This window comes from Acrocarpospora pleiomorpha, from assembly GCF_009687885.1.
Lineage (GTDB): Bacteria > Actinomycetota > Actinomycetes > Streptosporangiales > Streptosporangiaceae > Acrocarpospora > Acrocarpospora pleiomorpha.
Genome location: NZ_BLAF01000032.1, coordinates 1 through 45,107, shown reverse-complemented (window position 1 = coordinate 45,107; position 45,107 = coordinate 1). Strand labels below are relative to the sequence as shown.

Here is a 45,107-nt window from a genome sequence, read left to right as displayed (position 1 = left end):
CGCGTTGACGGAGCGGGGGCGGGTGTTCCGGCAGGGGATTGAGGATCGGACCGATGTGCTGGCGTTTCCCGCGTATGCCGTACTGGATGATGGGGAATGTGAGCGGCTGGCCGAGTTGGCGCGGGTGTTCGGGCGGGCCGTTGTGGGGGCGGGGCTGCTGAGCTTCGGGTAGCCACAAGTTGGTGCCACGGCTGGGCTATCCCGGGAAATGGTGGGAAAGTAGTGCGGGGTGGGAAACCTGGCCTTGACACGGGACTTGACTGTCCAATTCCGGCATGTTACTGGTAATCGTGCACGTCGTGGGCCGGAAACGTTGAATTTACGCCGATATATCTTGACTTGTGTACGATGTGCCCCTATCTAAGAGTGGGCAGACGACGGCTGATCACAATGGCGGCATAGATGACAACTGAATCCAAGTCGGGAAGCTCCCGCGAGGAGTACCGTGCGCTGCAGGCTGAGGCCTTCAATCGCATCGGGTCCCGCTACGACGACGCGTTTCCGCACAAGGAAGGGCAGATCGCCGCTGGTGAGTGGCTGATCAAACAGCTTCAGCCGGGGGCTCGCGTCCTGGACGTCGGCTGCGGCACGGGCGCCCCGACGGCGCAGCAGTTCGCCGAGGCGGGGTGCGAGGTCGTCGGCATCGACATCTCGCCCGTCATGCTCGACATCGCACGCAAGAACGTCCCCGAGGGCACCTTCCTCGAACGCGACATCACCGATCTGGACGACTCGCTCGGCCGGTTCGACGCGGTGGTCGCGTTCTTCGTGCTGCTCATGCTGCCGCGCGAGGAGATCGCGCGCGCGCTCAAGAAGATCCACGACGTGCTTACGCCGGGTGGCGTGCTCGCGCTCAGCATGGTCGAGATCGACCTCGACGACGTGCCCTTCCAGTTCCTCGGGGCTCCGGTCCGGGTGACCGGCTACCTGCGTGACGACCTGCGCGCCGTGATCGAGGAGGCCGGGTTCTCGGTCGTGCTGGAGACCGACATCTCCTACGCCCCGGCCACCACCCAGGCGCCGCCGGAGATCCAGCTGTTCCTCAACTGCCGCCGCAACCAGTTCTGAGCCGAGTGAAACCCGTGTCGTGGGACGGGGAGACTCTCAGTGAGGCCATGCGGGCGATCGGGGACAGTCTCGATCCCGAGCAGGCCACCCGGTTGTTGTGTGAGGCCGTCGTCCCGCGAATGGCCGACGCCGCCGCCGTCTACCTGGACGGCGGCGCGCAGCACCGGATCGACCCGCGCGGGCGCCTGCCCGCGCGGTGGGCCGAGGACGACGGCCAGATCAAACCGGCCCTGACCGCCGATGGCACGCTGGTGGTGCCCCTTCGCGCGTACGGCAAGGCGATCGGCTGCGCCGTACTCGCGCGGGAACGCGAACGGACCCCGTTCGATGACGCGGACGTGCAGGTGGCGGGGCAGCTCGGAGTGCCCGCGGCATTGACGATCTTCCACGGCCGGCTGCACCGGCAGCAGCTGGAGACGGTCGAGACGTTGCAGCGGGGGATGCGTCCGGGCCGCCCGCCGGAGTTACCCGGGCTGGAGATCGCCTTCCGCTACCAGCCCGCCGTGGCCCGGGTGGGGGGCGACTGGTTCGACGTGATCCCGCTGCCGGGCAGCCGGGTCGCGCTGGTGGTGGGCGACGTCATGGGCCACGGGCTGGACGCCGCCGCGATCATGGGGCAGTTGCGGACCGCCGTGCAGACGCTGGCCTCGCTCGATCTGCCCGCCGAGCAGGTGCTGCACTCGCTGGACGAGATGGCCCAGCGGCTGGCCGCGCAGACCATCACCACCTGCGTCTACTGCGTGTACGACCCGGTGCTGCGGCGCTGCACGATCGCCAGCGCCGGGCATCTCCCGCCGATCCTGGTGGCCTCGGACGGCAAGGCCGAGGTGCTCGCGCCGCCGAGTTGCGCGCCGATCGGGCTGGGGCGCACCCCCTTCGAGACGATGGAGATCGCCGTCCAGGACGGCAGCATGCTGGTGCTCTACACCGACGGGCTGGTGGAGGAGCGCGGCGAGGACATCCTGCTGGGCGTGGAGCGGCTGCGCCGGCGCCTGTCGGAGGGCGAGCCGATCGAGGATCTGGCCGACAGCCTGATCCCGGACGGGCACGGCGACGACGTCACGCTGCTGGCGATCCGGTTCAAGGGCATTCCCAGCCAGGATGTGGCGCAGTGGATGCTGGAGCCGCAGGTGACCACGCCGGGCCGGGTGCGCGGGCTGGTCAGCCGGACGCTGGAGAGCTGGGGACTCCACCATCTGGTGTCGTCCGCGCAGCTGCTCGCCTCCGAGCTGGTCACCAACGCGGTGCGCACCACGCCGCGGCCGATCACGGTACGGCTGCTGCGGACCGATGTGCTGCTGTGCGAAGTGAGCGATGACGATCATCGGATGCCGGTGCTCCGCGAGCCGGGCGGGCTTGACGAGGACGGCCGGGGGCTTTACCTGGTCAGCCAGTTGGCGGCGCGGTGGGGGACCAGCCGGGTGGCGGGCGGGAAGACCGTCTGGTTCGCGCTGGCGATTTAATTAGAAAGTCGTGATCTGGACAGCCGCGGCGGTGAGTTGCCTGGTCGGCGTCTATGCGGCTGGCTATGGGCCGGGTTTCTGATTAATAGTCGCGGAAGCTGTCGAGGCCGCGAAGCAGCATCTCCAGTCCGAATTCGAAGCGTTCGTCGCCGTCGCCGCGCATCATCGCGTCCACGTTGCTGGTGAGGCTGGGGAACCGGTCGGCGGGCAGTTCGCTGAGGTAGGTCCGCACCTGGCCGAAGAACTGGTCGGCCCAGCTGTCGGGTTCGAGGCCGCTGGCGCGCTGTTTGGCCAGGAACAGGGAGTTTTCGTAGGCGTCGGAGGTGACGTACAGGTAGAGGCGGTCGAGTCCCCAGGTGGCCATCTGGGGGGGCAGGCCGCCCGCGAGCATGATCGAGAGGAAGCCTTCGGAGAGGCGGGCGGCGTTGGGGCCGACCGGGATGCTGGCGAGCGCGAGGCGGCCGACGTCGGCGTGTGAGCCGAGCACGCGGTACATGTGCCAGCAGAGCGCCTTGAGCTGGTCGCGCCAGCGGGCCGGGTCGGCGACGGGGACCTCGATCTCGCCGACCACCTCGTCGAAGATCAGCTCAAGGAGTTCTTCCTTGTTGGCCACATGGGCGTACAGGGAGGCGGGCCCGGTGCCGAGTTCCTGGGCGATGCGGCGCATGCTGAGCGCTTCGAGGCCTTCCTCGTCGAGGATGCGCAGGCCTGTACGGACGAGGAGGTCCTGGCTGAGCTGCTGGCGCGCGGTCTTTCTCGGGGTTCGCCACGGCGGCGTCGGCACGTCCATGCGAGCACCGTATCCGGTTCGAACACCGTTCCCCTAACGAACACTGTTTGACACGAACACTGTTCACCCTTATAACGAGACGAACAGTGTTCGTTCAACGAATGGAGTTCGACATGTATCGATGGCGCTGGGCCGCGCTCTTCGTCATCCTCGCGGCCGAGGTCATGGACGTGCTCGACGCGCTGGTGACCACCATCGCGGCCCCGGCGATCCGGGCCGACCTGGGCGGCGGCGCGAGCCTGATGCAGTGGCTGGGCGCCGGATACGCCCTGGCCATGGCGGTCGGCTTGATCACCGGCGGGCGCCTCGGCGATCTTTACGGCCGCAGGCGCATGTTCCTCATCGGCGCGCTGGGCTTCACCGCGGCCTCGGTGTTGTGCGGCCTGGCGCAGTCGCCGGAGATGCTGGTCGGCTCCCGGGTGCTGCAGGGCCTGTTCGGCGCGGTGCTCATCCCGCAGGGCCTTGGGCTGATCAAGGAGATGTTCCCGCCCAAGGAGATGGCCACCGCGATGGGGGCGTTCGGGCCGGTCATCGCGCTGGGCTCGGTCGGCGGGCCGGTGCTGGCGGGCTGGCTGGTGGACGCCGACTTCTTCGGCACCGGCTGGCGCATGATCTTCCTGATCAACCTGCCGGTCGGCTTGGCCGCGTTCTCCGCCGCGCTGGTGTTCCTGCCGGAGTCGCGTTCCGCGCACGCCTCCCGGCTGGACGTGACCGGGATGGGATTGGTGACGGCGGCCTCGTTTCTGCTGATTTATCCGCTCATTCAGGGTCGCGAGTTGGACTGGCCGGTGTGGACGTTCGCCTCGATGGCCGCCTCGGTCCTGGTGTTCGCCGTGTTCGCCCGGCATCAGATCGGCAAGCAGCGCGCCGGGCGCGACCCGCTGGTGGTGCCCGAGCTGTTCCGCAAGCGCGCCTTCACCGCCGGGCTGGTCGCCGGGCTGCTGTTCTTCGCCGGGATGATCGGGTTCTCGCTGGTGTGGAGCGTCTACACGCAGGCCGCGCTCGGCTACACGCCGCTGCAGGCCGGTCTGGCCGCGCTGCCGATGGCGGTGGGCACCATCTTCGGCTTCGCGATCGGCGGGGCGGGCCTGGCCGCCAAGCTGGGTCGTACGGCGGTGCAGCTCGGCGCCCTGGTTATGGGGGCGGGCGTGGTCGTGGCCGGATATATCGTGACCTCGGCGGGAGCGGGGATCACCGCCTGGCAGTTCGGGCCGCCGCTGTTCGCGGCCGGGATCGGGCTCGGGCTGTTCATGATGCCGTTCTTCGACATCGTGCTGGCCGGGGTCGAGGAGCAGGAGACCGGTTCGGCGTCCGGCACGCTCACCGCCGTGCAGCAACTGGGCGGGGCGTTCGGCACGGCGTTACTAGGGACGGTTTTCTTCGGCCGGTTCGACGGCACCGCGAGCGCGGTCCTGGTCACGGTGGGGATGGCCGGGGCGCTGATGGCCGTTTCGCTGGTGGTGGCGTTTCTTATGCCACGTAAGGCCGTACATGTGTCGTGAAGAGCGCCGTGATGAAACGGGCGAGGCCGACCCTCTTACGGAAGAACTCGGCCAGTTCGGGGGTCGGCTCCTCGCTCAGACGCTCCAGTGGAAGCGCGGTCCACAGGCTACGCACGACCAGCGCGCCGACGTATCCGAGGCGCACGTCGGCTTCGAACGCGTCGGTGTACGCGGCGAGGATCGTGTCATGAATTACGGGCAGATCCTCCGGTTCGGTGACGCCGTCATGGGACTGTCCGACCAGCAGCTGCCCGAGGTCGAATCCGATACCGGCCGGAGCGCCCCAGCTCCAGTCGATCGCCACGAAATCGGCCGATCCGTCCACGGGGACCAGCAGGTTGGCGGGGCTGGCGTCACCGTGCACGTGTGTGTACGGCAACCTGTCGACCACCCGGATAATCTCAGGCAGCAGATCCGCGATGGCCAGAATGTCCGTACGCAGGGGATCGTCACCCCCCGGAAGCAGCGGATGCCGCCAGGTGGTCGGATCGGCCAGCGCCGGAAGGAAAAGGTTGACGATCGGCCCCTGGTACAGCGCATGCAGCCCGAGGTTCGCGGACGCTGTGGCCGGCCGGCTCGCCGCCAGTTCGCCGAGCAGCCGAGCCGCCGTCCGATACCGGTCCAGATCCCACGGTTCGGTACAGGCCTCGACGTCCTCCATCCAAGCGACCAGCCGGTCATCGCCCAGATCGTCCAGCCGGTAAAGGCGAGGCATCCGCAGCCCCTTCGGCAGCGGCTCGTCCGCCAGATAGGCATCCACATCGGTACGCCACGGAAAGCTCGCCACGAACTCCGCCCGCAGGTGTTCCGGCACCGTCTCCAACCCCGCCCAGTGTTTGACGGACTGTATGGACTTCACCACGAACGACCACGGACGCCCGGTCGTCGTAGTGCCGCACACACGGGACAGCCCCGCGGTCGACAACATGCCGGTCGGGTGGTGGATAGGCTCCACCCGCTGTTCGGCGATGTCCGCCTCCGGGTCGCCCAAGCTGGTTCGCACGAGTTCGGTGATGTCCATGGCCTGATCCTGCTGGGCGAGGCAATCGGCTCGCATGAGTAGGGTCTACTTAAATATGCTCGGCAAGTGCCCAGCTCGTGGCCCTTCGCGGGGCGATCGGCGCCGCTCGCGGCGTTACGGTCGGCCTCGCGGGGGATTGTCGTGGCCGGTCCCGCCGGAGCGGGCAAGAGCCGCCTAGTATCCCAGGCCGTCGAAGAACTGGACGGAGTCGCCTGGGTGCGCGCCACCGCGTCGGCGGCCGAGATCCCGCTCGGCGCCTTCGCCCACCTGCTCCCGCCCACCCCGCCCGCCGGAAACCCGCTGAGCTGGGCGGCGTCGGCGATCGACGCGCCCACCCTGGTCGTGGACGACGCGCACCTGCTCGACCCGGTGTCGGCCGCGCTCGTCCACCGGCTGGTCCTGGACGGCCGGGTCAGGGTCCTGGCCACGATCCGCACCGGAGCGGCCGCGCCGGACGCGGTGGTCGCCCTCTGGAAGGACGACCTGGTGCCCCGCCTCGACCTGGAGCCGCTCTCGCCGGCCGAGACCGAAGACGTCCTCGCCGCCGCCCTCGGCGGCAGGATCGAGACCGCCACCCTCGCCCGGTTCTGCGAATCCAGCCAGGGCAACCCGCTCTACCTGCGCGAACTCGTGCTCTCCGGGGTGCTGCGGGACGTCGGCGGCCTCTGGCTCTGGCACGGCTCGCTGACCCTGACCAGCACCCTGCGCGAGACGATCGCCGCCCGCATCGGCGACCTGACCGCCGAGGAACGCGAGGTCGTCGAACTCCTCGCCTACGGCGAACCGCTCGGCCTGGACTCCCCGGTCCTCGAACGGCTGGAGGACAGGCAGCTCATCACCGTGCAGCCGGACGGCAGGCGCCTGCAGGTCCGGCTCGCGCATCCCCTCTACGGGGAGGTCATCCGGGACTCGTGCGGCACGCTCCGCACCCGCGCCGTCCTCCGCCGGCTGGCCGCCATGATCGAGGCCACCGGCGGGCGGCGCCGCGAGGACGTGCTCCGAGTCGCCGTCTGGCGGCTCGACGGCGGCGCCCCCGGCGACCCCGCCCTGCTCACCCGCGCCGCCGAGCAGGCCAGGGCGGTGCGCGACCTGGCCCTGGCCGAGCGGCTGGCCAGGGCCGCCATCGAGGCGGGCGGCGGATTCAGCGTGCGGCTCGGCCTCGGCACCATTCTCAGCTACCAGGACCGCTACGCCGAGGCCGAAGAGGTGTTCCGAGAGCTGGAGTCCGGCCTGACCGGCGACCGCAGGGTCGACTGCGCGACCACGCGCGCGCTCAACCTGCTGTGGGGACTGGGACGGCTGGACCAGGCGCTTCAGGTGCTGGACGCGGCCGACGACGGGCAGATCAGCGTCGACGCGCGGCAGGGGCTCGACTTCGTCGCCGGAGCCGTCACCGCGTACGGCGGGGACCTGGACGCCGCCACCGCCCGCCTGGACGCCGCCGAACGGCTCGGGCCGCCCAGCCCGCGCGGGATCCGCGCCGGAGGCGTTACCCGGGCGCTCGTGCTCGCCTCCGCCGGCCGGGCCACGGACTACCGGAACTGGATCGCGAACCTGATGGCCACGCTCGGCGCGGACGCCGACCTCTACCCGAGCATGACCAGCTCGCTGGTCGAGGCCCAGATCAGGATCGCGCTGTCGACCGGCGACCTGCCGGAGGCCCTGCGCCTCGCCGACCACGCCCGAAGCCAGGACGACTGGGCCAGGTCCAGCGCCCAGTTCGGCGCCTACCGCGCCACCGCGCTCCGGCTGGGCGGCCAGGTCAGAGCGGCCCTGGCCGCCGCCGCCGAAGCGGTCGCGCTGCTGCCGCGGACAAGTGCCGTGGCCGGCGGCTGCCTGGGCGAATTGGCCCACGCGCAGGCGCTGCTCGGCGACGTGGCCGCGGCCGAGGCCACCCTGGCCCGGGCGGCGGAGCAGGCCGTGCCCGTCGGGCCCGCCACTGAGGTCCCGCTCCAGCTCGCCCGCGTCTGGACACTCGCCGCCAGAGGCGACATCACCGGCGCGGCCGAGACCGCCCTGTCCGTCGCCGCCAGCCCTTACCCCACCTACGCCATGATCGGCCTGCACGACCTCGTCCGCCTCGGCCACCCTTCGGCCGCCGCCCGCCTCACCGAACTCGCCGTCGAGGGCCCCCTCCTCCCCCTGCTGGTACGGCATGCGACCGCCGCCACCCCCGGCGACCTGGACGAGGTCTCCCTCGGCTTCGAAACCTTCGGCATGCCCCTGCACGCGGCCGAGGCATCCGCCCAGGCAGCCCTGGCCTACCGGGACGCGGGCCTGCTCCGGCGCGCCCGGTCGGCCGAGACGCGCGCCTGGACGCTGACCCGGCGCTGCCAGGGCGCGCGTACCCTCGCCCTGCTCGACCTGGAGATTCCCGGGCTGACCCCGCGCCAGCGCGAGGTGGCCGTGCTAGCCGCGCGCGGCCTCACCAACCGGGAGATCGCCGAACGCCTGGTGCTGTCCATCAGGACCGTGGCCAACACCCTGTACGCGGTGTACGAGCGAACCGGCGTCAACGACCGGGCCGCGCTGGCCGAATTGCTGGACACGCGCCGGGAGTAACGCCGGGACTACGGTTTGCCGTCGCTTGAGTGACGAGCCCGGCGTGCTCCCGCAGGGCGTCGTCGTACGGGAAGAGCACCATTCCTATGGAGGCGACCCATGAGAGCACGACCGTACGCCCTCGTTCTCGCGATCTCCGTTCTGCTGCTCGCCGCGTGCGGGGGCACCAGTGATGGTCCGGCGCCCAATCCCGTGCAGCGGCCGCCGGACCCGCTGGCCGGCGCCGCCCAGGAGCAGCCCGCGCAGCGGGACACGCTCGGCCAGCAGGTGTCCACGTTCGCGCTCGATGTGGATACCGCTTCGTATGGGTATGCCCGCCGTACGATCCTGGAAGGGCGGTTACCGGAGCCTGGGCAGGTTCGGGTGGAGGAGTTCGTCAACGCGTTCGCGCAGGACTATCCGCAGCCCGCGGACAACGGCTTCGCCGTACACGCCGACGGGGCGCGGCTGCCCGGCGAGCAGGCGCTGATCCGGTTCGGGCTGCAGACCCGCGCGACCGACAGCAGCGCGCGGCGGCCCGCCAACCTCACCTTCGTCGTCGACGTCTCCGGCTCGATGGCCGAGCCTGGGCGGCTCGACCTGGTCCGCGACTCCCTGCACACCCTCGTCGACGAGCTCATGCCCGGCGACCAGGTCGCGATCGTGCCGTTCAGCGACAGCGCCCGCCTGCTCATCCCGATGACCCCCGTCTCGGAGAGCTCCGGCCTGCACGCCGCCATCGACCGCCTCGTCGTCGAAGGCTCGACCAACCTGGAAGACGGCCTGATCACCGGCTACCAGGAGGCCTCCCGCGCGTTCCGCTCCGTCGCCACCAACCGGGTCATCCTGCTCTCCGACGGCCTGGCCAACACCGGCTCCACCTCCTGGCAGACCATCCTGGACCGGGTCGCGGAACACGCCGCCAAGCAGATCACCCTGCTCTCCGTCGGCGTCGGCCGCGAGTACGGCGACGACCTGATGGAACAGCTCGCCGACAACGGCGACGGCGCCGCCATCTACGTCAGCTCCCTCGACCAGGCCCGCAAGGCCTTCGTCGACCAGCTCCCCGCCACCCTCGACCTGCGCGCCCGCGACGCCAAAGCCCAGGTCGTCTTCAACCCCGGCGTCGTCGAGACCTACCAGCTGCTCGGCTACGAGAACCGCTCCCTGGCCCCCGAGGAGTTCCGCGACGACTCCCGCGACGGCGGCGAGATAGGCCCCGGCCACTCCGTCACCGCGCTCTACCGCGTGCACCTGCGCCCCGACGCCACCGGCCAGCTCGCCACCGCCACCGTCCGCTGGCAGGACCCCGACACCCGCCGCCCCGCCGAAACCACCCGCTCCATCGAAACCTCCGCCCTCGCCACCGACCTCTGGACCGCCACCTCCCCCCGCTTCCAGATCGACGTCCTCGCCGCCGCCTTCGCCGAATACCTCCGCACCCGCGAGACCTTCCCCGGCGTCACCCTCGACGACCTCACCTCCCGCCCCACCCGCCTGGCCACCACCACAGAAGACCCCGCCGTCACCGAACTCGCCGACTTGATCACCCGCACGCGCGCCCTCGGTTAACGATTACAACCACCCGTCCGATGTCCTATACACTGGCGTGGCGCCGCAAGCGGGAGACCGCTGCGGACCACGCAAGGGGCTATAGCGCAGCTGGTAGCGCACCTCCATGGCATGGAGGGGGTCTGGGGTTCGAATCCCCATAGCTCCACTCGGAGACGGAGGCCTGTGGTCGCGAGCTTTGCTCGCTCCCGTAGGCCTCCTCGTCGTTACACGGGGGGACGACCCCCCGAGCCCCCCGGTGTGGGGGGCACAGCCCCCCACGCCCCCTGAGGTTGCTAGCGCGTTTGCCGTGGTTGACTGGACGTTTAGATCTTGTCGGTCGAGATGTCCTTGTCTGACAGTGGCGTCTGCTGCTGTTTGTGGCGCGCTTCTTGAGGGCTTTCGGGTGGCGCGGATGTTGCAGATTTGGTTCAGTTCCGGGCCGGTACGAATACGAGTTTCTTGCCTTCTGGAGAAACGGGTGGGGTAGCGAATTCTGGAAAGCTTGTCTTATGAGACCCTTTATCGCCCGGGTTGGGGCGGCCTCTCTCGTTCTCGCCGCAGCAGTCATGGTGCCTTCGCCCGCGCTGGCCGCTGATCCGGTCTTGCAGGGCCATCCTCTGCCCGAACTCCGTCCCAAGGGGGAGCTCCTGGACCTGGCCGCGTCGGAGCAGAACCAGATCTGGATCGTCGGCTACCAGGCGCTCAAGCCCGGTTATCCGGGCAATCCAGTCGTCCACCGCTGGAACGGCAGGCGGTGGGCCGGGTATACGATCCCCAACTTCTCCAGTCGGGGTGTCCTCAGCAGCGTGAACGCCACCGCCGGTGGCGAGGTGTGGATCGGCGGGACCAAGAGCGGGGCCGCCTACATGGCGCACTTGGTCAACGGCGCGTTCGTCCAGGTCGAGGCGCCTCCCGGGCTGGCGTCGGCCGCACCCGAACACACCTCCTCGGGCTTGTGGGTTCCGGGGAGTCGCACGCAACCGGGCGCGAGTAGTATCTGGCGGCTGGAGGGCTCGGCCTGGGTCCCGCACTCGATGCCGATTCAGAAGGTCCTGGCCATCAAGGGCATCGCCGCCGAGGCGTGGGCGGTGGGCAGTGGCGCGAGTGAGGACGACTCTGTCCCGGGGGTCGCCCACTACACCGGGACGGCCTGGGAGAACATCCCCTACCCGGCCCCGCATAGCGAGGGGTCTGTGCTTGAGGATGTCCTTCCGCGTAGCGCCGCCGACATCTGGGTCGCCGGCACCAACTACACGCGCGGGGAACCCCGGCCCACCGAACCCCTGCTGAACCGCTACGACGGCGACACGTGGACCGCCGTACCGCTTCCGCCCGAGATCGTCGGCCTGCACTCCATCGCCCAGGATCCCGCCGGCAAGATCTGGATCTCGGCTGCGGCCCTCTCACCCGCAGAGGGCGCCCGGCAGCGTCCGGTGGTCATCGGCACGTTCCCCGGCTCCATCGCCTGGACCGTCCTGGAGGTCCCCGCCTACGACCAGTCCGTCGTCCATCATGAGGGCTGGGACGACCTCGGCATCGAACTCACCACCTCGCGCCTCTGGCTCCTGTCCGACACCTATCCCGCTGGGCCCGTCCTGTCCACGGGGTCGCTGCTGTCGTAGCGCGCATGGCACAACTCTTCCACCTGCAAAGCAGTGTTCGAGTAAACAACCGTCGGTGTGCGGGTTGGCGAGCCAGGTCTCGTGCGCCTCGTCAGAACGACTCAGCATCGAGAGCTTCGGTCATCGACCCGCACCGCTCCCGAAGAACTTCACCAGCTCGGCGGTGACGAACTCCGGGTTCTCCTCGGGTAGCCAGTGGCCGGACTTGGGCACCTCGACGGCACGGGTGATGTTGGACATGAGGGGCTGGACCGTCGAGCGGGTGAAGTCGAGCGTACCTTCGGCCGTCAGCAGCATCGTCGGCATGGTGATCGGCTTCGCGGCGACGTTGTCCCGCTCGTCCTGGTCCAGGGTGCGGTAGAGCTCGAAGCCGCCGGTCAGTACCTGCGGGCGCTGGTACGTGCGGGCGAACTCATCTATCTGCTGCGCGGTGAACGGAGCCTTCGCGCCCGGTCCGCCGAAGCCGCCTTGGCTGTGGAACGACATGTGCCAGCTCAGCTGGCGGAAGTTGTTCGCGCTGAGCGCCGGGCCGGGCAGCGGATAGTCCAGGTGGGCGTACTTGACGACCTCGTTCGGGAACTGTGCGGCGTACTGGAACCCGACGCCGGCGCCGTGATCGTGCGCGATCAGGTTGATCTTCCGCAGGCCGAGCTTGTCGGCAAGCAGCCCGTGCACGTAACGGGCCAGGGTGGCCTTGTCGTAACTGGCCGGCGTACCCACGCTGTCGCCGAGTCCCGGCAGATCCAGCGCGTACACCGTGTATCTCTCGGCAAGCGCCGGCATGATCCCACGCCACGCGTACCACGACTGCGGCCAGCCGTGCAGCAGGACGAGCGGCTCGCCGGTCCCGCCGGTGACGTAGTGCATCCGCACGCCATTGACGTCGGCCATTTCGTGCTGGAACTGACGGTTGAACTCGGCGTCGCCTCGGGTGGCCGAGTCGTGGCCCGCCGAGGCGGCCGCGGTCGTCTGCCCCGACGCCGTGTTCCGCGCCTTCCCGCCGGCGGCCGAGCATGCTGTCGACAGGACGAGCGCGGCCGCGACGGCTGTCAGGGAGCGCGACCAGCGTGCGGTTCTCGAAGTTGCTGCTGATGTGAGCATCGGTGATTACCTCCGCTACCAGCTTGACCAGCAATAGTGCCTACTTGCTAGAAATATTGCGGATCCGCATCATGGGTCCATGAGTGTCACTCCGAAAGACGTCCTTGCCGGGGTCGGCCCCCGCCTGCATGCGCTGCGTCGGGCACGGAACATCTCGCTTGCCACCCTGGCGGCCGAAACCGGCCTGACCGCGAGCACGTTGTCGCGTCTCGAGAACGGGAAGCTGCGCCCGACGCTGGAGCAGCTGCTTCCGCTGGCACGGGCGCACGGCGTCCCGCTCGATGATCTGGTCGCGGCGCCACCCACCGGTGATCCCCGCATCCACCTGCGCCCCGTACGGCGATCCGGCTTCACGGTCGTACCGCTGACCAGACGCCCCGGAGGCATCCAAGCCTATAAAGTCATCTACCCGCCGGCCGGAACAACAGCCACGACGACACTGCAGACCCACGACGGGTACGAATGGTTCTACGTGCTCAACGGACATGCCCGACTCGTTCTCGGTGACCAGGAATACCGGCTCGGCCCCGGCGAAGCCGCGGAGTTCGACACCCGCACACCGCACCAGATCAGCAGTGCCGGCGCCCAGCCCGCGGAACTGCTCACCCTCTTCAGCGCCCAAGGCGAACGCGCTCACCTATCGCCCTCCCCGACATTGCCCACCTGAACGAACCAGCCTTGGGCAAGTCCGGGTGGAGACGGTCATCGAGGGCTGATCGCGTGCTGGAGGCCGCGGATGTAACCGAGCGCGAACAGGCGTCCGAGCGTCTCGTACCCCGGGCGCTCGTTGCTCTCGCCGGCCATCGTCGGCACGTGGTCGGGCCGGAGCGGGCCCTCGAAGCCGATCGACTCGTAGGCGCGCATGCACTCGGCCATGTCGAAGACGCCGTCATCGTCGTGGAAGATCTCGACGAAGTCGGCGGCCGCGCCGCGGACGTTACGGAAATGGACGAACTGGATCCGCTTCCCGAACTCGCGGATCAGAGCGGGTCCGTCAATGTCCATCAGGGCGAAATTGCCCTGGCAGAAGGTGACCCCGTTGGCCGGCGAGTCGTACAGCGCCAGCAGCCGGCGGTACGCGTCGGCGGAGCCCATGATGCGCGGCACGCCGCGCAGGCGCGGCAGGGGCGGGTCGTCCGGGTGCATGCCCAGCTTGACCCCGTTCCGCTCGGCCACCGGCACGACCGCTTGGAGGAAGTAGCCCAGGGCGTCCCACATGGCTTCCGTGCTGGTCTCGGGGTGCTCGACCTCGGCCAGTGCCTCGGCGTCGGCCAGGCGGAAGCCCGTGACCAGGGCGCCGCCCCGGCTGGGGATGCCGCTCGCCGTCCGGGACCAGCTGGATATCGGCATCCAGTTGTAGCAGAGCACCCCGATCCCGAGATTGCCCATCGCCTCGATCTGCTGGACGACGGCGGCGATGTCCTCGTCCCGGCCGGGCAGGCCCAGCCGGACACGGTCCATCGGGACCGTGTCCTCGATGGCCACGACGGTCATACCCTCGGCCGCGAAGACGGATTGGTCCCGGGCGAGCGACTTCTCGCTCCAGGGGAGGTCGTCGGTCTTCGACTCGCCCCGGAACCCGCCGTCGAGCGCGGCGAACATCCGCTGCTCCTGCTCGGCACCCCGCATGATCGCGACGACGTCAGTGACTCCTGCTTGTTTCACGAGCTCCCACAGCGGCTCCTTGCGTGGGTAGAGAAACTCGGCAAGGCGAAACATGATGTCCTCTCGACGGGGTCGGATTCGACAGGCGGCGATCAGTGCGCGCGCAGGATTTCCAGCATCTTCCGATCGAGTTGATGCCCCTTCCACTGCTCGTAGTTCACGTCGGCCCGGCGGCTGTCCAGAACTCCGAAGGGGCCGCGGAAGTTCCACAGGGCCCATCCGATCCCGTGCTCGGCGAACACCTCGAGGGCGTCGGCGAGCCAGCCCAGGAAGGTGTCGTGCGAGATCTTCGTGTAGGCGCCGATCTCGCCGGCGTGCACGGCTAGGCCCGAATCGGCCAGATCGAGGTACTGCGCCACGGTGTCGCGCAAAGCGGCCTTGTCCCACACGCGGGTGTCCTCACCGACCAACGGCTTGGTGCTCCCCGGACGCAGGGTCGGGGTGAACGGCCACTGCGGCGGAAGCAGGTGCGCGCTCGATCCCGCCCACGGGTTGTCGTAGTGGGTCAGGTGCAGCGGGCTGTACATGTGCACCGACGACACGATGTTCGGAAGCGTCCGGACCGTCTTGGTGGGCGGTTCGTAGCGGACACCGCCGTCCAGGGTCCCGTCCTCCAGCATGAACCGTCCCTCGACGTGGATGAGGCGGTCGGGCGAGATCTTGTGAATGGCCTCGATCACCGGGAGGAACGTACGATCGAAGGTCGCGTCGTCGATATCGATGGGCTCATTGAGCAGATTGAAGCTCAATTCCTGGGCCGGCACGTGCTGGTATCGCTCCGCGAGGGCGCGCCACCACGCGACGAAATCGGCGAGGTCCTCATCGCTGCGGAACAGGTCGCCGCGCTCCGGGAAGTCGAAGTACGACGAGGAGGTGACGCAGTAGCCGGGCGCACGGTGGAAACCGACCATGACGTGCACCCCGTACTGCCGGCCGAACTCGACCACACGATCGAGCAGCCAGAGCCGTTCCTGGTCGACTTCCCGCCCGAATGCGCCCTTGCCGAACCAGAGGTAGGAGAGCGGGACCCGGACGAAATCAAAGCCGAGTTCGCGGATGAGGGCGAAGTCCTCCTCCGGCACCAGGCCGTCACTCATCGGGAACTCGTCTTTCCATCGGGCGCTGGTCGAGAACAAGTCGATCAGGTTGAATCCGCGCCAGCGCGGAATGGAAACGCTCATCAAACGCGACCTTTCTTATGGGGCTGTCCGGCCGGGCTCACTCCGTGAAAATTCGGTACGGCGCCGGCCCGGCCGGAGGCTGAATCGATCAGGTAGCCGGTGAGTAGTTGTAGATCGACGGCACGCTCTGCTCCGGCTGCGCGACGACCTTGACCGATGTGCTCGAGATGTAGATGTTGTCCGCGACGTAGAACGGCACGAACCAGGCCTGGTCGACGACGTACCCGGACAGCTGCTTGTACAGCGCGTCCTGCGCGGAGCCGCTCGCCGTGGCGATCTGCTTCATGAGGGACTCGATGGTGGCGTCGCCTGCGTGGAGCGTGTTCCACGCGCCGTTCTTGGCGAGCAGGAGGCTGGCGTCGAGCCAGTTGTCCGAGGAGCCCCAGCTGAACATGTAGGCGGGGTACTCCTGCGAAAGGTAAGGCGTCAGCCCGGCCGACGCCGGTTCGTTCTTGTAGACCACCTTGATGCCGACTGCCGCGAGCTGTTCCTGGAGGATCGGGTAGACGCTGCCGAAGAACGCGGTCGAGGACGGCATGGTCAGCGTGAATCCGCCGGCATATCCGGCGTCGGCCAGCAGTTGCTTGGCCTTCGCCGGATCGTACGGGTATTTGGAGTTCAGGGAATCGTCGTAGGCGGGGGTGCCGGGGTAGAAGATCTGCGTCGAAGGCGACCCGTGCCCGAACGCGTACGCCTTGAGAATGGCGTCGCCGTCGATCGCGTAGTTGATCGCCTGCCGGACCCGGACGTCCGACATCGCCTTGACGATCTTGCCGTCACGGTCATTCAGGAAAAGACCCTGCCAGTCTCCCGGGTTGGACAACACGGTCAGGCCGGACCCCTTGGCCGTGCTCGTCTGCGACGCCAGCGCGAAGGCGGCATCGACCTCTCCGGTCTTGACGGCGTTCAACCGTGCGGTCGGGTCGGTCATCACGCGGATGTCGATCTCGTTGAACGGGAACGCCGCCGTGTCGTAGTAGTGCTGATTCCGGACGAACGCGTAGACGTTCCCGCGGTTCGTCTTCTTCGTGTCGAGCACGTACGGTCCGGTGCCGGCCGGGGTGCTCTTCAGGTCGGTCGCGGCGGCCGCCGGATTCGTGATCATGCCGGCCACGAGCCCGAGGTTGTGCACCAGGGCCGGGTCCGGCGACGAAAGCGTGATGTCGACCGTCGTCTTGTCCGGTGCCGTGATGGATTCGACGTTCTGGAGCGCGGAGGAACGCGGCCCGTTCGCCGCCTTGAACCGCTCCAGGCTCTTGACGACGGCATCCGCGTCCATGGCGGTGCCGTCGGAGAACTTGACGTCACCGCGGATGGTGAGCTCCAGCTTCGTCTTGGTGCCGTCGGTGTAGGTCCACTTCGTCGCCAGCATCGGCTGGAGCTGGTTGCTCGAGTCGATCTTGATCAGCGTGTCGTACGCAGGTTGCAGGTACTGCATGTAGTTGCCGACGTCGGACTGCGACGGATCGAACGACGCGACGTCGACGATCGCGCCGAGAGTCAGGGTCTGCTTGGTCCCGGACGAGTCCTTGGTTCCGCTGGAGCAGCCGGCGACGGTCGCAGCCAACAGCAGGGCCGACATGCCGGCGGCAAATATGTGTTTCATCTGGTGGAAGGCCTCTCTCTCTGCCCCCGGGTCGCCGCGGTGCGCGAGTTCACATCATCTAATATGAGAAGTAGATATGTGTCAATGAGATAACTGACATGATTCGGGGAGGTTTCTGCTGAGTGACCAGCGCAGACGCGCGGCGTCACAAGCCACTGGACTGCGCGACACCTTGCCCTTAGCCTTGCCCGGATCGACCGGACTCGACGTCGCGCCACAGGGTTCCGGGTGCCTCCGCGTGGGAGCGCCACGCTCACCGCATCGCGGACTCTCTGTTAATATCAGAGAAGTTTGTAAGTGGCCTGCCCGATCGTACCGCGGGCCCGTACCGCGGGTTTCGCCGGGAGTGGAGCTGAGAGATGCCGGCATCCATCAAGCGCACGTCGCTCACCGACCAGGCGACTGAGGCGATCATCCAGCTGATCCAGGAGCGCAACCTCCGCGACGGCGATCAGATGCCGGGCACCGGGGAGCTGGCGGAGATGCTGAACGTGAGCGTGCCGGTGGTCCGTGAAGCGGTCGCGGGCCTGTCTGCCATCGGGTTGCTCAAGCGCCACCAAGGCCGGGAAAGCACGGTCTCGACGCCGGATTCGACCCACATGTCGAGGCTGTTCGCGCTCCGCATCGTCGGCACCGCGGTCGACGACGAGCAGCTGCAGCAGTTCCGCGAGATCGTGGAGGTCGGCAACGCCCGGCTCGCCGCGCGCAACCGCACGCCCGAACACATCGCGGCGCTGCACGAGGCGCTGGATTCGCTCACCTCGGTCCGCGACGCCGAGCACCTGCACGAGGCGGACGTCGCCTTCCACGCCGCCGTCTCGCAAGCGGCGAACAACGACCTCTGCGAGCTCACGCTGGAGTCGCTCGAGCCCCTGCTGCGGCGGCTCCGCCGTCGGGTGTGGAACGGATGGGTCAACGCCGGCGGCGGGGTCGAGGCGATCATCGACGCGCACCGGGTGATCCTGACCGCCATCGAGGCCGGGGACGAGAACGCCGCGGCCACCGCGATGGTCGTCCACCTCGAGCAGGCCCGGCTCGGCCTCGAAGAGTCGATCCGCGACGGTGACCGCCAGGTCGCGGGCAACGCCGGCTTCCCGGCGGACACGCCGGATCAGGCGACGAGCGCCGCCACCGCATGACCGGCGATGCGCTCGAACACCGTCATCGGGTCAGCACCGCGACACCGCACGGCGGCACCGTCACCACGACACGGCCCTGGGCGACCACCACCCGCTTCTCCCGCACGGTGAGCGTCTCCGGAGCGTCGAGGGTGTTCACCGCCCACAGGTCCGGCCCGTCGATCCAGCGCACGATCGCCTCGCCGTCGGCCGCGCCGAGCACGGACACCTCGGCCGCCTCCGCGACGCTGCGGTTGACCAGGAACACGCTCGTCTCGTCGCCGTGACGCGTCGCTGACGCGCTGAGCACCGGGGCCTGGCGCGGGCTGCTCACGTCGCCGAGAGTCATGGCATCCGGGGCCAGCCGATCCAGCGGCGGAACGTCGATCGCGGCGGCCTCGACGTCGACGGCGAGCGACGTGCCCCGCGCGTGCGCCTCGTACAGCTGCGCGACCAGAAAGGCGGCCGTGCCGAACAGCCGGTCGTCGTCGGTCTGGATGGGCGCGAGGCAGTTGACGAGATGGCTGATGACGGCGATCGGCGCCCGCTCGGCGTTGGCCAGCAGCGCGTTATAGCAGCCGGCGAAGAACGCCGCGTTGCCCAGCGGGTGGTTCGTGCTCAGGTGATCGTCGAACTGGACCATGCGGTTCCACTCGTCCAGCGACAGGCCGATATCGCGCCCGGGAACCATCTCGTCATTGAAGGCGGCCGTGTCGCGCAGGATTTCCGCGAGCTGATCGGGCGAGGTGTTGAGCTGCAGGAGGTCGTTCTCGTTGTCGAGGGCCCGCCCGATCATGCCCGGGAAGTACCAGTGCACGGACAGCAGGTCGATGACGTCGCCGCAGGCCTTGAGGACACCGCTGTTCCACTCCCGAGCCGCGTACGTCGTCAGGCCCAGCCCCTCCTCACCGGATGCCATGATCTCCGTCCCGTCCGAGACCGGGAGACCGACCGCCACGAGCTTGATGGCGGGGTCGACGAGGCGCATGGCCCGAGCGAACTCGGCAACGCGCTCGCCGTACGCGCTGGGCGTGTCGTGCCCGTACTCGTGGGAGCCCCAGGTCTCATTGCCGATGGACCACCAGGTGACCGTACGGGGTGACTTGCGGTCGACGTTGCAGTAGCGCACCCAGTCGGCGGCCTCCTCAGGCGTCCCGGTGCCGATGTTGACCACGAGGAACGGTTCGGCGTCGATGTCGAGGCAGTACTGCAGGAACTCGTCGGTGCCGAAGGCGTTCGTCTCGGCCGGGCCGATCAGTCGGCCGAGGGCCTCCGCGCCCGATGCCAGCTGGGAGTCCGCCCCGAAGCCCGCCATCCGATGCGGAAGGCCGGTCCAGAAGGTCTCCGCCACCGTCGGCCGCTCGGAGCGCGGCCCGACGCCGTCGCGCCAGTGGTAGTCGCAGGAGAAGCAGCCGCCGGGGTACCGCAGCAGGCGTACGCCCATGCGGGCTGCGGCCTCCCGGGTGTCGGCGCGGACCCCATCCCGCTCGACGTCCCACACCCCGGGGTACACGGTGCGGCCGAAATGCTCGATCATGCCGCCGAACACCAACGGCGAGATCGTGCCGAGCGAACGATCGGTCACGCTGACGGTTCCAGTTGTCACGGGTGCCTCCTCAGGCTGGTCGACGGTGCGGGTCACAGTGACGCCATTCGGGACTCCAGGCGCTTCTTGCGGCGCTCGGCCTGGAGCACGGGATCCGGCAGCGGTGATGCCTCCGCCAGAGCCCGCGTGTAGGGATCGGCGGGGTCGGTGGCGATCTTCTCGCTCGCACCGAGCTCGACCAGGCGGCCGTGCCGGATCACCGCCGTCCGATCCGCGATGTGCCGCACGACGTCGAGGTCGTGCGAGATGAACAGGTAGGCGACACCGGTCCGGTCCTGCAGTTCGTTGAACAGTTCCAGCACGCGTGCCTGGGTCGAGAGGTCCAGAGCGCTCACCGGCTCGTCGCAGATGATCAGCCGGGGCGACCGGCAGAGCGCCCGCGCGATCGCGATCCGCTGACGCTGGCCACCGGAGAACTCCCGTGCCCGGCGCCGGCCGGCATCCTTGGGCAGATGCACCTGGTCGAGCAGCCCGCGAACCCGCTGTAATGCCTGCACACGCGTCAGAGTGGGGTCGCTCAGCAGTGGTTCGACGAGAATGTCCTCGACGGACATGGCCGGGTTGAGCGAACTGAACGGATCCTGGAACACGACCTGGATGTCGGCGCTGAGCTCGCGCCGCGCGGCCCGCGAGGCGTTCACGATGCTGCGGCCGTCCCAGCGGATGTCGCCGGACGTCGCCTGGGCCAGGCCCAGGATCGCTCGCCCGAGCGTCGACTTGCCGGAGCCGGACTCGCCGACCAGACCGAGGGTCTCGCCCTGCCGGACGTCGAGACTGACGTCGTCCAGCGCGACGAACGCCGTGCCGCGCGGGCCCGGGTAGCTCACCCGGAGGCGCTCGACCTCCAGCACGACCTCGCCGATCTGCCGCTGGGTGACGTCCCGCGGCGGGAGGCGCGACGGCATCGCGTCGAGCAGAGCGATCGTGTACGGGTCCTGCGGCTGGGTGAAGAGTTGCTGGACGTCCGCGTTTTCCAGCACGTGGCCGTCGCGCAGGACCGCCACGCGGTCGCACATGTCGGCCACCACGCCCAGGTCGTGGGTGACCAGCACGGTCGCCAGCCCTCGTTCGGCGACCAGCGAGCGCAGGAGATCGAGCACCTCGGCCTGCACCGTCACGTCCAGGGCCGTCGTCGGCTCGTCGGCGACGATGAGGCGCGGCTCGCACGAGACGGCGGCGGCGATGAGCACGCGCTGGGCCATGCCGCCCGAGATCTCGTGCGGATAGCTGCGGAACGTCCGTTCGGGGTCGACGATGCCGACCCGGGTCAGCAGCTCGAGCGCCCGGCGTTTCGCCTCGGAGCGGGACAGCCGGAGGTGCTGCCGCATCGGCTCGGTGAGCTGCGAACCGATGGTGAAACTGGGATCGAGGTTGGACATCGGCTCCTGCGGTATGTAGCCGATCGCCCGACCCCGCAGGCGGTTCAGCTCCTTCGGGGACAGCGCGGTGATGTCGCGGCCGTCGAAGAGCACGGTTCCGTTCGTGACGGCGCCGCCCGCGGACAGCAGCCCGAGAACGCCGAGCACCGATTGGGTCTTGCCGGAGCCCGATTCGCCGACCAGCCCGAGGATCTCGCCTTCGCGGACGTAGAAGTCGACGTGCTCCACGACCTTGGCGTCCTTGCCGTCGGCACGATACGCGATGCCCAGGTCGCGGACGTCGAGCAGTCCTCGCGGGGCATCGGATCCCGGCGCCGGGACACGCCGGCGTGCGCGGCGCGACGGTGTGGAGCTCTCGCTCGCGAGGTCACGGCCGGCCGACGCCAGGAGCATCAGGCACAGGACCGTCAGCGCGATGGCGAAGGCGGGCGGGACGACCAGGAAGGCGTTGCCGTAGATGGCGTTGAAGCCGTCCTGGAGCATGGCGCCCCAGCTCGCCGCCGTCGGATCGCCGATGCCGATGAACTCCAGGCCGGCCTGCACGATGAGTGCGACGCCGAAGATGAACCCGGTCTGGATGAGGGCCACCGGGAAGACGACGCTGAGGATGTGACGGCCGATGATCGAGGTGTCGCCGATCCCGGCGACCTTGGCCGCGTCGATGTACAGCTCACGCCGGACGTCGATCACCGCGGCGCGGACCGGCCGGAACACCGCCGGCAGCAGCAGCACGCCGAACACGGCCATGATGGCGTACGGGCTCGAGCCGATGACGGCCGCCACAGCGAGCAGCGCGACGATCGCCGGCAGGGCCTGCACGAGGCTGGAGACCCAGTTCAGCGCCCGATCGATCCGCCCGCCGTAATAGCCGGCGATGAGGCCGAGCGGCAGGCCCAGCACCAGGGCGACCGCGGTGGCGATCAACCCCGCCAGCAGGGTCGCCTGTCCGCCGTGGAGCAGCCGGCTCAGCACGTCGCGTCCGGAGGAATCCGTGCCGAGCAGGTGCTGAGCGGTCGGTCCGGACAGCGCGTGGAGGGGGTCGGTGGCGTTTGGCGACACGAGGCCGAGCAGCGGCGCGGCGAAACAGGCGATGATCACGAGCGCGAGCACGACGGCTGGGATGAGCATGCCCGGGCTTCGCAGGAGCCGGCGCCAAGCACCCGTACGCAGTTGCGGCGCTGTCGCCGTGGGGTCGACAACCTCGGTCATGATGTGCGCACCTTCGGGTTGAGCCACGCGTAGGCGAGGTCGATGAGCAGGTTCACGAGGACGACGACAACGACGACGGTCACGACCGCGCCCTGGATCACCGGCTCGTCGCGCTGCGTCGACGCGCTGACCGTCAACGCGGCGATGCCCGGCAGCGCGAACACGTTCTCGATGATGACGGCGCCGCTGAGCAGGCCGATGAACTGCAACGAGAGCACGGTCAACGCCACCGGAGCGGAATTGCGCAGCACGTGCTTGAGGTAGAGGGTGCTACCGCGCAGGCCGCGCCCGCGCAGCGACCGGACGTAGTCCTGCTGGAGGACGAAGATCGCGGCGTTGCGCATCTGCTGGGCCACCGCGGCGATGGCGCCCACGGCGAGCGCCACGACGGGCAGGGTGATCGATCGAGCCCACCCGGCCGGGTCCACCGTCAGGTCGGTGTACCCGGTGGCCGGCAGGGCCCTCAGGTGGATGGCGAAGACACCCAGCAGCACGATCGCGACGATGAAGTTGGGGATCGCGAAGCCGCCGATCGAGATCGGCTGCAGGAGCCGGTCGACGAAGCCGCGCCGAACGGCGGCCAGCAGGCCGAGAGCTGTGCCGATGACGCCCGCGACCACCGTGGCCACGAGCGCGATGGACAGCGTGACCGGCAGCCGGCTCGCGATCGAGGACGCCACATCCTGGCCGGTGAACCAGGACGAGCCGAGACTGCCCGTCACGGCGTGGCCCAGCCACTGCGCGTATGCGACGAACACGTTCTCGTCGAGCCCCAGTTCGGTGCGCTTCTCCGCCACCTGCTGGGCGGGCGCGGAGACCCCGAGAATCGTGCGCGCCGGGTCGCCCGGCACGAGCCGGGTCAGGAAGAACGACAGCAGCGAGACGACGAAGACCAGGAAGACGGCAGAGGCGACCCGCTTCGCCGTGTACGCGATCATGCGGCAGCGCCGGGTCGCGGGACCGTGCCGGGCAGGGCCACGTCGTGGGCGACCTTCACGGAGACCTCCAGGAGCATCTCATCTGGCACTATGGCCGGATGATATCAGCTAATAATAGAAGTTGGCAGGCTGTGCGACGGCGCTGCGGCCTGGGGTGGAGGTCAGCGGTGCAGGTGCACCGTTCCGCGGGAATCCCGCGACGACTCCGCCGCCTCGATTGCGAAGGCCCCGGAGGGGAAGGACCAGATCTTGTTCGCCACCGACCACACCGACAGGTACTTCGCCGGCACGTCGATGGTCACCGTCCTGGTCTCTCCGGACCGGAGCTCGGCCTTGGCCCAGCCGACGAGACGCCGGGGCGCCGCCGCGTCCTCGGGCAGGGTCGCGTACACCTGCACGGTTTCCTTGCCGTCCACGGCTCCGGCGTTCCGCACGCTCACGGTGACGCGGGCGCCCTCGGGTGTCCACTGTGCATCGACGGCGCCGTACTCGTAATTCGTGTACGAGAGTCCGTGACCGAAGGGGAAGGCCACCGCCCGGTCGCCGGCGTCGTACCACTTGTAGCCCAGGAGCAGTCCCTCGTCGTAGACCGCGTCGAAGTACTCGCCCTGTTGTTCCTTGAGCAGGTTGACCAGCGTCAGCTCGACCGGTCCGGTCTGCCCCGGCAGCGGGGGCATTGGGAAGACAGCCCGGTGGGGCAGATCGTCCTCACTGCGCGGGAACGTCAGCGGTGTCTTTCCCGAGGGGTTGACCCGGCCCGTCAGGATCCGGGCGATGGCGTCGCCACCGCGATGCCCGGGGTACCACGCGGCGACGACCGCCTCGACATCGTCGAGCCACGGCATGGTCACGGCGCCGCCGGTCTCGAGGACCACGACGACACGCGGCGCCACGGCCGCGACGGCCGCGATGAGCTCCTCCTGCCCGTCGGCGAGACCCAGATCGGGTACGTCGAAGTGTTCGCTCGTCAGTTGCGCGGCGAAAACGACGGCGACGTCGGCATGCTCCGTCGCGCTCACCGCGGCCTCGGCGTCCGAGCCGTCGAACCAGGTGATCTCGGCGCCGGGCAGCTCCCGGCGGAGCGCGTCCAGCGGCGAGGACGGCACCCAGTATTGCGGCAACGCCCCGGGCGCGGCCTCCACCGGGTTGCCGCCGATCGGCCGGATGGCGGCGGATCCGCCGCCCGACGGAACCGCGATGTCCGCGTGCGCGCCGATGACGACGACGCGGGAGGCGGCGTCGGAAAGCGGCAGCACGCCGTTGTTCTTGAGCAGAACGATGCCTTCCTCGGCGATCCGCTGAGCCGTGTCGAGGTTGTCCTCCGTCGCGGATGCGGGCTTCTCCGAGGCGTCCCGGTCGAGCACACCGACGGCGATCAGGGATCGAAGGATGCGCCGGTTCATGTCGTCGAGGCGCTCCAGGGGAACCTCGCCGCGCTCGACGGCATCCTTGAGCGCTTGGCCGAACCAGTGCGCGAGCGGGAACTCCTGGTCGAGACCGGCCAGCGCGGAGGGGACCGTGCTGTGCGCGGCGCCCCAGTCGGACATGACCCAGCCGCGGAAGCCCCACTCCTGTTTCAGCACCTCGGTCAGCAGATAGTGGTTCTCGGAGCTGTAAACCCCGTTGATCCGGTTGTACGACGTCATGACGGCACCCACATCGCCGTCGGTGAGCGCCACCTCGAAGGCCAGCAGCTCGCCTTCGCGCAGGGACCGCTCGTCGACGACCGAGCTGACCACGAATCGGCCGGTCTCCTGGAAGTTCGCCGCGAAGTGCTTGACGGAGGCCACGACCCCGCTGTCCTGGGTGCCGAGCAACTCCTCCCGCACCATGGCGCCGGCCAGGATGGGGTCCTCGCCGTGATATTCGAAGTTGCGCCCCGACCGCGGCTCGATCGAGAGGTTCGTGGCGCCGGCGAGCACGACATTGATGCCCTGGGCACGCGCCTCCGCTCCGAGCCGCCGGCCGAACTCCCGGACGAGCGGCTCGCTCCAGGTCGCGGTCTGGGCGACGGAGGACGGGAAGACCACGTTCTCACCGCCCGGGCGTTCGACCAGAGACGTGATGCCCACGCCGGCGCCGGCGAGCTGGAGATCGGGGATGCCGAGACGCGGAATGCCAGGAACGAACCCGTCGCTGCCGACCGCGCCGGGCGGGGGCGTGGTCTCGGGGGTGAGCTTGAACATCGGGTCGTCGGTCTCGGGGCCGTCCGCGCCGATGGGAATGCCGATGTAGCCGGTGACGAGCTGGATCTTCTCGTCGAGGGTCAGCTGCGCCACCAGGGTGGCAGCCCGTTGGTCATGCTGGTCGAAAGGCACGGTGGCGCCTCGCTTTCGATGTCGGGTTCTGGCTCAGTAACGGACGATGTTCTCGCTGTAGGCACCATCGACGTAGAGCGTCGTACCGGTGATGTAGCGAGCCGCGTCGGAGGCGAGGAAGGCCACCGCGCCCGCGACGTCGGCGGGCACGCCGATCGTGCCGGTCGGCACCGCACGCTGGAACAGGTCTTCACCGACGGCGGCGATCGTGTGTTCGTTCATCGCGGTTCGGATGACACCGGGGGCGACCGCGTTGACGCGAATGCCGCGCGGGGCCAGCTCGATACCGAGCACCTTGGTCGCCATCGACAATCCCGCTTTGGACACGCTGTAGGAAAGGTGGCGGGGATACGGAACGCGCTCGTGGATCGACGTCACGTTGACCACGGCAGCGCCGGGACGCGCGGTGAGATTCTTCCGCAGAGCACCGATCAGGCGTACCGGCGCCAGCAGATTCACGGTCAGGGTGCGATCCCAGTCCGCCAGGCTCAGCTCGAGCGAGTCCTCCTCGACCTCATAGCCGGCGTTGTTGACGAGGATGTCGAGCGGCTCATCCCCGATTCGCTCGGCGATGGACGCGGGCGCCTCCGCGGTGGACAGGTCGGCTGCGATGTACCGGTACGGCAGGTCCGGCGCCGGCTCCGGCGCCAGGTCCAGCACCGTGACCGACACTCCGGCAGCGGCCAGCGCGTCCGCGATGGCGAGCCCGATCCCCCGGGCGGCGCCGGTCACGAGCGCAGTACGGCCGGAGAGGCTCCCGGAGAGGCTCTGGGCGGCGGCCAGGTTCTCGGTGGTGCTCATGCGAAGAACTCCTCACCCGGCTTCGCCCACCGGCGCAGCACGGCGAGATCCGGCTCGACCCCGATCCCCGGGCGGTCCGACATGGCGATGTGGCCGCCGACGATGAGCTCGCCGCCCACCAGTTCGTCGAAGAACGGCACGTCCTGCGCGTGGAATTCCAGGGCCAGCAGGTTCGGCCACGTCGCTGCGACCTGCGCGGCGAACGCGGTGCCGATCGGCCCGGCGATGTTGTGCGGCGCGACGGCCAGGCCGCGCTCCGCGGCGGACGCCGCGATCCGCCGAGCTTCGGACACCCCGCCGACCTTGCCCAGATCCGGCGTCACGACGGCTAGCGCTCCCGTCTCCAGCAGCGGCGCGAATCCGCGATGGCCGATCAGGTTCTCGCCCCCGCCGAGCGGAGTGGAGGTCGTCCGGGCGAGCGAGATGAGGCCGGCGACGTTCTCCGGCGGTAGCGGATCCTCCAGCCAGAGGATCGGGAAGCCTTCGAGGGCTCGGGCGAGCCGCACCGCGGATGCCATGTCATAACGCCAATGCAGGTCGAAAGCGAGCTCGACCTCCGGCCCGGCCGCGCTCGAGATCGCCTCGACCATCTCCCGCGCCAGGCGCTCCGCTCCGACCGGCATGCATCTCGAGCCGGCTCGGGTCGGCACGAGACCCGGCACGTCCAGGTCGAACTTCAGAGCGTCGAACCCCCGGCGGACCGCCTGCCGAGCCCGGTCGGCGAGCAGGTCGAGGTCGATCTTGCCGGTTTCGGCGTCCGGGTCGAACAGGCTCCTGCCCACCACGCCGTCCGCGACCGCCTCGTCGTCATGCCAGGGCACGGGCCGGATATCCAGCATCGGGCCCAGACTCATCAAGCCCCCGCCGCTGTGGCAATCGGCGTAGACCCGAACCGACTCATGGAAGCGCCCGCCGAGCATCTGCCACAGCGGCACGCCGAGCACGCGGGCATTCAGGTCCCACAGCGCCGCGTCGATGCCGGACAGCGCGTTGTGGATGATGCCGCCCACGGAGCCCGCGCCCGAGGCCGCGGCCCGCAGGCGCGCGATGACGGCGTCGGTGTTCCGCGAGTCCTCCCCGACCATGAGGGGCGCCATGGCACGGATGATGCTGGTGAGGCCGGGAGCGAAGAAGGACTCACCCCATCCGACCTGACCATCCATGGTCTCGATCCGGACGATCGTCCAATCGAAGTTCGCCGCCACCACCGCGGTCGACACACTCTTGATAACGCTCATGGTATTTCCTTGACAATTCAGGTCTCAGATTGAGGAGCGGCTCTACAGGACGCCGAAACGCTCGAACGCATCGGTCGACGACATGCCCTGCTCGATCGCTCGGCGAACGACGTTCTCCGTCGAGACCTTCTCGATCGCCCGCTCGATGACCTCCTGCTCGACGTGCGACGGCACCACAACGACTCCGTCGTCATCCCCGAAGACAAGATCACCTGGCGCTAGACGTACGCCGCCGATCTCGATGGGGACGCGGTAATCAACCACGACCTTGCGAACGCCGGCATCCTGCGCGAAGCCGCCCCGGCTGAAGACCGGCCAATCCTGCTCGAGCACGGCGCGGGTGTCGCGGTGATACCCGTCGATCACGGCGCCCACGGCTCCGCGGCCACGCGCGGTGACCGTCAGGATCTCTCCCCAGGCCGCGGTCGGGACGGTGCCGTTCTGCGCGACATAGACCTCGCCGGGCTCGAGCTGGTCGAGGGCCTCGGTCAGCTGGCCGAACGGCCGGCTCTGCGGGCCGCTCACATCGGCGATGACCACGGGCATCGCTCGCCCGACCACCTTCACCTCGGCCCGGATGCCGTGGATCTCCGGTGGCAGGAACTGATGCATGAGCCCGAGCGTGTCGAGGATGTCGCCGACGACCGGGGTGTGGAGCCGCTCGCGGAATAGGGCGAAGAGTTCGGGCTCGGAGGCCGACCTCGGGTCGAAGCTCGGAGCGTTGGTTGTCAAGGTCGGACTCCTTTGCGTAACCCACATCCACTGCGCGGCAATCGTCAGCCTATCTAGATATAAGAGAAGTTGGCAAGAAACTTCGCTCATTCAGATGGCTCGTGGCGGAACCGCGCGGCGGCAGCACGTCCCTCAGCCTCGGCGTTCAAGGTCATCTACCCGTATCAGACCGTGGCGGGGATGGCCTGGTCGTCCAGGTAGTCGTTCAGTTCTACGAAGTGCAGCAGCGCCTCCCGCATGCGATCCATGTCAGAGTTGTTACGTCATGGGCGGTGGGTCATGACGCGGTAGGTGACGACCAGGCCGATTGCGCACCAGGCTGTCAGCATCGCGAAGGGTGCTGTTGAGATTCCGGCTGCTGGGACCTGTAGCGTTTCCCGGATTGCCTGGGCCATGGAGGCGAACGGTAGCCAGTCGTGGGTTTCGGCGAGCCAGTGGGGGAGGCGGTCGGCGGGGAAGTTGATTGGGGCGAACATCAGGGCTACGAAGAAGATGAGCTGGCTTATCGCTCCTGCGACTTCTGGTTTGGTCGCGTAGGCGACCGCGTAGCCGATGGCTACCGAGCAGATGGCGACCAGGAGCATGGCGGGTGCGGCCAGCCAGCTGATGCGCAGGTTGAGGTCGAAGCGCAGGACGGCGACGGCCAGGGCCGCGGCCAGGCCGGGTAGGGCCAGGGCGACCCATACGGTGGCGTCGGCGGCGAGCATGGCCAGGCGGGGCACCGGCATGGAGCGCTGGTAGTCGAAGATGCCGGTGAGTTTGGCCTGGACCACCATTTGGGGTGCGGCCACCATGCCGACGGTGATCAGTCCGAGGGTGAGGGCCCCGGTGGAGAGGTAGAAGCCGGTGGTCTGGTCGGCGTCGGGGAGGAGGAATGAGAAGCCGATCACGACGCCGATGCTGACGAGCGTCTGGATTATGACCAGGAGTGGGAGCATGCTGCGCAGGCGCAGCAGGTTCCATCGCAACAGCAGTCCGTAGCTACGCAACGCGTGCCCCCTCCTCCGTACCAGCGGGGTCTGGACCGACGAGGTCGATGTAGATCTCCTCGATGCTCTGGTCGGCGTGGTCGTGGCGGAGCTGGGCCGGGGTTCCGTCGGCCACCAGACGGCCGTGGTGGAGTACGGCGAGGCGGGTTACGCGCCGTTCGGCCTCGACCACGTTGTGGGTCACCACCAGGACCGCGGACCCGTCGGCGGCCAGTGCGGCGATCTGTTCCCAGAGCAGGCGGCGGCGTACGGGGTCGACGTCGTTGGTGGGTTCGTCGAGCATCACGATGCGGCCCGGTTCGGCGGCGGCCATGCAGAAGGCGGTCAGGCGCCGTACGCCGCCTGAGAGCTTCTGGCCGGGTGTGTCGGCCCAGGCTCCGATGTCGAGCGCGTCGAGCAGCGCGCCGGTGCGCTCGCGGGCCCGGCGGCGGTCGGCGCCGCGGATTCTGGCCATGGTGTCGATCGCCTGCCGTGGCGTCACGCCGTCGAGCGGGGCGTGTGCCTGTGGCTGCAGGGAGCAGGATCGGCGGGCCAGCGCGGGGTCGGCCACCGCGTCGGCGCCGTCGATGTGGATGGTGCCGGAGGTCGGCTTGACCAGGCCGGTCACCTGGTTGAGCAGGGTGGTCTTGCCGGCTCCGTTGTGGCCGAACAGGCCGAGCACCTGGCCCTCGTCGACGCTGAGCTCGATGCCGTCGTTGGCGCGCACGCCGCGCCGGTAGTCCTTGGTCAGCCGGTGGATGCGAAGCAGCACGTGTTCCTCCCGTCAGTGGGTACGGTCGGCCAGCGCGTCCTTCACCGCCTTGCTGGCTCGGAACACGCCGACGATCTTGATGGATTCGATGGTCTGCCGGGCGAGTTCCGGAGACACGTCGGAAGCGATGACCAGCAGGCCGGTGATCGCGATGGTCAGCCGCTCGCCGGCCGCCGCGTGCCACTCCAGCTCCGCCCGGTCGTAGGAGATGACGCCGATCGCCAGCTCGCGCCGGGTCATGCTGTGCCGCACCTCGTCGTCATGGCGGTTGAGCTGGTTGCGGATGGCGGTGCGGATGAAATCCGTGCGATTGGAGTAGAAACCCTCCTCTACCAGAAGGTCGACCTTGCCCAGGTCGACGACGTTCATGTTGATCGTGATCTTTTCCGCCTCAGGCATGCCTGGATGGTACCGGTCGGCCATGTGCATTCCATCCGAGCACCATCCATATGGATGGTATATGGATGGTGCTAAGACGGTCAATCACACCCTTGACGGTGGCTGGGCGTTACCATAAAGTTTCGGCACGGTCGCGAAATATTTCGGTATCACTTTCGGCTTGCCGGGTTCCTGGTGGGGCTCGGTTAGCGAGACCTGCGCTCCCAAGGTCACCTGGTACGCCCCTCGGGTCGAAAGGATGTTCCCATGAGGTTGAGGCGCCTCCTGTTAGGCAGCGCTGTCGCGGTGGTGCTGGCGGGCACGTTGAATGTGGTTCCGGTTTCTGCGGGGAGCACCCCGCAGGAGCCGTCCGGGCAGAGCCTGCGCGCGCTGGGTGCGCGGCACGGCCTCTACATCGGTACGGCGGTGGACATGGCGGCGCTCGACGACGCCAACGACCCGCAGTACCGGCAGCTGGTCGCGTCGCAGTTCAATACGGTCACCGCCGAGAACGTCATGAAGTGGGAGAGCCTGGAGCCCACCCGGGGGAACTACAACTGGGGACCGGCGGACAAGCTCGTCGAGTTCGCCAAGAAGAACAACCAGAAGGTGCGGGGGCACGTGCTGGTCTGGCAGAACCAGTTGCCGGCCTGGCTGACCGAGGGTGTCGCCAACGGGACGATCACCACGGCGCAGCTGCGCGACCTGCTGCGCAAGCACATCACCACCGTGGTCAAGCGGTACAAGGGCAAGATCTGGCAGTGGGACGTGGTCAACGAGGCCGCGACCGACCCGTGGGACAGCCCTCCGGAGATCCACCTGAAGGGATTCTGGGCGCAGCACCTCGGCGCCGGGTACATCGCGGACGCGTTCCGGTGGGCGCGCGCGGCCGATCCCAGCGCGCTGCTCTTCTACAACGACTACAACCTTGAAGCGTTCGGCGACAAGGGGCCCGGGGACAAGACGTACTTCGTCTACAAGATGGTCAAGCAGCTGCGGCAGAGCGGCGTCCCGATCGACGGGGTCGGCAGCCAGGGGCACCTCGGCACGCAGTATGGCAACTACGACGCCTTCCAGGTGAAGGAGGCGCTGGACGCCTTCTCCGACCTGGGGCTGGCGACGGCGTTCACCGAGGTGGACGTGCGCAGCCAGATGACGGCGGGCGTGCAGGCGGGGGACTCCAACGAGATCAATCCGAGGCTGCAGGCGTCGGCCGCCAACTTCAGCGTGCTGATGCAGGCGTGCCTGGCCAACCGGCACTGCCTGTCGTACACGGTGTGGGGATTCACCGACAAGCACTCGTGGGTGCCGGGCTGGTTCACCAACCCGCCGGAGGGTCTGGCCACGCTGTATGACGAGAACTACCAGCCGAAGCGGGCGTACAACTCGATCAAGGCGGATCTGATCTTCTCGGGCCCGCCGTATGTGCAGCCGAGGATTCCGCAGAATCCGAAGCGATAGCTGAAGCGCGGGGCCGTGACGCCGGGGGTGTCACGGCCCTTCGTCATGTCTCAGGAGGTCAGCGCCTCGGTGAGGGAGGCGTGGACGGGGATGTAGCCGGTCAGGCCGACGAGTTCCATGACCTTTCTGGGGGATGGGCGCGGGGAGCAGACGGCGACCGTGCCCTGGTTCGCGCGGGCGTGGTGGTAGGCGTCAAGGAGGACCCTGATGCCCGCGCTGTCCATGAATGTCATGCCCGCCAGGTCGAACAGCAGATGGGATGAGATGCGCTGGGCGATCTCCACCTGCTCCTGGAGCACGCCGATCGTGGTGGCGTCCACGTCGCCGAGAACGGTGATCACCACGTATGGGTCGTGCCGGTCTGTGAGCACCTGCAGGCTTGGCATCAACATCCCTTCGCCGTCGTAGTACAACGATGCCCGCAATTCGGCCCCGTGTCGTCAGGTGACGCCCGCCGTGTCGCGAAATGTCTGGCGGTAGCTGAGGGGCGCGACGCCGACGGCCGCGTGCAGGTGCTGGCGGAGCGAGACGGCGGTGCCGAAACCGGACCGGCGGGCCACCACGTCGACCGGGAGGTCGGTGGTTTCCAGCAGGTGGCGGGCGTGCTCGACCCGCTGGCGGGTGAGCCAGCGGGCGGGACTGAGGCCGGTCTCGTCGCGGAACCTGCGGGTGAAGGTGCGCACGCTCATCCGGGCGTGACCGGCCAGGGCGGCGAGGTCGAGCGGTTCGTGCAGGCGGGTGAGCGTCCAGGCTCGGGTGGCGGCGGTGGACAGGCCGCCGGCCTCGGGCAGCGGGCGTTCGATGAACTGGGCCTGGCCGCCCTCCCGGAAGGGCGGGGTCACGCATCGCCGGGCCGCCTGGTTGGCGATCTGGCTGCCGTGGTCCTGGCGGATCACGTGCAGGCACAGGTCGATTCCGGCCGCGCTGCCCGCCGAGGTGAGGATGTCCCCGTCGTCGATGAACAGGACGTCGGGGTCGAGGCGTACCCGCGGGAAGAAGGCGCGGAAGCGGTCGGTGTGCCGCCAGTGGGTGCTGGCCGGGCGGCCGTCGAGCAGGCCCGCCGCGGCCAGGACGAACGCGCCGGTGCAGATCGACATGATCCGGGAGTATCGGGCGGCCTGCCGCAACGCCGAGGCGAGGTCGTCGGGAATGGTGCCGTTGTCCCAGGCGGATCCGCCGTGGATGCCGGGAACGATCACCGTGTCCGCGGAGTCCAGGACGGACAGGTCGTGATCCGGCAGGACTTGGTACCCGGCCTCGCAGGGGACGGGCAGCCCACCTCGCGTACAGGTCACGACCTCGTAGCGATGCCGCCCGTCCGAGTCCGCCGACCGGAACACCTGCCCCGGAATGCCCAGATCCAGCGGAGCGAAGTGCTCCATCGCCACCACGACCACCCGATGCGGCTTGTACGCCATGGCCGGATTCTTTCACATATTGGCTATCAGGCCACTCGTCAGGCGATATTTCGCGACGAGAAGATGAATGCCATGACGATGATCGGCAATCAGGACGAAACGGAGGGTCCGCTAGTCGGGCCGACAAAACGCGGATTCAAGGTGCATCGGGCCTGGATTGTCGCTGCCGTCGCCCTGGTGGCGATCATCGGCGCCGCCGGGTTCCGCGCCACGCCGGGCGTTTTCATCAGCCCGCTGGAACGCGAATTCGGCTGGTCCCGCGCCACGATCGGCTTCGCGGTCTCGGTCAACCTCATGTTCTTCGGCCTGACCGCCCCCTTCGCCGCCGCCCTGATGGACCGTTTCGGCATGCGCCGCGTGGTCACCGTGGCCCTGGCCCTGGTCGCCCTAGGCAGCGGCGTCACGATCTTCATGACGCAGAGCTGGCAGCTCGTGCTCTGCTGGGGCGTCCTGGTCGGCCTGGGCACCGGCTCGATGGCCCTGGTCTTCGCCGCGACCCTGGCCGACCGCTGGTTCGCCCGCCACCGCGGCCTGGTCATCGGCGTGCTCACCGCCGGCGGCGCGACCGGCCAGCTCATCTTCCTGCCGGTGCTGGCCATCCTGGTGGAATCCTCCGGCTGGCGGGCCGCCGCGCTCACCGTGACCGCCGCCGCGCTGGCGGTCGTCCCGCTGATCTGGTTCCTGCTCCGCGACCGGCCGCAGGAGCTCGGGCTCAGGCCGTACGGCGCGACGGAGGACACGCCGGTGACCGTCCCCGGCGGAGGCGCGGCAGCCCGAGCGGTCAGGGTGCTGCGGGACGCGGCGAAGACGCGCCCGTTCTGGTATCTGGCGGGCGGTTTCGCCATCTGCGGCGCCAGCACGAACGGGCTGGTCGGCACCCACTTCATCCCGGCCGCGCATGATCACGGCATGGCGGAGACGACCGCCGCCGGGCTGCTCGCCGTGGTCGGGATCTTCGACATCGTCGGGACCGTCCTGTCCGGCTGGCTCAGCGACCGCATGGATCCGCGCGTCCTGCTCGGCGTCTACTACGCGCTGCGCGGCGCCTCGCTGCTGGTCCTGCCGCAGCTGTTCGCGGAGACCGCCCAGCCGAGCATGCTGGTCTTCATCATCTTCTACGGCCTGGACTGGGTCGCCACCGTGCCGCCGACGGCCGCGCTTTGCCGCAGGATCTACGGCGCGGACGGCGGCGTGGTCTTCGGCTGGGTCTTCGCCTCCCACCAGATCGGCGCCGCCTTCGCGGCCACCCTCGCCGGCCTGACCCGCGACCACCTCGGCCACTACGACCTGGCCTGGTACGGCGCCGGCGCCCTCTGCGCGCTCGCCGCGATCATGTCCTTGCTGATCGCCCGTAATCGTGCGGCATCCTTGACTTCGTGACCCAACGAGTGCTCCCCCTGGTGGTGCGGATCGAGCGTGCCACCCCGCCCGAGCGCGTCGACGCGCTGGAAGCCGCCGCCCGGGGCGTGCTGGCCCTGCTGGACGAGCCGGGCGAGTGGGCGGAAGCCGTACAGGAATGGGAGCGGATCGGGATTCGCAAGGTGGTGCGGCGGGCCAGGGGCGCGGAGTGGCGGCGGGTGCTGGAGCTGCCGGGGCTCACGGTGACGGCGGGCACGGCCGAGGTGCGGGTGCATCCGCCGATCCCGCTGGACGGGTGGCCGAAGGAGTTGTCCCGGCTGCAGGTGTCAGGGACGGATCTGGAGGATCACCACACGCTTGGCGCCGCCGGGGATGTGGTGTTGTGGGTGAATCCCGGGCTGGACATGTCGGCGGGCAAGGCGATGGCGCAATGCGGGCATGCCGCGCAACTCGCCTGGTGGGGGACGGGACCCGAGGAGCGGGAAGCGTGGCGTGCCAAGGGGTTCGCGCTGGATGTGCGGACGGCCGCGCCGGACGACTGGCGGGAGCTCGTGGCGAGCGGCCTGCCCGCGGTCAGGGACGCGGGCTTCACCGAGATCGAACCCGGCAGCGTCACCGTGATCGCGGATACGCCCTGGCTCCGGCGGGGTGGTTTCCGGCCGGAGGGCTGGGGACCGCTGCGTCACACCTGAACGATGTCCGCGTAGACGCCGTCGAGGGTCAGGCGTTCCGGCGCCGGGGTGTCGTACACGATCAGCAGGCGGCCGTCGGGGAGCAGGGCGATACCTTCGGGGCGGTCCGCGCCCGGAACCATGGGCAGCTCCGTGACCAGGGTCGGAGGGTTGGCGAAGTCGCCGTTGGGCCGCCAGCGCAGAACCCGGAACGCGCCGTCCAGGGTCATCGTCGGCCCGGCCAGGATGAGCAGGTCATCCCCGATCGGGCAGAGATCCCGGATGCCGAGACCGTCCAGATCGACGAAGTGGGTCTGGTAACCGCCGTCTAAGCGGAGACGGTGTGGATCGTGCGGATTCGTCTCGGGCCTGATCTCCAGGACGACCGCCCAGCCGCGGAGCACGGGGCCGCGTAATCCGACCAGCACGCGGGATCCGATGACCGCGATGCCCTCGATGTCGAATCCGTTGTCCTTGCCGGGCAGGTGCAGGAACGGGCGGAGATGGGGGTCGTCGTCGAGCATGTCCGCCAGGTTCCGGCCGGGACCGGACAGGATGGCCGCCGTTCTGCGGCCGTCCTGGCGTACCGGGAACGGAAGTCCGTCGCGTTCGACGAGTGGAAGCCGTACCAGGATGAAGCGGTTCTCCTCGCGCAGCACCGACGCCAGCCGCTTGCGGGCTTTTTCGCCGGTCTGACCTGGTTTGACGCGTCTGCGCTTGAGGCTGTGCGAGCCGACCACCCACAGCCAGCCGTCGGCGCGGCCCAGGCCCTCGATGTCGGCTTCGTCGTCCGGACCGGCCGGCAGCTCGACGAATTCGGACAGCCGAAACGATTGATGATCTTGGTAAGCGCCGTCCCGCCACGTGAGGCGTTCGACGGCCGCGGACTCGTCTCCGGCCACCCAGAGGCAGTGGCCGTCCTGGCGAACGGCCGAAAGATCGTGATGGATACCGGTACCTGCGGTGAAGCGGAGTTCGACGCGCACGCCACCATTATCGGACCAATTATCGGGTACGCACCTGTTCCCGAAGTGTGATGGTGATCGCACCCGAAAATACCCGGAGTTCGCGTACGCTCCCGTTCGTGTCACCTGGGGAGTATGGGACTAAGGCGGTTCCTACGTACGTCGCGGCTGAGGCCGAGACCACACCGCTACCGAAGATCACGATCCCGGAGCTTCCAGCGCCGCCACCGTCGGGCAAAGGCCTTGGTGACCTGCCGATGCGGTTGGTCTACCGGACTGTCGCGGGCGTCGTGGTCGCCGGGCTCGTGGCCGTGGTCGCCGCCGCCGTGGTGGCGACCAGGGACGAGCCTGGCACGCTGCCGGCCGCCGCGGCCCCCTCGGCGACTCCCACGTTCGCGCCGCCGTCCCCCACCGCCTCGTCCGGGAGCGCGGTCGTCGCCTCCGCGGCGCCCAGCCCATCGGCGAGTACGGCGCTGAGCACCGCCCAGGAAGATCCCCGGGTGCCCGCGTTGCCCGCCTCCGACACCAAGCTGGCCGCCCTGGCGGGGCGTTCCGCGCCCGTCCGGGGTTCCATCAAGGACGAACGTTCCGGGATCGCCGTGCCCCGGTTCAGCAAGGAATGGAGTCTGGCCAAGGCGTCGCCGTTCGCCTCCCGCCAGCTGCTCGGCAAGATCAAGGGCATGGCCTACCGGGGCATGCTGGTCTCCTGCCCGGTGCCGATCGAGGTGCAGGACAGCCTGCGCGACACCGCGTTCCTGGCCGCCCGCTGGACCCTCAACCACCACCCCGCCGGCGCGACGCTGGAGTGGACCGCCTCCCAGCCGATCAGCGTGGACGACCGGAACGGCTGGCTGCTCGGCTACGAGGTCAGCTACACCGTGAAGGGCGACAAACGCCGCTCGATGGCCGCGCTCGCGCTGCTGGACGTGCCGAAGAGCAAGCCCGCGCTGGTGTTCATCACGGTGCCGGACGCCCAGAAGAAGCGCTGGCGCGACATCAACACCGTAATGTCCAAGATTAAGGTGCTTTAGAGAGCTCTGAGCTGGGGAGATATAGCGCCATCTGGATAATCGGGGGGATTTCCAATGGCGAATTTGATCGCTATCGCGTACGACGACGTCTCCACCGCCGTGGACGTCCGGGACAAGGTCCAGCAGCTGCAGAAGGAGCGGCTGATCGACCTCCAGGACATGGCGATCGTCGAGCGCACCATGAAGGGCAAGATCAAGATGAAGCAGATGGTGGGCACCACCGGCGCGGGGGCGGCCGGGGGAGCCCTCTGGGGCGGGCTCATCGGGCTCATCTTCTTCATGCCGTTCCTCGGCATGGCCGTCGGCGCGGCCACCGGCGCCGCGGTCGGCGCGATGAGCGACGTGGGGGTGAACGACAAGTTCATGAAGGACCTGGCCGAAGGCCTCAAGCCGGGCGCGGCGGCGCTGTTCCTGCTCATCGACAAGAGCACGCCTGACAAGGTCATCCCGCAGCTCGCGCCGTACGGCGGGCGGATCATCCACACCTCGCTCAGCCAGGACCAGGAGGACCAGCTCAAGCACGCCGTGGCCGCGGCGCGCCGCTGAGCCCCGTCGTCGACGGGCGGGGGGAGACCCGTGGCCGACCAGCCGCAGGAGCGCAGGGAACCGGACAAGCCCGCGGGCGAGGACGAGCCCAAGCCCTGGCGCGCCGAGGGTCTCCCCCCGGGCAAACCGAAGATCAACTGGTTCCGGTTCGCGCTGACCTTGCTGATCACGTACGCGCTGTTCTTCGTGGTCTCCTCGTTCTATGACGGGACACCGGTGGAGACGATCTCGTACACGCAGTTCATGAAGCAGGTCGAGGCCGGGAACGTGAAGGACATCTACGCGACCGGATACTCGATCCAGGGCAACCTGAAGGCGCAGGCCAGGGATCCCGACGGCAACAAGACGTACACCAAGTTCTCGACGGAGATGCCGGTCTTCGCCAACCAGAACCAGATATTTCAGCTTTTGACCAGCCAGAACGTGACGGTGAAGGCGGAGCCGCCCAGCGACTCGCGTGGGACGTTCTGGAATCTCGTGCTGTCGCTGCTGCCGGTCCTGCTGCTGGCCGCGGTGTGGATGTGGCTGCTGCGCCGGGGCACCTCCATGATGGGCGGCGGCGGTCTCAGCGCGCTGGGCCGATCCCGGGCGGCCCATCCGATCGCGACCGACAAGGTCAGGGTCACGTTCGCGGACGTGGCCGGGATCGACGAGGTCGAGAACGAGCTCATCGAGATCGTGGACTACCTCAAGGAGCCCTCCAAATACCGCAAACTCGGTGCGAAGCTCCCCAAAGGGGTGCTGCTCACCGGGCTGCCGGGCACCGGCAAGACGCTGCTGGCGCGGGCCGTCGCGGGCGAGGCGAGCGTGCCGTTCTTCTCGGCCAGCGCCTCCGAGTTCATCGAGATGATCGTCGGCGTCGGCGCGTCCCGGGTCCGCGAGCTGTTCACCGAGGCCCGCAAGGTCGCGCCGTCGATCGTGTTCATCGACGAGATCGACGCCATCGGGCGGACCAGGGGCGCGGGCGCGCTCGGGGGGCACGACGAGCGCGAGCAGACTCTGAACCAGATCCTCACCGAGATGGACGGTTTCACCGCCGGGGAGGGCGTCATCGTCATCGGGGCCACCAACCGCCCCGAGATCCTCGATCCGGCGCTGCTGCGGCCTGGGCGGTTCGACCGGAACATCGTGGTCTCTCCGCCGGACGCGGCGGGCCGTACCGCGATTCTCAAGGTGCACACCCGGGGCGTCCCGCTCGGCGCCGACGTCGACCTGGCCAGGCTCGCCAAGAGCACCCCCGGCATGACGGGCGCCGACCTGGCCAACCTGGTCAACGAGGCCGCACTGCTCGCCGCCAAGCGCGGCAACGTCCAGGTCCACTCCGCCGATCTCGCCGACGCGCTGGAAAAACTCCAGCTCGGTACGGCTCGCGCCATCGTGATGCCCGAAGACGAACGAATCCGCACGGCCTTCCACGAAGCGGGTCACGCCCTGTTGGGGATGCTCCAACCGGGCGCCGATCCCGTACGGAAGATCTCGATCATTCCGCGTGGGCGGGCGCTCGGCGTGACCCTGTCCACGCCGGACAACGACCGGTACGCCTACGACGAGAACTACCTGCGCGGCCGGATCGTCGGCGCGCTGGGCGGGATGGCCGCCGAGCAGGTCGTCTTCGGGCTGGTCACCACCGGGGCGGAGAACGATCTGGAGCAGGTCACCGCGATCGCCCGGGGAATGGTGGGCCGGTGGGGGATGTCGCCCAAGATCGGCCCGTTGAACATCCTGCCGCAGGACGATCAGCCTCAGGCGGCCGCGGCGACGCTGGCCGAGGTGGATGAGGAAACCCGCAGGATCGTCGAGGAGTGCTACGAGACCGCGCAGCAGGTGATTCGGGATAACCGCGACAAACTCGACAACATCGTGAGTGCGTTGCTGGAGCGGGAGACCTTGGACGAGACCGAGGCGTACGAGGCGGCGGGCATTCCCCCGCGGATCGACATTCAGCGGGGCAGGTAGCTTCAGCGTGGGGCGTATGCGCGCCCCTGGCTGGTCGCGACGGCGTAGCGGGAGCCCTGGTCGTCGGCCAGCGTGCCGGTGGTGGCCACCAGAGATGGGCCGATGAGGGCGTCGGTGGTGACGTGCAGCCAGCCGTCCGGCGGGGTGGCGGCCCAGGTGACGCACAGGTCGAGGGAGACCATGTGCAGGTCGGTGAGGGTGGTCGCGCGGTAGGCGGCGTCCAGGAGGTGGGCGTCGAAGAGGATCACGTCGAGGAGTTGGCGGGGGAGTGGCTCCAGGTTGCGCTTGATGCGGGCCCAGAGCTCCACGTGCGGCGGGCCGTTCTGGAAGGTGGCGTACGAGGTGGGGTAGTCGATGCCGCGTTCGTCGATGTGGCGGAGGAAGGGCGCGTCCGGCCAGGACCATTCGATCGTGGGGCAGTCGTTCCAGGGGCGTTGAGGTGGAGTGGCGCGCGGGTGGGTCGCGGGTGGGAACAGGTTGGGGCGGGTGAACCAGGCCTGGATCGAGGCCAGTGGCTCCCCGCCCTGGTGCGCGGTCACGCGGCGGGCGGCCATCGAGCCGCCGGTGCGCAGCTGCTCGATGTCGAAGAGGAGGGCGCCTGGGCGTACCTGGCCGGTGAAGACGACGTGCAGCGCGCTCAGAACCTGGCCGTCCAGACCGTCGGCGGCGGCCAGGGCCGCGAGTGAGGCCGTCCAGCCGCCGAACACGACGCCTCGGAAGCTGATGTCACCGTCTACGTCGGCGCGGAGGGAGTCGCCTTCGTAGGTGAATTTGACTGGGCCGAAGACGGTGTCCCACACGATCGCCATGCTATCTGGGATTGCGCCATAGCCTGCGGGTTGCGAGTACGGCGATCAGCAGGCCGAGTGTGGTGAGTGCGCCGCCTTCGCCGACGAACCAGGGTGAATTCTCGGTGGGGGCGGTCATGGCGCCCGCCACGAAGTAGAGCGCGGCGTTGAGGGTGGCGTGCAGGATGAGTACCGGCCAGATGCTCTTCGTCCGCACGCGGAGCCAGACCAGTGGGAAGGCGATCGTCACCGACTGCGCGGCGAAGCAGGGGATGGCGTAGAAGATAGGGACGCCCTGGTCGATCGCGCCGGGGACGAACAGCATCATAGGCACGTGGAACGACGCCCAGCAGAGGCCGACGATGAGGGCGGTGGCGTCGGTGGTCCTGGTCTGGGAGAGCTGGGTGGTCAGGAAGGAGCTCCAGCCGATCTGTTCGCCGAGGGCGAGGATCACGTAGGGGAGGATGCCGGGGAGCAGGCCGAGGACGATCGCCGGCGCGGGGGGCAGACCGGTGGAGTCGGTCACGTTTCCGGGCGCGAAGCGGGCCAGGCCGGTGATCCAGGCGGAGCCGTAGCCGAGGGAGATGCCGATGACGGGGATGACCCAGGCGATGCCGAGCGCGCGCCATGGCACTCTGCGGAAGCCCCAGTCGAATCCTCGCAGACCGTGGCCTCCGGCGAGCCAGGCGGCGAGAGCGGCCAGCATGGGGGCGAACGCCTGGCTGTAGACGGCGAGTTGTGCGCCGATGGGGGCCTCGCTGATGCGGTTGAGGTCAAGACCTTGGGAGATCGCGTACGCCAAGGCGGGTAGCACAAGCACGAGCAGCACGACGGCGAATACCGTCAGCTGCTTGCGGACCAGGGCGGGCGAATGGGTGGTGTCCATGGCTGGAGTTCATCGGTGGACTGGTCCTATTCGCCTGATCGGCGGGTCCCCTCTGAGTCCCGGTCGGTCTGGAGGCGCTGTTCCCATGGGCGTCGCCCGTGGCCGTTTCACCAGGTCCCGGGTGAGCCAGGACTCTAGGCCCATTTCGTTCGTGTCATGAAATGTTCGATGATGTCCTAATGCGTAGTACCGCTTCCCGGTGGCCATGGGCGATCCCGGTCCTGTGCTCGCTCGGGATTGTCGGGGGCGTCGTGTTGAGTGTGAGCGTGCCCGAGGCAGACCTGACCTATCTCGCGCTCGACGCGGTCGTCGGCTTGACGTATCCGCTGATCGGAGCGCTGATCCTGGCGCGCCTGCCACGGCATCCGGTGGGCTGGTTGTTCTGTGTCGGTGGCGCGGGCGTGACACTCCAGGCGTTCTTCGGCGGTTACGCGGCGTATGGCGACGGGCTCGGCTGGCCGGGCGCGGATCTGGCGGCCTGGTCGTTGAACTGGGTGTTCTTCACCGGCTTCGGCCCGTTGCTACTGCTTCCCCTGCTGCTCCCGGACGGACGCCTCCCATCGCCGCGCTGGCGGCCGGTCCTGCGCGTGCTGATCGCCGGGATGGCGGTGCTCCAGCTCATCCTGGTCTTCCGGGACCGCATCTGGGTCTGGGGCCACGAAGAGCCCAACCCGATCGGTTTCGTCTCCACCCCACACGCCGCGATCGCCTTCGCCGTCGTGATGGTCGCCCTCGGCCTTGCGGGAGCCGCCGCCCTCGCCGTCCGGTTCCGCGGCACCGAGCCCAACGGCGAACAGCGACGGCAACTGGTCCCGGTGTTCGCGGCCGCCGCCGCCATCACCGCCGCCGTGCTGGCGGACACCTTCCTCCCGTACCATCCGCCGATCGGCGTGTGGCTGCTGGGCTTCACCCTGCCCCTGCTCCCGGCCGCCACGGCGATCTCGATCTTCCGCTACCGCCTGTTCGACCTGGAGATCCTGATCCGCAGGACGGTGGTCTCCGTCCTCGTCACCGGCGTGCTGCTGGCGATCTACCTGGCCGTGGTCGGCACCGCGCACGAACTGCTGCGCCTCAACGGCGGCACCCTGGAACCCCTGATCGGCACCGCCGTGGTGGCGATCGCCTTCGCCCCCGTGCGAGACGCCGTCCAGCGCGCCGTCGGCAGGCTGCTGTTCGGCAACCGCGGCGACCCCGCCACCGCCCTGTCCCGCCTCGGCCACCAGCTGGAGGCCTCCGCCGACCCCACCCGCCTGCTCGACGGCGCCGCCGACACCGTGGCCCGCACCCTCCGCCTCCCCGCGGTCGCCGTCCTGGCCGCCGACGGCACCCCCCTGTCCGTCGTGGGAAAGGTGCCCTCCGACGGCGTACGGCTTACGCTGCACGCCAGCGGCCGCCGTGAGGGTGAGCTGCGCGCGGCTCCGAGATCACCGGGCGAAGCGCTGTCCCGGGCCGACCTGGCCGTCCTCGACGACCTGGCCCGCCACCTGGCGCTGGCCGTCGCCGCGGTCCGGCTCACCCGCGAGGTCCAGACCTCGCGGGAACGCCTGGTGATCGCCCGCGAGGAGGAGCGCCGCAGGCTCCGCCGGGACCTGCACGACGGTCTCGGCCCCGGGCTCGCCGCGATCGGCGTGCGGCTCGACCTGATCGAGGCCAAGGCGCCGACGGCGCTGCGCGAGCCGCTGGCCGACGTCCGCGAACTGACCCACGCGCTGGTCGGCGACGTCCGCCGGATCGTGCACGATCTGCGCCCGCCCGCGCTGGACGAGCTCGGCCTCGGCGGAGCGCTGGAGGATCTGGCGCTGGACGCGGACAGCGGTCCCGTGGTCACGGTGTCGATGCCGGGGCCGCTGCCGGTGTTGCCCGCCGCGGTGGAGGTCGCCGCGTACCGGATCGTTCAGGAGGCGCTCGCCAACGCGCTCCGGCACGCCGACGCGGCGAAGGTGGAGATCTCGGCGGCGGCCCGCGAGGGCCGGCTGCTCCTGGAGGTCCGCGACGACGGCCGCGGCCTGCCGGAACCCCTGGTGGAGGGCGTCGGTTCCGGCAGCATGCGGGAGCGTGCCGCCGAGCTGGGCGGCACGCTGGAACGATGGTCCGCGCCGGGCGGCGGGACCACGGTCGCGGCGGTGCTGCCGTTGTGACCGAGCCGTTGTGACCGAGCCGCTGTGAACGAGGAGGACGAGATGACGGAGTCCCCGGTCAGGGTGCTGCTGGTGGACGACCACCCGCTGTTCCGGCACGGCCTGCGGGCCCTGCTCGAACAGGTCGGCGGCGCCGAAGTCGTCGGCGAGGCGGGCGACGGCGAGGAAGCCATCGAGATGGCGCTCGCGAGCAACCCCGACGTGGTCGTGATGGACCTCGTCATGCCCGGCACCTCCGGCTTGGAGGCCACCCGCAGACTCATCGACCGGAGCCCCGACCTGGGCATCCTGGTCCTCACCATGAGCGAGGACGACGCCTCCGTGTTCGCCGCGCTCCGCGCCGGGGCGCGCGGCTACGTGCTCAAGGGCACCGGCGGCGCCGACTTCATCGCCGCCGTCCGCGCCGTGGCCCGCGGCGAGGCTGTGTACGGCGCGGCCGTGGCCCGCCGCATCCGCCGCTTCCTGGCCACCGGCCCCGGCAGCGGCCCGTTCCCGGAACTCACCCAGCGCGAACGCGAGATCCTCGACCTGCTGGCCTCCGGCAAGTCCAACGCCGACATCGCCAGAATCCTGTTCCTCAGCCTGAAGACCGTGAAGAACCACCTCACCAACGTGTTCGCCAAACTCCAGGTGGCCGACCGCGCCCAGGCCGTGGTCCGGGCGCGACAGGCTGGCCTCGGAGAGTGATTTGAGGCTTTTAGGAAGTTATGCGTAATTAGTCCGGGGAAGGGCCTCGCGGAGACGACGTTCATACGGGGGGTTACCGTGAGCCAGTCGATGCAGGACGACCTGTTCTCCCAGCTGGGACCCAAAGGCATTCAGCAGATCGCGATCATGATCGGGACCGACACCGAATCGGCGAAGGGCGCTGTCCAGGCTTCGCTCGGCACCATCGTGGGCGGCATGGCCCACCAGACCGAGCACGCGCGCGGCGCGCAATCCCTGCGCTCCGCCCTGGACCAGCACACCGACAGTGACCCCTTCACCAACGTCACCGCCCTCGCCGACGCCAACGACGGCCAGAAGATCCTCGGCCACGTCCTCGGCGACCAGGGCACGAAACAGGCGGCTCAGGGCATCTCCCAGTTCATGGGCATCAACCCCAGGACCGTCTCCAAGGTGCTGACGATGGTGGCGCCCATGGTCATGTCCATGCTCGCCAAGCGCCTCAACCGGGGCATGGACATGGGCACCATGTCCCAGGATCTCGACCAGGAACGAAAGCGGATGAGCGGCAGCGGCCTCGGCGAACTCCTGGGCAACCTCCTCAACACCATCTTCGGCGACCAGGACTCCACCCACCCCCAACCCCAGTCC

Annotated in this window: 39 protein-coding genes and 1 tRNA gene; 19 read left to right on the top strand and 21 right to left on the bottom strand. The window is 68.9% G+C overall.

The window, feature by feature from the left end:
- Window positions 1-4: 4 nt before the first annotated feature.
- From Aple_RS56375 to Aple_RS27105, 3 genes are all read left to right on the top strand, one after another.
- Entirely contained in the window at window positions 5-172 is a 168-nt protein-coding gene (locus tag Aple_RS56375) for a helix-turn-helix domain-containing protein (RefSeq protein ID WP_373869639.1), read from the top strand.
- Between the two features lie 230 nt (window positions 173-402).
- Entirely contained in the window at window positions 403-1,068 is a 666-nt protein-coding gene (locus Aple_RS27110; RefSeq protein WP_155347538.1) for a class I SAM-dependent methyltransferase, read from the top strand.
- A 5-nt stretch (window positions 1,069-1,073) separates the two neighbouring features.
- Complete coding sequence (locus Aple_RS27105; RefSeq protein WP_155347537.1) at window positions 1,074-2,531, top strand: ATP-binding SpoIIE family protein phosphatase; 1,458 nt, start codon at window positions 1,074-1,076, stop codon at window positions 2,529-2,531.
- A gap of 82 nt (window positions 2,532-2,613) precedes the next feature.
- On the opposite strand, the gene Aple_RS27100 is transcribed toward Aple_RS27105, so the two are convergent.
- Window positions 2,614-3,321 (bottom strand): TetR/AcrR family transcriptional regulator, encoded by a 708-nt coding sequence (locus Aple_RS27100; protein WP_155347536.1) that lies wholly within the window; start codon window positions 3,319-3,321, stop codon window positions 2,614-2,616.
- 113 nt (window positions 3,322-3,434) lie between these two features.
- Between Aple_RS27100 and Aple_RS27095 the strand changes: the two genes are divergently transcribed.
- The gene (locus Aple_RS27095; protein WP_246264800.1) at window positions 3,435-4,823 is read left to right on the top strand and encodes a DHA2 family efflux MFS transporter permease subunit; all 1,389 of its coding nucleotides are present in this window, start codon (window positions 3,435-3,437) and stop codon (window positions 4,821-4,823) included.
- Here Aple_RS27095 and Aple_RS27090 read toward each other — a convergent pair.
- Window positions 4,792-5,880: a phosphotransferase gene (locus tag Aple_RS27090; RefSeq protein ID WP_155347535.1), complete on the bottom strand. Its 1,089-nt coding sequence runs from the start codon at window positions 5,878-5,880 to the stop codon at window positions 4,792-4,794. The two genes, Aple_RS27095 and Aple_RS27090, sit on opposite strands and share 32 nt — an antisense overlap.
- Window positions 5,881-5,910: 30 nt before the next feature.
- On the opposite strand from Aple_RS27090, the gene Aple_RS27085 reads away from it, so the two are divergent.
- The 4 genes from Aple_RS27085 (at window position 5,911) to Aple_RS27070 (ending at window position 11,561) form a co-directional block, all read left to right on the top strand.
- Window positions 5,911-8,406 (top strand): helix-turn-helix transcriptional regulator, encoded by a 2,496-nt coding sequence (locus Aple_RS27085; RefSeq protein WP_155347534.1) that lies wholly within the window; start codon window positions 5,911-5,913, stop codon window positions 8,404-8,406.
- A 99-nt stretch (window positions 8,407-8,505) separates the two neighbouring features.
- On the top strand, window positions 8,506-9,957 hold the full coding sequence (locus Aple_RS27080) for a vWA domain-containing protein (RefSeq protein ID WP_155347533.1): 1,452 nt from the start codon (window positions 8,506-8,508) through the stop codon (window positions 9,955-9,957).
- Window positions 9,958-10,032: 75 nt separating this feature from the next.
- Window positions 10,033-10,105, top strand: a tRNA-Ala gene (locus Aple_RS27075).
- 343 nt (window positions 10,106-10,448) lie between these two features.
- Window positions 10,449-11,561 (top strand): hypothetical protein, encoded by a 1,113-nt coding sequence (locus Aple_RS27070; RefSeq protein WP_155347532.1) that lies wholly within the window; start codon window positions 10,449-10,451, stop codon window positions 11,559-11,561.
- 120 nt (window positions 11,562-11,681) lie between these two features.
- Here Aple_RS27070 and Aple_RS27065 read toward each other — a convergent pair whose 3' ends face one another.
- Complete coding sequence (locus tag Aple_RS27065; protein WP_155347531.1) at window positions 11,682-12,662, bottom strand: alpha/beta fold hydrolase; 981 nt, start codon at window positions 12,660-12,662, stop codon at window positions 11,682-11,684.
- 79 nt (window positions 12,663-12,741) lie between these two features.
- Here Aple_RS27065 and Aple_RS27060 point away from each other — a divergent pair, with 79 nt between their 5' ends.
- On the top strand, window positions 12,742-13,329 hold the full coding sequence (locus Aple_RS27060; RefSeq protein WP_155347530.1) for a helix-turn-helix domain-containing protein: 588 nt from the start codon (window positions 12,742-12,744) through the stop codon (window positions 13,327-13,329).
- Window positions 13,330-13,364: 35 nt separating this feature from the next.
- Here the strand turns inward: Aple_RS27060 and Aple_RS27055 are convergent, their stop codons facing one another.
- From Aple_RS27055 to Aple_RS27045, 3 genes are all read right to left on the bottom strand, one after another.
- Window positions 13,365-14,381 carry a mannonate dehydratase gene (locus tag Aple_RS27055; RefSeq protein WP_155347529.1) on the bottom strand — a complete coding sequence of 339 codons (1,017 nt, stop codon included), beginning with the start codon at window positions 14,379-14,381 and terminating at the stop codon, window positions 13,365-13,367.
- Between the two features lie 38 nt (window positions 14,382-14,419).
- Window positions 14,420-15,508, bottom strand: coding sequence for a glycoside hydrolase family 5 protein (locus Aple_RS27050; protein WP_155347528.1), 1,089 nt, complete (start codon window positions 15,506-15,508; stop codon window positions 14,420-14,422).
- A gap of 88 nt (window positions 15,509-15,596) precedes the next feature.
- Window positions 15,597-17,114, bottom strand: coding sequence for an ABC transporter substrate-binding protein (locus Aple_RS27045; protein ID WP_155347527.1), 1,518 nt, complete (start codon window positions 17,112-17,114; stop codon window positions 15,597-15,599).
- Between the two features lie 359 nt (window positions 17,115-17,473).
- On the opposite strand from Aple_RS27045, the gene Aple_RS27040 reads away from it, so the two are divergent.
- Window positions 17,474-18,253: a FadR/GntR family transcriptional regulator gene (locus Aple_RS27040; protein WP_155347526.1), complete on the top strand. Its 780-nt coding sequence runs from the start codon at window positions 17,474-17,476 to the stop codon at window positions 18,251-18,253.
- A 22-nt stretch (window positions 18,254-18,275) separates the two neighbouring features.
- Here the strand turns inward: Aple_RS27040 and Aple_RS27035 are convergent, their stop codons facing one another.
- The 10 genes from Aple_RS27035 to Aple_RS26990 form a co-directional block, all read right to left on the bottom strand.
- Window positions 18,276-19,838: an alpha-L-arabinofuranosidase family protein gene (locus Aple_RS27035; RefSeq protein WP_155347525.1), complete on the bottom strand. Its 1,563-nt coding sequence runs from the start codon at window positions 19,836-19,838 to the stop codon at window positions 18,276-18,278.
- Between the two features lie 32 nt (window positions 19,839-19,870).
- The gene (locus Aple_RS27030) at window positions 19,871-22,426 is read right to left on the bottom strand and encodes an ABC transporter ATP-binding protein/permease (RefSeq protein ID WP_170321679.1); all 2,556 of its coding nucleotides are present in this window, start codon (window positions 22,424-22,426) and stop codon (window positions 19,871-19,873) included.
- Window positions 22,423-23,364 carry an ABC transporter permease gene (locus Aple_RS27025; protein WP_155347524.1) on the bottom strand — a complete coding sequence of 314 codons (942 nt, stop codon included), beginning with the start codon at window positions 23,362-23,364 and terminating at the stop codon, window positions 22,423-22,425. Before Aple_RS27025 ends, Aple_RS27030 begins: the two co-directional genes overlap by 4 nt.
- Window positions 23,365-23,525: 161 nt before the next feature.
- Window positions 23,526-25,682: a glycoside hydrolase family 3 C-terminal domain-containing protein gene (locus Aple_RS27020; protein WP_155347523.1), complete on the bottom strand. Its 2,157-nt coding sequence runs from the start codon at window positions 25,680-25,682 to the stop codon at window positions 23,526-23,528.
- Between the two features lie 33 nt (window positions 25,683-25,715).
- On the bottom strand, window positions 25,716-26,483 hold the full coding sequence (locus tag Aple_RS27015; RefSeq protein WP_155347522.1) for an SDR family NAD(P)-dependent oxidoreductase: 768 nt from the start codon (window positions 26,481-26,483) through the stop codon (window positions 25,716-25,718).
- Entirely contained in the window at window positions 26,480-27,721 is a 1,242-nt protein-coding gene (locus Aple_RS27010; protein WP_155347521.1) for a mandelate racemase/muconate lactonizing enzyme family protein, read from the bottom strand. Before Aple_RS27010 ends, Aple_RS27015 begins: the two co-directional genes overlap by 4 nt.
- Window positions 27,722-27,763: 42 nt before the next feature.
- Window positions 27,764-28,453, bottom strand: coding sequence for an RraA family protein (locus Aple_RS27005; RefSeq protein ID WP_218038525.1), 690 nt, complete (start codon window positions 28,451-28,453; stop codon window positions 27,764-27,766).
- Between the two features lie 263 nt (window positions 28,454-28,716).
- Window positions 28,717-29,442 carry an ABC transporter permease gene (locus tag Aple_RS27000; protein ID WP_218038524.1) on the bottom strand — a complete coding sequence of 242 codons (726 nt, stop codon included), beginning with the start codon at window positions 29,440-29,442 and terminating at the stop codon, window positions 28,717-28,719.
- Window positions 29,435-30,193 (bottom strand): ABC transporter ATP-binding protein, encoded by a 759-nt coding sequence (locus tag Aple_RS26995; protein ID WP_218038523.1) that lies wholly within the window; start codon window positions 30,191-30,193, stop codon window positions 29,435-29,437. The genes Aple_RS27000 and Aple_RS26995 overlap by 8 nt, the downstream gene beginning before the upstream one ends.
- 12 nt (window positions 30,194-30,205) lie before the next feature.
- Window positions 30,206-30,592 carry a ribbon-helix-helix domain-containing protein gene (locus Aple_RS26990; RefSeq protein ID WP_218038522.1) on the bottom strand — a complete coding sequence of 129 codons (387 nt, stop codon included), beginning with the start codon at window positions 30,590-30,592 and terminating at the stop codon, window positions 30,206-30,208.
- Between the two features lie 246 nt (window positions 30,593-30,838).
- On the opposite strand from Aple_RS26990, the gene Aple_RS26985 reads away from it, so the two are divergent.
- Entirely contained in the window at window positions 30,839-32,032 is a 1,194-nt protein-coding gene (locus Aple_RS26985; protein WP_155347518.1) for an endo-1,4-beta-xylanase, read from the top strand.
- Between the two features lie 50 nt (window positions 32,033-32,082).
- Here Aple_RS26985 and Aple_RS26980 read toward each other — a convergent pair whose 3' ends face one another.
- Window positions 32,083-32,418 carry an STAS domain-containing protein gene (locus Aple_RS26980; RefSeq protein WP_170321678.1) on the bottom strand — a complete coding sequence of 112 codons (336 nt, stop codon included), beginning with the start codon at window positions 32,416-32,418 and terminating at the stop codon, window positions 32,083-32,085.
- Between the two features lie 54 nt (window positions 32,419-32,472).
- The gene (locus Aple_RS26975; protein ID WP_155347516.1) at window positions 32,473-33,450 is read right to left on the bottom strand and encodes a GlxA family transcriptional regulator; all 978 of its coding nucleotides are present in this window, start codon (window positions 33,448-33,450) and stop codon (window positions 32,473-32,475) included.
- 72 nt (window positions 33,451-33,522) lie between these two features.
- On the opposite strand from Aple_RS26975, the gene Aple_RS26970 reads away from it, so the two are divergent.
- Both Aple_RS26970 and Aple_RS26965 read left to right on the top strand, forming a co-directional pair.
- Window positions 33,523-34,830, top strand: coding sequence for an MFS transporter (locus Aple_RS26970; protein WP_308805521.1), 1,308 nt, complete (start codon window positions 33,523-33,525; stop codon window positions 34,828-34,830).
- Window positions 34,827-35,501, top strand: a complete 675-nt coding sequence (locus Aple_RS26965) for an aminoacyl-tRNA hydrolase (RefSeq protein WP_218038521.1) — start codon at window positions 34,827-34,829, stop codon at window positions 35,499-35,501. Before Aple_RS26970 ends, Aple_RS26965 begins: the two co-directional genes overlap by 4 nt.
- On the opposite strand, the gene Aple_RS26960 is transcribed toward Aple_RS26965, so the two are convergent.
- A complete protein-coding gene (locus tag Aple_RS26960) occupies window positions 35,492-36,466 on the bottom strand; it encodes a DUF3616 domain-containing protein (protein WP_155347514.1) in 975 nt (324 codons plus the stop codon). The genes Aple_RS26965 and Aple_RS26960 overlap by 10 nt on opposite strands.
- Window positions 36,467-36,564: 98 nt before the next feature.
- Here Aple_RS26960 and Aple_RS26955 point away from each other — a divergent pair, with 98 nt between their 5' ends.
- The 3 genes from Aple_RS26955 to ftsH are packed head-to-tail and all read left to right on the top strand — an operon-like array spanning window position 36,565 to window position 39,978.
- Window positions 36,565-37,476: a hypothetical protein gene (locus tag Aple_RS26955; RefSeq protein ID WP_155347513.1), complete on the top strand. Its 912-nt coding sequence runs from the start codon at window positions 36,565-36,567 to the stop codon at window positions 37,474-37,476.
- A 54-nt stretch (window positions 37,477-37,530) separates the two neighbouring features.
- Window positions 37,531-38,022 carry a DUF1269 domain-containing protein gene (locus tag Aple_RS26950; protein ID WP_155347512.1) on the top strand — a complete coding sequence of 164 codons (492 nt, stop codon included), beginning with the start codon at window positions 37,531-37,533 and terminating at the stop codon, window positions 38,020-38,022.
- A gap of 30 nt (window positions 38,023-38,052) precedes the next feature.
- Window positions 38,053-39,978, top strand: coding sequence for an ATP-dependent zinc metalloprotease FtsH (gene ftsH, locus Aple_RS26945; protein ID WP_155347511.1), 1,926 nt, complete (start codon window positions 38,053-38,055; stop codon window positions 39,976-39,978).
- A 2-nt stretch (window positions 39,979-39,980) separates the two neighbouring features.
- Here ftsH and Aple_RS26940 read toward each other — a convergent pair whose 3' ends face one another.
- Together Aple_RS26940 and Aple_RS26935 are read right to left on the bottom strand one after the other, a co-directional pair.
- On the bottom strand, window positions 39,981-40,778 hold the full coding sequence (locus Aple_RS26940; protein ID WP_170321677.1) for an acyl-CoA thioesterase: 798 nt from the start codon (window positions 40,776-40,778) through the stop codon (window positions 39,981-39,983).
- Between the two features lie 10 nt (window positions 40,779-40,788).
- Complete coding sequence (locus Aple_RS26935; protein ID WP_155347509.1) at window positions 40,789-41,652, bottom strand: CPBP family intramembrane glutamic endopeptidase; 864 nt, start codon at window positions 41,650-41,652, stop codon at window positions 40,789-40,791.
- Between the two features lie 179 nt (window positions 41,653-41,831).
- Here Aple_RS26935 and Aple_RS26930 point away from each other — a divergent pair, with 179 nt between their 5' ends.
- The 3 genes from Aple_RS26930 to Aple_RS26920 all read left to right on the top strand — a co-directional run.
- Window positions 41,832-43,790, top strand: coding sequence for a sensor histidine kinase (locus tag Aple_RS26930; RefSeq protein ID WP_155347508.1), 1,959 nt, complete (start codon window positions 41,832-41,834; stop codon window positions 43,788-43,790).
- Between the two features lie 42 nt (window positions 43,791-43,832).
- Window positions 43,833-44,477: a response regulator gene (locus Aple_RS26925; RefSeq protein ID WP_155347507.1), complete on the top strand. Its 645-nt coding sequence runs from the start codon at window positions 43,833-43,835 to the stop codon at window positions 44,475-44,477.
- A 78-nt stretch (window positions 44,478-44,555) separates the two neighbouring features.
- Window positions 44,556-45,107: DUF937 domain-containing protein (locus Aple_RS26920; RefSeq protein WP_155347506.1), on the top strand; the 552-nt coding region annotated here is incomplete at its 3' end.

Coding starts and splice junctions, on each gene's coding strand:
- Aple_RS27040 (WP_155347526.1), top strand. CDS start 17,474: ATGCCGGCATCCATCAAGCGCACGTCGCTCACCGACCAGGCGACTGAG.
- Aple_RS26925 (WP_155347507.1), top strand. CDS start 43,833: ATGACGGAGTCCCCGGTCAGGGTGCTGCTGGTGGACGACCACCCGCTG.
- Aple_RS26950 (WP_155347512.1), top strand. CDS start 37,531: ATGGCGAATTTGATCGCTATCGCGTACGACGACGTCTCCACCGCCGTG.
- Aple_RS27050 (WP_155347528.1), bottom strand. CDS start 15,508: ATGAGCGTTTCCATTCCGCGCTGGCGCGGATTCAACCTGATCGACTTG.
- Aple_RS26930 (WP_155347508.1), top strand. CDS start 41,832: ATGCGTAGTACCGCTTCCCGGTGGCCATGGGCGATCCCGGTCCTGTGC.
- Aple_RS27045 (WP_155347527.1), bottom strand. CDS start 17,114: ATGAAACACATATTTGCCGCCGGCATGTCGGCCCTGCTGTTGGCTGCG.
- Aple_RS27030 (WP_170321679.1), bottom strand. CDS start 22,426: ATGACCGAGGTTGTCGACCCCACGGCGACAGCGCCGCAACTGCGTACG.
- Aple_RS26935 (WP_155347509.1), bottom strand. CDS start 41,652: ATGGACACCACCCATTCGCCCGCCCTGGTCCGCAAGCAGCTGACGGTA.
- Aple_RS26975 (WP_155347516.1), bottom strand. CDS start 33,450: ATGGCGTACAAGCCGCATCGGGTGGTCGTGGTGGCGATGGAGCACTTC.
- Aple_RS26970 (WP_308805521.1), top strand. CDS start 33,523: ATGACGATGATCGGCAATCAGGACGAAACGGAGGGTCCGCTAGTCGGG.
- Aple_RS27070 (WP_155347532.1), top strand. CDS start 10,449: ATGAGACCCTTTATCGCCCGGGTTGGGGCGGCCTCTCTCGTTCTCGCC.
- Aple_RS27010 (WP_155347521.1), bottom strand. CDS start 27,721: ATGAGCGTTATCAAGAGTGTGTCGACCGCGGTGGTGGCGGCGAACTTC.
- Aple_RS27015 (WP_155347522.1), bottom strand. CDS start 26,483: ATGAGCACCACCGAGAACCTGGCCGCCGCCCAGAGCCTCTCCGGGAGC.
- Aple_RS27100 (WP_155347536.1), bottom strand. CDS start 3,321: ATGGACGTGCCGACGCCGCCGTGGCGAACCCCGAGAAAGACCGCGCGC.
- Aple_RS26990 (WP_218038522.1), bottom strand. CDS start 30,592: ATGCCTGAGGCGGAAAAGATCACGATCAACATGAACGTCGTCGACCTG.
- Aple_RS27110 (WP_155347538.1), top strand. CDS start 403: ATGACAACTGAATCCAAGTCGGGAAGCTCCCGCGAGGAGTACCGTGCG.
- Aple_RS27060 (WP_155347530.1), top strand. CDS start 12,742: ATGAGTGTCACTCCGAAAGACGTCCTTGCCGGGGTCGGCCCCCGCCTG.
- Aple_RS27055 (WP_155347529.1), bottom strand. CDS start 14,381: ATGTTTCGCCTTGCCGAGTTTCTCTACCCACGCAAGGAGCCGCTGTGG.
- Aple_RS27090 (WP_155347535.1), bottom strand. CDS start 5,880: ATGCGAGCCGATTGCCTCGCCCAGCAGGATCAGGCCATGGACATCACC.
- Aple_RS27095 (WP_246264800.1), top strand. CDS start 3,435: ATGTATCGATGGCGCTGGGCCGCGCTCTTCGTCATCCTCGCGGCCGAG.
- Aple_RS26980 (WP_170321678.1), bottom strand. CDS start 32,418: ATGCCAAGCCTGCAGGTGCTCACAGACCGGCACGACCCATACGTGGTG.
- Aple_RS27080 (WP_155347533.1), top strand. CDS start 8,506: ATGAGAGCACGACCGTACGCCCTCGTTCTCGCGATCTCCGTTCTGCTG.
- Aple_RS27065 (WP_155347531.1), bottom strand. CDS start 12,662: ATGCTCACATCAGCAGCAACTTCGAGAACCGCACGCTGGTCGCGCTCC.
- Aple_RS27025 (WP_155347524.1), bottom strand. CDS start 23,364: ATGATCGCGTACACGGCGAAGCGGGTCGCCTCTGCCGTCTTCCTGGTC.
- Aple_RS26985 (WP_155347518.1), top strand. CDS start 30,839: ATGAGGTTGAGGCGCCTCCTGTTAGGCAGCGCTGTCGCGGTGGTGCTG.